The organism is Microcella alkaliphila, assembly GCF_004216855.1.
GTDB classification, from domain to species: Bacteria; Actinomycetota; Actinomycetes; order Actinomycetales; family Microbacteriaceae; genus Microcella; species Microcella alkaliphila.
Genome location: NZ_SGXT01000011.1, coordinates 1 through 56898, shown reverse-complemented (window position 1 = coordinate 56898; position 56898 = coordinate 1). Strand labels below are relative to the sequence as shown.

The window sequence follows — 56898 nt, the reverse complement described above, 5'->3', positions numbered from 1 at the left end:
GCTCCAACACCCGCTGGTGGCCGAGGTGCACGCCATCGAACTTGCCAATCGTGACCGCGGAACGGCAGCCATCTCGAGGCAGAGCCTCGATGCCGGTCACCACACGCTGGTCGGTCACGACGACACCTCGGCAGACTCGGCCGCGTCGCGCGCGTCGCTGCGGCGACTCGCGCGGGCAGTACGCGACAGCGCCCACAGCCCCAGAATCGGCAGCACGAGCGGCACGAAACCGTAGCCGCGACCGAACTGCGACCACACCGTGTCCGCCGGGAACAGCTCCGGAATCGCGATGCTCACGATGCCAACCGCGACGACGCCGACCATCTCAAAGCCGATCGCGAGCCATGCGACGCGAAACCACCCGCGCCCCGGTGCCACGAGAGCCACCGTCGCCAGGATGTACACGACCGCCGCGACCGCGGACAGGGAGTACGCGAGCGGCGCCTCCTCGAACTTCGTCGCGATCTGGTAGAACGACCGACCCGTCGCGGCCAACGCGAGAATGCCGTACACGGCGACAAGGACGCGCGTAAAACCGTTCACACGAGACGGAGCGACAGCCGAATCAGACACGCTCGTCATTGTGACCCCTCGCGGGTGGGAATCGGCCCAGCGAGGGTCTTTAAGAACCGGGCGGCGATCAGGCGGCGCGCCACGAGCATCCCGGGCCATGCCGGCCACAGCCACCAGTGGGCTGGGCGCGCGAAGCTGCGCACGGTCAGCCAGACGGAGCCATCGGATGCTCGCTCCAGGGTGAACGATTCCTCGCCGCGCAGAACGTGTCCGGGCAGGGTGCCCATCACGAGCGTCATGCGGGACTCTGCCTGCTCGAGCAGCACCACTCGGGTCGGCAGAGGAAACCAGAGCGCGTCGCCGACGCCGAGCCCGACCGTGATCTCGTCGGCCGGACGCAACAGGGGGCGACCATCGGCCGTGAACACCTGCTCGGCCGGCGACAGCTCGGCCGGCTCGACCGGCTCGCCGTCGTCGTCAAATCCGACCGGGGTGTACCCGTCGGCGGCGATCTGGTCAGGTGCCGGCCGGTACCGCACCGTCATGCCAGCACCGCGGTACACGCCGCCATCGAGAATCCCTTCGACCGCGTACGCCCACCGGTTCTCACCGTGGCCGATGCGCGCGGTGTAGGCGGCCGGACGGAACCCGCGTGGCGGGAACGTCATCAGGTCGGGCGCCTGCGTCGCGCCGACGGCGGCGTACGTCACCGGTGGACGGTCGGCAGTCGCCGGCATGGCGCTTACTTTTTGTCCTTCTTTGACTCGACGTCGCCCGACAGCGCGGCAATGAACGCCTCCTGCGGAACCTCGACGCGGCCCACCATCTTCATGCGCTTCTTGCCCTCCTTCTGCTTCTCGAGCAGCTTGCGCTTACGGGTGATGTCACCGCCGTAACACTTCGCGAGCACGTCCTTGCGCATCGCCCGGATGTTCTCGCGGGCGATGATGCGCGCGCCGATCGCGGCCTGGATGGGCACCTCGAACTGCTGACGCGGGATCAGCTCGCGCAGGCGCTGGGCCATCATCGTGCCGTAGGCGTACGCCTTGTCTTTGTGCACGATCGCGCTGAAGGCGTCGACCTGCTCGCCCTGCAGGAGGATGTCGACCTTCACCAGGTCGGCCTCCTGCTCGCCGGCCGGCTCATAGTCGAGGCTCGCGTAGCCCTGCGTCTTGCTCTTCAGCTGATCGAAGAAGTCGAAGACGATCTCGCCGAGGGGCAGCGTGTACTTCAGCTCGACGCGATCCTCGCCGAGGTAATCCATCGACCGCATCGTGCCGCGGCGCGTCTGGCACAGGTCCATGATCGAGCCGACGTAGTCCTTCGGCGCGAGGATCGACGCCGACACGATCGGCTCCATGACCTTCTCGATGCGGCCCGTCGGGTACTCGCTGGGGTTCGTCACCTCGACCGTCGACCGATCCTCGGTCGTCACGTTGTAAATCACACTCGGAGCGGTCGTGATGATGTCGAGGTCGAACTCGCGGCGTAGGCGCTCGGTCACGATCTCGAGGTGCAAGAGCCCGAGGAACCCGCAGCGGAAACCGAAGCCGAGCGCGACGGACGTTTCCGGTTCGTACTGGAGCGCAGCATCCGACAGTTTCAGCTTGTCGAGCGCGTCGCGCAGATCGGGGTAGTCGCTGCCGTCGATCGGATACACGCCCGAGAACACCATCGGCAGCGGGTCGGTGTAGCCGGGAAGCGGCTCGGTGGCGCCCTTCGACGCCGTCGTGACCGTGTCACCGACCTTCGACTGGCGCACGTCTTTCACGCCGGTGATCAGGTAGCCGACCTCGCCCACGGCGAGGCCCTTGCTCGGGGTCGGCTCGGGGCTCGACACGCCAATCTCGAGGATCTCGTGCGTCGCCTTCGTCGACATCATCTGGATGCGCTCACGCGGGTCGAGGCGGCCGTCCACCATGCGCACATACGTGACGACGCCGCGGTACGAGTCGTACACCGAGTCGAAAATCATCGCACGCGGCGGCGCGTCAGCGTTGCCCACCGGGGCCGGGATGAGCTCGACGACGCGGTCGAGCAGGTCTTCGACGCCGACGCCCGTCTTGCCGCTGACCCGCAACACATCGTCGGGGTCGCCACCGATCAGCTGGGCGAGCTCGCGAGCGTACTTGTCGGGGTCGGCCGCGGGAAGGTCAATCTTGTTCAGCACCGGGATGATCGTCAGATCGTTCTCGAGAGCCAAGTACAGGTTCGCGAGCGTCTGCGCCTCGATGCCCTGCGCGGCGTCCACGAGCAGGATCGCGCCCTCGCACGCGGCGAGGCTGCGGCTCACCTCGTACGTGAAGTCGACGTGGCCGGGGGTGTCGATCATGTTCAGCGCGTAGGTGACCGGCTTGCCGTCGGGCCCCGGAACCGCCCACGGCATGCGCACGGCCTGGCTCTTGATGGTGATGCCGCGCTCGCGCTCGATGTCCATGCGGTCGAGGTACTGCGCACGCATGTCGCGGTCAGCCACCACCCCGGTGATACCGAGCATACGGTCGGCGAGGGTCGATTTGCCGTGATCGATGTGGGCAATGATGCAGAAATTGCGGATCTGCGTCGGGTCGGTCGCGGCGGGCGCGAGCGGGGTGTGGGCGCGAGGAGACATGTCACTGAATCCTCTCACGCCCTCACGAACCGCCCGCCCCCGGCCGAGCGCCCTTAGACGGCCGCGCGCACCGTCGACACTGCGTCGGTCTCCGTCGTCGCCTCGACCTCGGACAGGTCGAGCATCGGGGCGCGCTGACGGAAGCCGCGCGTGACGATCGCCAGCAGAATCACGCCGCCGAGCATCCAGAGGCCGCCGACGATGAACGTGCTTCCTGACAGGTTCGTCCAGAGCCACACTGTCAACGAGAACCCGATGAACGGCAGGATCAGGTTGCTGAGCAGCTGGTTTGCGGACCGCTCCTTCCGGTCGACGTAGTAATGCTTGATGACCGACAGGTTGACGACCGAGAACGCGATGAGCGCGCCGAAGCTGATCATCTCGGCGAGCAGCCCCAGGTCGATGACCATCGCCAGCAGCGACACGGCCGAGACGACGAACGTTGCCCGTGCCGGGGTGCGGAAGCGCGCCGAAAGGCGACCAAAGAAGCGCCGCGGCAGCACGCCGTCGCGACCCATCGAATAGAGGATGCGCGACACCGACGCCTGCGAGGTCAGCGCCGAGCCGGTCGCGCCGGCGATGTAGGCCGCCGTGAAGAACGCCGCGAGGAACTCGCCGCCGGCGGCCGTCATGACATCGAGGGCGGCCGAGTCGACGTCGGCGAAGTCGTTCTCGGGGTATACCACCTGTGACAGCCACGACAGGCCGATGAAGATGACTCCCGCACTGAGGGTCGTGATGATGATGGCGCGAGGAACCGAGCGGCCGGCGTCCTTCGCCTCCTCCGCGAGCGTCGAGATCGAGTCGAAGCCGAGGAAGGAGAGGCACAGGATCGCAGCGCCAGCGAACAGCACCGTGACACCGTCAACTGAACCGTCGCCCGTAAACGGCGCCGCGAGGTCGACCGTGCCGCCGTTAAGTTTGCCGATGCCGAGGGCGACAAAGACGACGATGAACAGCGCCTGCACGCCGATAATCACGAAGTTCGCGCGCACCACCGACACGATTCCGATCACATTCAGCACCGTGACCAGGGCGATCGTGGCGAGAATAAAGACCCAGTTCGGCACGTCGGGGAAGGCCGCGTTCAGGTAGATACCGATGACGAGGTAGTTGATCATCGGCAAGAACAGGTAGTCAAGCATGAGCGACCAACCGGCGAGGAAGCCGACGCCGGGCCCGAAGCTACGCTGCGAATACACGTAGGCCGAGCCGGCAAACGGGAACGCTATCGCCATGCGCGCGTATGAACGAGCCGTGAACAGCATCGCGACGAGCGTGATGGCGTACGCCATCGGCACGCGACCGCCGGTCAACTCGGTCACGATGCCGTACGTCGTGAAGATGGTGAGCGGCACCATGTAGACGAGACCGAACAGAACGAGCGACGGAACCTTCAAGACGCGTCGCAGTCGGACGTGTGCTCCGGGTGCTCCATCCGTGCCGGATGCGTGAGGGGTAGGGGTAGTCATGGCGGTGAGTCCTTTCAACTCTCGGCCGCGCCGTTGCGGCTCGGGGTGATGCGAGGCTCGCCAGCAAGGTAGGTCTGCCGGATCTCGACCGCTGGCAGGTCGAGGGGCGTGACGGCGCGCGGGTCACGCGCCAGCCAGACGAGGTCGGCGCTCGCGCCCACCTCGATGACGCCCCACGGGGCGTCAGTGTGGTCAGCGAACGCCTGATAGGCGACTCCGAGCGTGTAGGCCGACAGAGCGGACTCAATCGGCAGGGTCTCCTCCGGAATCCACCCACCGGCGGGGTCGCCCGCGGGCGTCTGACGGGAGGTGGCTACGGCGATGCCGTCACGGGGATCTCCCGACGACACCGGCCAGTCGGAGCCGAACGCGACCCGCGCGCCGCTGTCACGTAGTGTGCGCGTCGGGTACTGTCGCGCCGAGCGTTCGGGGCCAAGGCGCGGCATCGTCAGCGCGGTCATGAGCGCGTCGAGTTGCGCCCACAGCGGCTGCAGCGTCGGGATAACGCCGAGCTCGGCAAAGCGGTTCAGATCGGTCTGGTCAACCAGCTGCGCGTGTGCGATGACCGGCCGGCGGTCGCGCTCGCCGTTGACCTGCTGTACGTGCTCGATCGCGTTTAGGGCTTGGCGCACCGCGGCGTCACCGATCGCGTGAATGTGAATCTGGAACCCTTCCGCGTCCACCGCGGCGACGGCGTCGGCGAGCCGCTCTGCCCCCCATACCTCCATGCCGTGCGAGTGAAGTGCCGAGCAGTACGGCTCCAGCAGGGCACCGGTTTCGTTCTCAATCACCCCGTCGGCGAAAAACTTGACGGTGTTGGCGGTGAGCAGTGACGAGCCGGACGCCTCGATTTCGGCACGGGCATCCCGCATCTCGGCCAGCTGCGCCGGAAAGCGGCGCGGGTCGGCGTAGTGAGCCAGATTCATGCGCAGCGGAACGCGTCCGGCCCGCGCCGCTGCCACGTACACGTCAACGTCAGCTCGCTCGACCCACGCGTCTTGCACCCACGTCACGCCGCGCTCAAGAAAGTACTGACCGGCGCGCTCGAGCGCCCGCACTCGGGTCTCGATCGGCGGGTGCTCAACCGCGTTCGTGAGCAGCTCGACGGCGCCCCACTCGCGCAGCGTGCCCACCGGGCTACCATCGGCGCGGCGCGGAATCTCGCCCAATTCGGGCTCGGGCGTCTCGGCCGTGATGCCCGCTAGCTCGAGAGCCCGCGAGTTGCACCACACCGTGTGGTAATCACTCGCCCGCAGCACCACGGGCCGGTCAGGCACGGCAACATCGAGCCAGTGGGCATCAAACACGCCGTCGGAGGTCAGGGTGGGGTCGTACGACGCACCCCGAATCACGTCGAGCTCGGGATGGTTGGCGGCATAGCGACGCACCGCCTCAACAATCTCGTCAACGCTCGTGCAGCCGCGGATCGCCGGGCCCTCGGCCTCCAGGCCGCCAAAAATGGGATGCGCGTGGCCGTCTCCGAACGACGGCATCAGGAACCCTCCGGCAAGGTCGACGTGCTCGATTGTTGACTGTGCCTCGGTGAGGGCGTCCGCGCCCAGAGCGACGATCACCCCGTTTCGACTGAGCGCCGCATCGGTCGTGCCTCGCGATTCTCCGAGCCAGATCGTGCCGCCGTAATACAGGACTTCGGACACCAGCTACTCCTCGCCTTCCGCGTCATTGAGGTGGGGTAAAGGCCCGCTTTACGAACAGTGTTCGTAAGCGGTGGGATAACGTTACACCCATGGCGACATTAACCAAGCTCCATTTGGTGACGGCGGCCCTGCAGCTTGTCGACGAACGGGGCGCCGAGAGCCTCAGCATGCGCAGCCTTGCCGCACGTGTGAATCGCCAGGTGTCGTCGCTTTACAACCACATTCACAATCGCGCCGAACTCATCGAAGAACTGCGAGCCGTCATCGTCGCTGACATCGACACGAGCGCGTTCACCGATCAGCCGTGGGATGACGCGATTGTGGCGTGGAGCCGGTCGTACCTGGCGGCGTTCTCCTCGCATCCGAACGTCATTCCCCTCCTCGCGACCACACCCATCCGCGATGAGTCAACCTTGCGCATGTATGAGCGCGTCGTCGCGGCGCTCGTAAGGCAGGGCTGGCCGACGCGCGACGCGGTCGCCGTGATGCGCACCATTGAGGCCCACATTCTCGGCTCAGCGCTCGACATTGTCGCGCCCGACGACCTGCTCTCCGGCGAGTCAACACCGCCCGACCTGCCAGCCCTACGCGCAGCGCTCGATGCGGAAAACATCGAGTCGGCGGGCGCGCGCCGCGCCTTCGAAGTGGGGCTCGACGCACTCATCGTGGGGCTACGGGCCTTGCACGCGCGGCAGGGCGGGACGGGTGCGTGAAGCCCTGCTAGGATTCTGGATTGGCTTGCGTGCCAGGAAGCCCTCTCTCTTCCGGCACGGAACGCGACCGGGCTCAGTTCGCCGTCAGGCACACCCCACGACCGGTTGCTCATCCCGTACACACTCGAAGAAAGACAGTCATGGCGAACATCAAGTCGCAGATCAAGCGCATCAAGACCAACCTGAAGGCCCAGGAACGCAACAAGGCCGTCAAGAGCGAGCTCAAGACCGCCGTGCGCAGCACGCGCAAGGCGATCGCGGCGGGCGACAAGGAGGCGGCGACCGCCGCGCTCAAGGTCGCGTCGAAGAAGCTCGACAAGGCGGTCAGCAAGGGCGTCATCCACCAGAACCAGGCCGCAAACCGCAAGTCGGCCATCGCGAAGCAGGTCGCGGCCCTCTAGGTCGTACCCACACGCACGCTGAAGCGCCCCGGGGCTTACCGCCCCGGGGCGCTTCGCTGTGTTCGGGGGGGGCGTCGCCGTGTGCGGGGCACGGCGCTGTGTGCGGGGCACGGCGCTGTGTGCGGGGCACGGCGCTGTGTGTACGGCGGAGTGCTGCCCCGACGCGCCCGCGCGTGTCAACAACTCAGGACTAACGGCGGCCGGCGCCCCGCAGGCTCCCCCACCCGCGGTTTCAACAACTCAGGACTAGCGCTGCGCGCGCCGCAGGACCGCCCGACGCGGCAGCGTCAACAACTCAGGACTAGCGAGGTTCTGCGGGTCTGTATCCCGCTACCTCGGCAGGAACGGACCCGCTAGTCCTGAGTTGTTGACACGAGGGTTGCCGGGGTGAGCGCAAGAGCTGCACGCGTTAGTCCTGAGTTGTTGACACGCGCGGGGGCGGGCGGAGGCAGCGGGTTCGCGCGTTGGTCCTGAATTGTTGACACCAGGGCGCGCATAGGGGTTGGACAGGCGTCGAGGGCGCGCGCGTCGGCGAGGGGTCGAGCGCGGGGTGTCCCCAGTCGGTGCGGGAAGCGCGCGAAGCGGGGGTCAGCCGCGGGGGTGGCCCCGGTCGGCGATGAGGGTGACGAGGCGCTCGAGGGCGAAGACCGGGTCGCGGCTTGCGCCCTTCACGGCGGCGTCGGTCTCGGCGACCGTCAGGATGGCGCGGCCGAGTCCCACCTCGTCCCACCCTTGGAGGTCGCGCCGCGCGCGGTCGACCTGCCACGGCGCGAGCCCTAACTGCGAGGCGATCTGGCCGCCCGAGCCGCGGGTTCCGCCGACCTTCGCCATGGTGCGCAGCTTCATCGCGAACGCGGCAACCATCGGCACGGGGTCGGCGCCGGTGTCGAGCGCGTGCCGCAGCAGCGAGAGTGCCTGCCCGAGCTGGCCGGCGATGGCGGCGTCGGCGACGGCGAACGCGGTCGCTTCGACCCGCCCGCCGTAGTACCGCTGCACGATGTCGGCAGAAATGTCACCCTCGGTGTCGGCGATCAGCTGCTGGCAGGCGGCCCCCAACTCGCCGAGGTCGTCGGCGAAGGCGGCGACGAGCGCACGCAATGCGACGGGGGCGATGGCGCGACCCGCGTGCCGGAACTCGGCCGCGGCGAAGTCGGCACGGTCAGACTCGCGCTTGAGTTCGGCACACACCACCTCCACGCCGTCGCCGGTGCCCGCGCGAATCGCGTCGAGCAGCTTCTTGCCGCGCACTCCTCCGGCGTGACGCAACGCGACGACCGCACCGTCGGCAGGCTCTTCCAGAAACGCCAGCGCCTCCTCGAGGAAGGCGTCCGTCATCTTCTCGACGTTCGTGACGCGCAAGAGGCGCGGTTCGCCGAACAGCGACGGGCTTGCGAGCGTCAACAGTTCGCCGGGCGCATAGGCCGCAGCGTCGACGTCGTGCACCTCAAGGGCCGGGTCTTCTGTGCGCAACGCGTCGCGCAGGATGCGCAGGGCTCGGTCGGCGAGGAACCCTTCGGTACCGCTGATGAGCACGATCGGCGCGGGGCGAACCTCGTGCCACGCCAGCTGCGGGATGCGCGCGGCGGCAGACCGCCCCGACCCCCCGCGCGCGGGTGCCTTCGCTCGTGCCATCGATGTCCTCCCCCGCCAGCCTACTGATCGGCTGCGACACCTCCGGGCCGCTCGTGCCACACCCACAGGCCGTCCTCGTCGGCGCCGACGAGAACGAGTCCGTGCAGGTCGGATCGGCTCACCGTACCGCCGGCGTTCACCACCGCGTCGATGACCGACGCGGCCGGATGCCCGTAGGAATTGTCGGCCCCCACTCCGATGAGGCCCACCGCAGCGCCAGCGCGCGCGTACACTTCGTCGAACTGGTCGGGCGACCCGTGGTGGCTCACTTTCACCACGTCGACGGGCCGCACGTCGGCCGTCGCCATCATGGTGCGCTGCACCGACTCGCCGAGGTCCCCCAGGGCCAGGAGGCTGGGACACTGCGGACACCCGGCACCGAACCGCACGTCGACGACGACGCTCGCGTCGTTTCCGGGCGCCACGCCCCGGTGGTCGGGCGGCCACAACACCTCCCAGCGCGCGTCGGCGGGCTGCAGGACGTCGCCCTGGCGCACGTCGTGGACCTCCGCACCCGAGGCGATGAGAGCATCCAGTACCGCTTGGTCAGCGTCGCGACCGACGGGCCCCGTCCAGACGGCAGCGACCCGTCCGAGGATCGCCTCGACTCCGCCCACATGGTCGAGGTCGAAATGGCTGATGAGAAACACGTCGACCTGGTCGACCCGCAGCACGTCGAGGCATTCCCCGAGCGCCTCGGCGGTCGGGCCGGTGTCGATCAGCACCGTCAGCGGACCATCACGAACGAGCACAGCGTCACCCTGCCCGACGTCGCACTGGGCGATCACCCAGTCGGTAGGAACGGCGATCCGGGTCAGCGCGTCGCGCCCCGCCGTCACCCCGAGCGTGATGACCGCCGCGACGAGCCCTGCCGCAACGAGTCGTCGGCGAAAGCGCTGCGAGCCGAGCGCCACGGGCACTCGCCACGCGATGAGTACCAGCCCGGTCAGCACGGCCAGCAGTGTCGCGCCGAGCGCGCCCTCGGGCCAGGGCACGAGCGCCCCCGGCATGCCCGCGCTCACGCGCGCGACGCCCGCAATCCACGCCGACGGCACCCACGCGATCGCCGCAACAACCGTCGCCACCCACGGGATGCCCGGGGCCAGCACGCAGGCAATCATCCCGACGACCGTCGCCACGGGCGCGGCGGGCGCGGCCAGGATGTTCGCGACGACACCCCACACCGGCACCTCGGGCTGCAGCAGGATGAGCACGGGTTGGCACGCGAGCTGGGCCGCCAGAGGCACCGCAACCCAGAGAGCCATCGCGGGCGGCATGATTGCCGACAGCCGGTCGGCGATGGGGCCAGCCAGCACAAGAAGAGCCGCGGTGGCGAGCACTGACAGCACGAAGCCGTACTGCCGCGCGATCCACGGGTCGAGCACGATGATGCCGATCACGGCGAGCGCGAGCACGGGCAGGCCGTGCACGGGCCTTCCCACCTGTGTCGCGAGCAGCACGGCGGTCGCCATGATCGCCGCACGAATGACGCTCGGCTCGGGCGTCACGAGAACCACGAAGAAGCCGAGCGCGGCCAGCGCGATCGTGATGCGTACCCAGCGGGGCCAGCGCAGGATGCCTCCGAGCCCGAGAATGAGGCCGACGACGATCGCGCAGTTGGCTCCGCTGACCGCCGTCAGGTGGCTGAGGGCGCTCTGCTTCATGGCGAGGTCGAGGTCGTCGGGCACCTCCGAGGTGTCGCCAATGGCGAGGCCGGGCAGAAGAACGGCGCCGTCGCCGCCGAACTGTTCCATCAGGGCGAGGAAACGCTCGCGCAGCGCATCGCCCGCGGCAAGCAGTGGCGGCGGGTCGCGGGTGGGAGTCCACGCGCCGATAACGCGGACGAGGGCGACGCGTCCGTCGCCCGCTCCCACGGGGATCAGTCGGCCGGTTCCGACGAGCGTTGTGCCGAGCGGCGTGCGGCGATCGACGTCGATCGACAACAGCCGCACCGGCACCGAGACGCGGGCGACCGCACCCTCGGACTGCACGACGCCGACGATTCGCGCGGGCACCGTCGTCGTCTCGGGTGTCGCCGTCAATTCCAACTGCACGACGAGCTCAGTCGGCGCACCGTCCAGCGCGTCGGTGAGCGCCGGGGGCGTTCGCGCCGGTGCCGCGAGCCCCACTGCCCCGGCGATCAGGGCGAGCGCGAGCAGGGACGGGACGGCGGAACGGGTCCGCCGGAGGGACCACCAAGTTGCGAGCGACAGCGCGATCGCCGCGGTGGCGACGCTCCAGGCGACCGGCACGACGACGTCTCGGCTCACCCCGATGAGCACGAGCGCCCCGACCCACGCGACCCCGGCAGGAATGGCCAGCCGAGCATCGAGGACTCGCACTAGATGCCCACCCGGTCGCGGAAGCCCGACAGGGTCTTCTCACCGATGCCCGACACGGCGAGCAGCTCGTCGATGCTGCGGAAGGGCCCGTTTTGCTCGCGCCAGGCGATGATGCGCCCGGCCAGTGCCGGGCCCACGCCGGGCAAGGTCTCGAGCTCGGCAGAGGCGGCCGTGTTGATGTTGACAACGCCGCCCGCGGCCGTGCCGCCCGCACCACCGCCGGACGCCGAGGACCCGGGGCCGGCCGCGGGCGCATCGGGCGGGTGCTCTCCGACTCGGGGGATGTGGATCTGTTCGCCGTCGACGATCTCGCGGGCGAGGTTCACCGCGGCCAGGTCAGCGTCGTCGGCCGCGCCGCCGGCGCGGGCGACGACATCGATGACGCGGGCGCCCTCGGACAGCTCGACAACGCCCGGGGACTCGACCGCGCCGGTGATGTGAACGAATACGGCCCGTGCAGCCGGTGCGCCCGCTAGGCCTGCACCATCCCCTGCCGCACCCTCGCCCCCTCCGTCGTCGCCGGGCCCTTCACCTCGATCGCCCGTCTCGTCGCGATCACCGTGCCCGGAGGGCGACCCGGCCGCCGCGCTCTGCCCCACGGTGACGCGCTCGCCACCCGGGGTCACGATCGACGCAACAACAGCGGCTCCGAACCCGATGAGCACGAGCACGACGGTGCCGCTGACGGCCGCGCGCACGCGTGCCGAGCGGCGCGGCGGCTCGACTGCCGTGCTCGACAGACCCGCCACCCCGGCCGCTTCGCGCTCACCGCGGGTCGATGCGGCGATCGAATCGGGCGGATGCACGCGGCGAGGCTACGAGGCGACCACCCCGTCAGCGGGCCCCGCCCGCTCAATCGGGGACGAGCATCCCGAGGCGTCCCTGTGGGGGACGCACGCGGCACCCGCCGGACGCGCCCGCTACTTCTTCGTGGCGATGCTCACGATCTTCGACGCGCGCACGATCGTCTGGGCGATTTCGCGCCCGCCGATCGCGCGCTGCACGGCCTCGGATGCCAAGGCCAGCGCCTCGAGCTCGTCGTAGCCGACGCGCGGGCTCACCTCGAGCCGGTCACGCACCTTGCCGTCGACCTGCACGACGGCGGTCACCTGATCATCGACGAGCAGCGTCGGGTCGGCCTTGCGCCAGCCGGCGAAGGCGACGAGGCCCGATCGCCCGGCCGACGCGTCGCCGCGTCCGAGTCGGTGCCACATGTCTTCGGCCGTGTACGGCGCGAACAGCGACAGGGCGATCGCGACGGCCTCGACGGCCTCGCGCACGGCGGGGTCACCGGCGCCGGGGCCCGAATCGACGGCCTTGCGGATGGCGTTGACGAGCTCCATCGTGCGGGCGACCACCACGTTAAACTTGAACGACTCAACGAGCGCGGGAACCTCGGACAGGAACCGGTGGGTGACCCGACGCAGGGCCACATCACCGTCGGCGAAGTCGACGTCGACCGGCGAGGACACCTCCCCCGACAGACGCCACGCGCGCGCCAGGAACTTCTGCGAGCCCGTCACCGACACGTCGCGCCAGTCGATGTCGTCTTCCGGCGGCCCGGCGAACGCCATGGTGAGGCGCACCGCGTCGACGCCGTACTGGTCGAGCTCTTCGGTGAAGTAGACGAGGTTGCCCTTCGACTTCGACATCTTCGCGCCGTCGAGAATCACCATGCCCTGGTTGAGCAGCGCACTGAACGGCTCGGTGAAGCTGACGTAGCCGAGGTCGAACAAGACCTTGGTGATGAACCGCGCATACAGCAGGTGCAGGATGGCGTGTTCGACGCCGCCGACGTACTGGTCGACGGGCGCCCACTTCTCGGCCTCGCGAGGGTCGAACGCCTGCGAGTCGTCGCCCGGCGACAAGAAGCGCAGGAAGTACCACGACGAGTCGACGAAGGTGTCCATCGTGTCGGTGTCGCGACGCGCGGGCTTCCCCTCGGGGGTCGTCGTCTCGACCCACGACGGAACGCCGCCGAGCGGCGAGGTGCCCTTCGGCTTCATGTCCATGCCGGCCGCGTCAGGCAGCCGCACGGGCAACTGGTCTTCCGGCACGGGAATCTCGCGCCCGTCCTCGTCGTACATGATCGGGATGGGCGTGCCCCAGTAACGCTGGCGGCTGATCAGCCAGTCGCGCAACCGGTACGTCTTCGCCGCGCGACCGGTGCCGCGCTCTTCCAGCAGCTCGATGACGCGCTTGATGGCGTTGTTCTTGCTGAGGCCGTCCAGCGGACCCGAGTTGATCATCCGCCCATCGCCCGTGAGAGCCTCGCCGGTGGCGGCGGGGTCGATCGTCGGCGGCTCCTCCTCGAGCATCTCGGGGGTGATGACCGGGATCGTGCCGGTTACAGGCGCGAGCGTGTCGACCACCATGCGGATCGGCAGGTCGAACGCGCGGGCGAAGTCGAGGTCGCGCTGGTCGTGCGCGGGCACGGCCATGACCGCACCGTGGCCGTAGTCGGCCAGCACGTAGTCGGCCGCCCAGATGGGCAGCCGCTCGCCGTTGACGGGGTTGATGGCGTAACGGTCGAGGAAGACGCCGGTCTTCTCGCGCGACGCATCCTGTCGATCAATCTCGCTCTTCTTCTGCACCTCGTCGAGGTAGGCCTGGAAGCGCATCCGCACCTCGGGCGTTGAACCAGACGCGAGCTCGGCGGCGAGGTCGCTGTCGGGCGCAACGACCATGAAGGTCGCGCCGAACAGCGTGTCGGGACGCGTAGTGAACACGGTCACGGGCGCCTCGTGACCCTCGATGACGAAGTCGACGTCGGCACCGGTCGAGCGGCCGATCCAATTGCGCTGCATCGTCAGCACCTTGGATGGCCACGAGCCCTCGAGCTGGTTCAGGTCGTCGAGCAGCCGGTCGGCGTAGTCGGTGATCTTCAGGTACCACTGCGTCAGCTTCTTCTTGACGACCACGGCGCCCGAGCGCTCCGAGGTGCCGTCGGGCAGCACCTGCTCGTTCGCGAGCACCGTCTGGTCGACCGGGTCCCAGTTGACCCAGCTGTCTTTGCGGTAGGCGAGCCCCTTCTCGTACATCTTCAGGAACAGCCACTGGTTCCAGCGGTAGTACTCGGGGTCGGAGGTGTGCAGCACGCGGTCCCAGTCGAAGCTCGCGGCGTAGCGCTTCATCGACGCCTTCTGCTGGGCGATGTTCTCGTAGGTCCACTCGCGGGGGTCGGCGCCGCGCTTGATCGCGGCGTTCTCGGCGGGCAGGCCGAACGAGTCCCAGCCGATGGGGTGCAGCACGGTGAAGCCGCGCTGGCGCCAGTAGCGGGCGACGACGTCACCGAGCGCGTACACCTCGGCGTGACCCATGTGCAGGTCGCCCGAGGGGTAGGGGAACATGTCGAGGATGTACTTGCGCGGCCTCGCCCGCTCGCTCTCGTCGAGCTCGCTGTCGAGCGTCGAGAACGGCTTCACCTCGTCCCACACCGGAGCCCAGGCGGCCTCGATGCGGTGCGGGTCGTAGTCGTGCTCGGTGTCGGCGGTGCTGTCGCTCACGGGGCTCTCAATCGCGAAAAGTGGGGTGGCTGTCGGGGCGCAGTGACCCGACGTCCCAGGTTAGTCGCCTTCTCTGGCACCGAGCGCGGCGAGCAGGGCGCGCGCCTTCAGGTGCATCTCTTCGGTCTCCGCCTCTGGCTGGCTGAGCGCCGTGATGCCGCCGCCCGCCCCCACCGTCGCGACACCGTCGGCGATGACGATCGAGCGGATGACCATCGCGAGGTCGGCGGACCCGTCAGCCCCGAGCATCCCGAATGCGCCCGAATAGATGCCGCGGGGCGCACGCTCCCACTCGCCGAGCAGGTCGACGGCGCGACGCTTGGGGGCGCCCGTCATCGACCCGGCGGGGAAACTGGCTGCCACCGCGTCGAGGGCGTCGAACCCGGCCCGCAGCCGGCCCGTGACCGTTGACACCAGCTGGTGCACATGCGCGTACGTTTCGACCTCGTGGAGACCGGTGACAGTGACGGTGCCGACGTCGCACACTCGCTGCAGGTCGTTGCGCATGAGGTCGACGATCATCAGGTTCTCGGCGCGCTCTTTGTCGTCGTCCGCGAGCTCGCGGGCCAACTGTGCGTCGCTTGCGGCATCCGCCCCGCGGCGGCGCGTGCCCTTGATGGGTCGGGTCGTCACCTGACCGTCGGCGACCGTGAGGAAGGTCTCCGGGCTCGCCGACAGCAGGCTGATGCCGCCGATCGTGATGAGCGCGCCGTGGTGCGCGGGGCTCGAACGGCGCAGGCGTCGGTAGATCGTGACCGGGTCGCCGGGGTCAGTGACCTGTGCCGCGCTCGTCAGACACAGCTGGTAGGCCTGCCCGTCACGGATGGCGGCGAGGCACCGGCGCACGAGCTCGGCGTAGTGGTCGTCGGTGTCGCGCCATCGGACGTCCCGAACGGGCGGCGCAGGCGGGTCATCCGGCGAGTGCTCAGCCGACTCGTCGATCAGCGCGCGCACCCGCTCGGCCCAGGCGTCCGCATCCGCATCGGCGGCGAACGCGACCAGCTGACCGCGCCCGGTCGCGTGGTCGCGCACGAGCGCCGCATCCACGCGCATCCAGGATGCTCGGTGCGCGTCGGCAACGCCCGGCACCGTCGCGCCCATGGTCTCGTCGCGCAGCTCGTAGCCGAACCAGCCGATGAGCCCAAGCGGCGACGGGAACTCACCCGCGGCGGCGAGCGACGCGCGTTGCGCGGCAAGCGCGGTCTGCAGGCCGGACAGGGTCTCGCCTCGCCCCAGGGTCACCCGCGAGCCGACCGCCAGCACGCTGCGGCCGTGGTCCGCATCCCGACCCGAGTCGAGCCACGCGACGCCGAGCGGGTCGGCCGCCGACGCCTCGCGTTCCACCGCGTCGAGCGTGAATCGGCGGGGGGCGGCGTGCACGAGTGCGGCGAGTGCTTCGAGGTCATCGATAGCGCCGAGGTCGATGCGGTGCACGCGCACCGTTCGGGGTCCCCTCGCCATAGGCTGAAGTGTATGGGCGCGGGCGGCGGGGCGATCGGCAGCACCCTCGTGTGGCACCCCGACGCGGCGGGCACCACGCGCGCCTTCACCACGGTTGACTGGTGCGACCCAGGGCAGGGCGAGGTTGCCGTCGCCGACTCGTTTCGACTGGACCGCGGGCGCATCCGCGGCGTTGCCCACCACCGGGAGCGCTTCCTCGCAAGCGCGGCGATCACCGGTCCTGGCGAGCTGGAGCGCGCCTCCGCCTTCTGGGACGATGCGCAGGCGGCACTGCGCGCGATCGTGGCGGCCGATCCCGAGCATCCCGCCCTGTTCCCCCGCCTGGAGCGGCGCGAGCGCGGCGAGTTTCGGCTACTCGTGCGCCCGAGCCCGCCGATCGTCACGGGCGACGGCCTCGCCGCGATCACCGTGGCGACGGCGGCCCACGACCCGCGCCGCACGCCCCGCGTGAAGGGCCCCGACCTCGAACGGCTTGCCGCGCTGCGCACGCAGGCACAGCTCGCCGGTGCGGATGAGGCCGTCATCGTGGATGCCCGGGGCCGCCCCGTCGAGGGCGCCTACAGTTCCCTGCTCATCGCGCGCGACGGGCGCCTGGCGGTCATAGGGCAGCCGGCCCCGCGCATCCCCAGTGTGACGGAGCGTCTCGTGCGGGACGCCGCCCGCACGCACGGGCTCGCGGTCGACGAGGCCCGCCCCACCGTCGGCGAGCTGGCCGGAGCGAGCCTGTGGGTGCTGAGCGCCCTTCACGGGGCCCGCGCGGTCGAGCGCTGGGTGGAGGGGCCCGTGCTCGTGCGCGACGATGAGCGCGACGCGTGGCTGCGCCACACACTCGCGAACGCCGCCACCGCGCTGTGATCAACGACACGTGTCGAGTACCCCCAAAAGGGGCACACTCGTACTGGGGGGACCTATCCGTCTAGTCGAAAGAGCCTCGCAACCCTAGACTGCACACAGCCGGTCGGGGGATCGGCGCTCGAACTCGGGGGCGATACATCGTGGCAGACGACGAATACGGGCGCGTACCTGCAGGGTGGTATCCCGACCCCTTGGGGCTTCCGCAGCTTCGCTGGTGGGACAACCACGCGTGGACCGAGCACGTCTCCGACGCGCGCCAGCCGATGGTGCCCACCGAGACCGTCTACGCCGACGACGACCTTCCGCGTCGCCGTGATCGGCGCAGCGCCGAGTCGGCCGACAGCACTCCCGTCGACGGCGGCGTCAACGACAGCCAGCCGGCACAGCAGCCCACCGCGCAGGTGTTGCGTCAGCTCGCCCCGCCCGTCGCCGACGCAAAGGTGACCGACGCCGACGCGGCCGCCGCTGCTGCGGCCGCGGCAGCCGCCGCCCGTGAGGAAGCCGAGCGCGCCCGCAAGATCGCCGAAGCGCGCGCCGAACAGGAACGTCTCGAAGAGGCCCGCCGAGAACAGGAGCGTGTCGAAGCCGCCCGTCTCGAGGCAGAGCGCGTGGAGACCGAGCGCCGCGAGGCAGAGGCCCGCGCCGCGGCAGCCACCGTCCGGCCGACCGAGTCGATCGGCACGCCGGGAGCGGACAACGCTCCCCCGCAGGCATCGCGCCCCGCATCGAACGCCGCGGACGCCTTCGCCGCCGCCGCGTTCACCGACCCGAGCGTGAGCTCGGCCACGGCCGCGACCGGAGCCGGCACGACGTCGCCGGCGGCCTCACCGTGGGTTCCCGTCAACCGGGACGAGATGACCGCTGAGCCCCGCTCGGCGCGCTCCAGCGTGAATTCGGCCAGCAGCCAGGCGAGCGTCGCCTCAGCGGCCTCCGTCACTGGGATGCCCTCGGCCTCGGTTCCCGGAAGTGCCGCCGCCCAGAACCTCGCGGGCAGCACGCCGCACCCGTACGCACCGGGCTACGGCTCGGCACCGGGCTACGGCTCGGCCCCCGGGTTCGGCTCCGCACCCGGGTTCGGGTCGGCTCCCGGCTACGGCAGCGTCCCCGGCTACGGCTCGGCGTCGGCACCCGGCTTCGGGAGCGCACCGGGCGCTCCGGGCTATGCGCAGACCGCGGGCGATGCGCCGGTGTCCGCCGGCCGTCGCGGAGCACTCGCGGCGGGCGCGCCCGCCGGGGTCGCAGGTCTTCACACCGTCGAGGCGTGGGCCATCGCCCTGCTTCCCATGCTGCAGCTGCTGTTCAGCCTGCTCGTCGTGTCGGCGTTCGCGACCGGCCCGAGCCTCGCCATGATGGCGGGAATCTGGCTGGGGCCGCTGCCGATCGTCGTCGTGCTCGCGCTTCTCGACGCCCGCCGTCTCGGCCGCCTCGGGCTCGACCGCCCGGCCAGCGGCTGGTGGGCCCTCGCCGGTCCGATCGTGTACCTCATCGTGCGGGCCGTGCGCCTGAGCCGCGTCTCCGGCGTCGGATTCGGCCCCGTCGCGGTCTGGCTGCTCCTCACCGGCCTGATGGGAGCATCCATTTTGGCTGTTCCGGGTCTCGTGATCGCGTCGTTCCCCGGCGTCTTCGCCGAGCAGGCGAACCAGACGATCTCGTCGACGAGCCGCTCGATCGGCGCGAACCTCACTGCGACGTGCCCCGCCACGCCGCCCCTGTTCATCGGCCAGCAGCTACGCTGCCCGGCCGTCAACCCGTCCGGTGAGGCCTTCATCGTCACCGTCAGCCTCCAGCGTGCCAACGGTTGGATCGCGTGGCAGGTCGACGACTGGGGCGTCTTCGGATTCTCGCGCTGAGCCACGGCGCGAGACCTCGCACCACAGCACAACGGAACAGCGTGACACCCGGGTACCCCCGGCGTTCGGAAAGCGAAGGGCACGACCGCCCAAAACTCGCGAAATCTGACACCGCCGGAGACACTGGATGTACACACCACACCACAACTGAATATCGACGGCATCCACGCCGCACTCGACGCCGAATACCCGGTACGAAAGTGACGCGAATGCCGGTCGCGCAGTCCCGAACACGCGCGACACACACCGGTAGCCGGGGGGCTACGGGCGATCACGAACCCGGTCGGGGGACCGGGATCTGGGGGAAATGCAATGACAACGACGGCAGTTCGGGTGCCGGCAGGCTGGTACGCCGACCCGCTCAGCGCGGATGAGAACGGTCAGCCGACGCACCGCCGCTGGTGGGACGGCCACGGCTGGACGCACCACGCCGCGCTCATTGGCGAGACTCCGACAAGCGTTCGCTCACCCTGGAGCGTCACTGTTCCCGAGAGTCCCGACATCTCACCGACCACCATTGACACGCTGCGGTTGGCGGCGATTTCACCGACGCACCTGCGCAAGGAAGCTGCATCGATCGCGGAAACTATGTCACTGCACTCGGCGTCGCCCGCGTCAGTGAGCACTCCGGCGCACCGCACGGCGCCCGTCGCAGCGCACCTCGCGGCACCGCAGCAGGCACACGGACGACACCGTGAGGTGCCTTCCGGCCCAACCCGAGCCCACACCGCGTCTCTCTGGCTGATCGCGACAATGCCCATCACGCAGGTGCTCGTGCTGCAGTGGGTGGTGGCTCAGCTTCCCGCCTCGTCAGCCCCGCAGACCACCATGTGGCTCGGTATAGCACTGCCCTTCGTGCTCTACGCCGCTCTCGCATCACAAGATGCTCGCCAGCTGTCTGCCGCCGGTCACCTCCGCACCGTCCCCTGGATCGTCGCACTCGTCCTGCCGCCGGTGTACGTCGGCGTGCGCGGCATCCTCACTGGTCGAGCAACCGGCGCGTCACCCTGGCCTGCCCTGGTGACCTGGGGCGCATTGCAGGCCACCGTCGTTGTCACGGTTACGCTCGTTGATCCCGGCTGGCTGACTCAACTTTCGGCCGTCACCGCCCTCTAGACGGGCCGCGCGACTGTCCCCCCTTTAGTCGCGCGGCCATCATCCTGGCGGCGGGGTGCGCCCCGCCGCCAGGATCACCCGTGCCCCGTATTCTTTTCGAGTGACTGAGCAGTTTCGAGCGCGGGGCGCGAGTGTGGAAGTCCTCCGCGCTGAAGCTCACGACGAGCGCGAAACAGTCATTATGGAGCGAGCTCGCCGCGGAGAGGATCCGTGGGATTTCATGACCGAGCTGCCGACGGTCGACGAGCTCGTCGTCTGGACCCTCAGGGCAGCAGCTATCGAGCGTGATGGGGGCCGCCTTCCGAGCCCAGCACGCCACTACCGGCTGCTGAGGCAAATCGCGCTGGACTACCCCGACCTCACGCCCACCGTGTGGCGGATGATCGACGTCGTCTCCTGAGCAATCAATGCCCCAAAGTGGGGGTCTCGCCGACCTCGACGGGGACGACCGCTCGCGCTCTAGACTGGGCTCACCCACCCGACGCTGTCGCGACACTGCGACGGCGGCCCGACGTCCCGAAAGCTCCTCATGAGCGACCACAGACCCGACCCTGGCTGGTACGACGACCCGCACGTCGCCCTCAGCCTGCGCTGGTGGGATGGCCGTCGTTGGACCCATCACACCCGGCCCAAACCCGTCGTGCCGTACGCCGAGATCGAAGAGCGTTTCACGGGAATGGCTGGCCGTCGAGACGGTGCTGCCCGTGACGGCGACCCCCGCGACAATCGCCAGACACGGGTTCCGCCGTACACGGGCGCTCCCATGATCGCGCAGACGATCAACGACGTGGCCGAACCTTCGGCGGCCGCACCGTATCCGTACACCGCGCCCGGCTCGCTGACACCGGCCTCGCCCCTACCGGCCTCCGTCGCCCCCCACTCGCCCCCCTCGCTCACGGCACCGTCGTCAGCCGCGGCGCTGGGAAGTGGCGCAGCGGCGCGTGAGAGCCGCGCCGCCGAGTTCGTCCCTGATCGCGCAGCAGGATTCGCTCTCTGGTCGCTCGCCCTCGCACCCTTGCTGCTCGTGCTGACCGCTCCTGCAGGGCAGCTATTCCCCGCCGCGGTGCCCGTCGGCGCGACCTTCGCACTCGGTCTAGCACTGCTCGCGCTCTGGTTGATTACCTGGGCCATTCGAGACCGAGCAGCGCTCCGCGCCTGGGGGCACGGCCGTCGACCGTCGCCGTGGTGGTTGCTTCTCGGGCCTCTGGGATACCTCGCGGCCCGCGTCACCGTGCTGCGATACCGGCGAACGACAAGCACGATTGCCTTAGGTGTTTGCGTCGTCGCGCACGCGGTCGTCATCGCACCATTCGTTGATGCACTCGCATCCGCGGTCGCCACCTAGCGACTAGGGCGGTTCACCCGCCTACAGGCGACTGAGCCCGAGTACACGCACGACGGCGACGCCCTCCTCGGCACTCGCGTCGAGGTCGACGACCGCGTCGATGCCCCAGTCGTGGTGGCCCGCCGGGTCGGCGAGCACCTGACGAACGCGCCAGACGCGTTCGCCGGGGCGAGCATCCGCGGGGTTCTCATCGATGTGCACGAGCGCCGTCGCCCGCGCGGCAGCGTCGATGCCGATGTCGTCGTGCTCGGCGAAGTAGGCGTCGAGCGCCTCGGGCCAGGCGGCGTCGGGGTCAAGTGCGACGAGCTCGTCATCCGCCTCGCGCGCGGCCAGCTGCACGCGGCGGAACAGCTCGTTGCGTACGAGCACGGTGAAGGCCCGGCGGTTCGTGGTGACGTCGGGCGGGGGCGGCGGCGTCACGGGCGTGTCGCTCGGCGCGGAGGGCGTTGCCGCGTGGGCCGCCTGCGTCAGCGCCTCCCACTCGTCTTGCAGGCTCGAGTCGACCTGGCGCACGAGCTCGCGCAGCCACTCGACGATGTCGGTTAGCTCGTCGGTCATCGCCTCCGGCGGCACCGTCTGGCGCAAGGCCCGGTCAGCGTCGCTCAGGTAGCGAAGCAGCCCGCCCTCGCTGCGCTGCAGTTGGTAGAAGCTGACGTACTCACCGAACGTCATCGCGCGCTCGAACATGTCACGCACGACGCTTTTCGGCTTGAGCTCAACATCGCGAATCCACGGCTGGGCGGCTGCGAAGCCCTCGAACGCCTCCTCGAGGAGCTCGGCGAGCGGCTGCGGGTGTGTGACGGTCTCGAGCCGCTCCATCCGCTCGTCGTACTCGATACCGTCGGCCTTCATCTGGGCGACAGCCTCGCCTCGGGCGCGGAACTGCTGCTGGGCAACCACGGCGCGCGGGTTGTCGAGCGTCGCCTCCATGACGCTCACCACGTCGAGCGCGTAGTGACCCGTGCCGAGCAGGCCGTTCGCCGAGCCCGTGTCGTCGCGCCGGAAGCCGACGGTGTCTGCCGGGTCGAGCATCCCGATCACCGACAGGGCGAACGGGCTGAGGGGCTGGTTGAGGGCAAAATTCGGCTGCAGATCGACGGTCAGCCGCACCTCGGGTGTCAACAACTCAGGACTACCGCGTAGCGACCCGGCCGTCCGGGGCTCATCAGCACCATCCTCGGCCGTTAGTCCTGAGTTGTTGACACGAGAGTTGGGCGGGCGCACGATCTCGACGACGCCGGCAGTGACGAGGGTCTTGGCGATGCCGAGCGCGCGACGCACGAGCTCGCGCTGGCGGTGCGGCGGTTCGTGGTTCTCGGTGAGCAGCGCGCGGGCGTGGGCAACGACGTCTCCCCCGCGCGCGATCAGGTTGATCAGCATCGCCGCTGACACCTGCATGCGGCTCTCGAGCGGCTCGGGCGGTGCGGCGACGAGGCGCTCGAATGTCTTCTCTGTCCACACGACGCTGCCGGCGGGTGCCGACTTTTTGGGCGACTTCTTCACCTTTTTGCCGCTCGCCCCGGCCTTCTGTGCCTTCGCCTGGGCCTGCGCGTTCTCGACGTCGTGCTCGGGAGCCTGCACGACGACGAAACCTTCATTGTCGAAGCCGGCACGGCCCGCCCGCCCCGCGATCTGGTGAAACTCGCGCGCAGTGAGGTGGCGGGTCTTCTCCCCGTCGTACTTGCTGAGCGCCGTCAGCAGAACCGTGCGAATGGGCACGTTGATGCCGACGCCGAGCGTGTCGGTGCCGCAAATGACCTTCAGCAGCCCCTTCTGGGCGAGCACCTCCACGAGCCGTCGGTACTTCGGCAGCATGCCGGCGTGGTGTACGCCGATGCCTGCGCGCACGAGGCGGCTGAGGGTCTGCCCGAAACCGGTGGTGAAGCGGAACTCCCCCAGCTCGCGGGCGATCTCGTCCCGCTGTTCGCGACTGATGACGCGGATGCTCGACAGCGCCTGGGCGCGTTCCATCGCCGCGGCCTGACTGAAGTGCACGACATAGACGGGAGCGCGTCGCTCCTCGAGCAGTTCTTCCACCGTTTCGTGCACAGGCGTGCGCACGTACTCGTACGACAGCGGGATCGGCCGCTCGGTGTGCGTGACCTCGCTGACGGGATGCCCGGTGCGCCTCTCGAGGTCGCTCGCGATCGCGCTCACGTCGCCGAGCGTCGCGCTCATCAGCACAAATCGCGTGCCGGTCAGTTCGAGCAGCGGCACCTGCCACGCCCATCCGCGCTCCGGATCGGCGTAGTAGTGGAACTCATCCATGACGACGTGGCCCACGTCCAGCGCGTTGCCCGACCGCAACGCCTGGTTGGCGAGGATCTCGGCCGTGCAGCAGATGATCGGAGCGTCGCCGTTGACGGCGCTGTCGCCGGTGACCATTCCAACGTTCTCCGCGCCGAAGATGTCGACCAGCTGAAAGAACTTCTCGCTCACGAGCGCCTTGATCGGTGCCGTGTAGTAGCTGCGGCGCCCCTGGGCGAGCGCGATCGCGTGGGCAGCGACGGCGACGAGGCTCTTGCCGCTGCCGGTCGGGGTCGCGAGCACCACGTGCGCTCCGGCGACGAGTTCGAAGATCGCCTCCTCCTGCGCGGGGTAGAGCGGCCTGCCCGTGTCGGCCGCCCAGTTCGCGATCGCGTCGAAGGCCGCGCCCGCCTCGTAGGGCTTCGGCATCGACTCGATCAGGCTCACCCGGTCGAGTCTGCCGCATCGGCGAGAGTCGCCCCTGCCAGCCACAGGCTCCCCATGACGCTTCGGGATGCTCGGATGGCGTGTCGACGCAACGCGAGCATCCCGAATCTCTGAATGCTTGGGCGGGACGCTTAGGAGATCGTCGCGCGGAACTCGCGTGCCGCACTCATGAGGGTGGCAACTCGAACAGGATCAACCTGGCTCTCGAAACGGCCGTCACGCTTGAAGTACGTGCCAACTACGGCGCCATCGGCGATAGTGAGCTGTTCGCTAATGTTCTCAGCTCGCACACCCGTGTTGACAAACACAGGCACGGCGCCAGCCGCGTTCTTGACGATCGAGAGCGCCTGAGTGTCGGTCGGCGCCCCCGCGGTTGCGCCCGAGACACACAGCGCGTCCGGCAAGGTAGCGAAGACGGTGGTCTTGGCGATCGATTCCAGGTCCCGCGCCGCTAGGTAGGTGGCCGACTCAGGAACAATGTTGAACAGTAGCTTGACCCCGGCCGCCCCGATCCGAGCTCGGTGACGGGCGACCTCCCCCACGTTCGTGTTCCAGAGGCCGAAGTCGCTGGCGTAAACGCCGGTGAAGATCTCGCGCACCCAACGGGCTCCCGTCGCCATTGCGAGATCAATAGATGCTCGGCCATCCCACAGCACGTTCACCCCGAAAGGCACCGTGATCTCAGACCGAAGTTCGCCGATGATGCGCGCCATGGTGATGGCCGTGATCGGCTCGGTTTGCGTGAGGTACGGAAGGCTGAACTCGTTCGAGAACATCACGCCATCGACGCCACCAGATTGCAGGTCGTGCAACTCCTGGCGGGCGCGAGCGATCACCGCGTCGAGGCCGGCTTCAGCGTCGTACCCAGGGTCACCCGGAAGCGCCGAAAGGTGGAGCATCGCGATCACAGGCTTCTTCACCGCGAAGATGTCGTCCAACCAGGTGGTCATTGAGGCTCCTTATCTGCTGCCCGACGGGCTTGGGTGTCGGGATGGGGAATCGAGTGCGCGTCAGCACACGATGCGACGCTGCGTTGTGAAATGTTCGCACACTTCCTGGCGTATTGGGAACTTTTTACAGAAATGTAACCGAGGGGGTGTTATTCGATAACACTTTGCCCCTACTGTGGTCTCATGTCAGTTCAACGGCGACGAGCGCTGATCGAGCAACGCGTGCTCGACAAAGGCGAGATTGACTTCACGACCTTGGCGACGGAGTTGGGCGTCTCCGAGATGACGATCCGGCGCGACGTTGAGGTACTCGAACTTAAGGGTGTGCTTCGTCGCGTCATGGGCGGCGCAATCTCAGTTGGTGCGGCGGCCGCTGAGCCGTCCTTCGATTCACGCGCCGCCCTTGCCGCAACCGAGAAGGCCCACATTGCCTCAGCAGTGGTCGACTTCCTGCACGAGGGCGAAACGGTCATCATTGACAGCGGGTCATCTGCGCTTGCGGTGGCCCGCGAGATTCGCGCCCGACACCTGTCAGTCACGGTTGTCACACCGAGCCTGCTGGTGGCCACCGAGCTCAGCAGCGAAACCGACACTGAGGTATTCGTCACCGGCGGCCAGCTCCGCCCCGGTGAGTTGAGCCTGATCGGACCCGGCGCCCAGGAGAGCCTCGAGCGATTCAACGCCAGCACCTTTGTGATGGGAGTCGCGGGCGTGGAGAGCGCCGCCGGGGTGACCGACTACCACTACTCCGAGGCACATGTGAAGCGCTCGGCAGTGCGCTCTGCCCAGCGCATCATCGTCGTCGCGGACTCATCAAAACTCGGCAAAGTGCAGCTGGTCAAGATCGCCGGGCTTGCCGAGCTCGACACGCTGGTCACCGACGGCGACCCCGACCACCCGACCCTTCGCAGCGCACACGCAGCAGGCGTGAACGTTGTCTGCGTACAGCCACCGACCGCACAAGAGACGGGACGCCTCACGTGACCGCAACCGTCACTCTCGGCATCGACATTGGCACGACCGGAACCAAAGTCGTCGCCTTCGATGCGGCAGACGGCCGCTTGATCGCGGTGAGTCGCAGTGTTCAGGCCCACACCGATGGGCCGGGCATGGCCGAAGCGGACGGCGCAGAGTGGATCGACAATGCGATCACCGCTATCGGCGAGCTGATCGCGCACCACGGTGTCGACCCGCGCCGCGTCGCCGCAATATCGACCACGGGTATGGTGCCCGCCGTCATCCCACTCGACCATCGGTGTGTTCCATTACGCCGTGCAATACTGCAGAGCGACGCACGGGCTGTTGAGCAAATCGCTGACGTCGCGCGCGGTCTCGCGCCCTTCGACCCTGTCACTACGACGGGAAGTGCCGTTAGCCAGCAATCGGTCGCCCCCACTCTCCTTTGGTTGCAGGTTCATGAACCAGACCTGTGGATGCGCACTCGCTTTGTCGTCGGTAGCTACGACTGGGTTCTCACGCGTCTCGGCGCTCGTCCCCACGTCGAACGAAACTGGGCACTCGAGTCGGGCCTGTTCACCGTCACGGGTGAGCGATTCACCGAAGCCTTCGCGTCGGCACAGATCGATGACACCATGATTCCGGAAGTCGTCGAGCCCGGCACCGTGGTCGGCTCGCTCTCGGCCGAGATGGCAAACCGCACCGGCCTCCCCATCGGCATCCCTCTCGTCGTCGGCGGCGCCGACCATGTGCTCTCGGCCTACTCCGCTGGCGTGAGGGCTCCGGGGGACTGGCTGGTAAAGCTCGGCGGTGCAGGAGACGTGTTAGTGGCGAGCGACGCGCCCCTGGTCGATGAGCGGCTGTATCTCGATGCCCACCCCGTGCCCGGCCTGTGGTTGCCGAACGGGTGCATGGCGACTTCGGGCAGTCTTATCCGATGGTTCCAGACCCTGGCCGGCGGCGCCGAGCTTCTGAGGCTCGACGATGAGGCCGCCACTGAATCGGCGGCGGGTCTGTACTGCTTGCCCTACTTCCTCGGCGAGAAAAGCCCACTACATGACCCTGACCTGCGGGGCGCATTCGTCGGACTGCACCTCGGAACCTCTCGAGGTGCGATGTATCGGGCGGTGCTCGAGTCGATCGCCTTCGGCTTCCGGCATCACGCGGAGGTCTTCGGTCAGCTCGGCTTGCCGCTCACCCGAGCAATGGTGACTAATGGTGGCTCGAAGTCGAAGCTCTGGAAGCAGATCCATGCCGATGTGCTGGGCACCGAGATGCACCCGATCGTCGACCATCCCGGCGCCTCCTTCGGCGCAGCCGTGATCGCGGCAATCGGCGTCGGCCTGCTGGATGCGTGGACCGATGTCGACCGATACATCTCGCTGGGCCCCACCGTGTATCCCGACTCCGCCGCGGCCTCACGGTATGACGAGGCCTATGAGGAGTGGCGCCAGCTCGGTGCCGCCCTCGAACCGTTCTCCCACTCACTCGCGCGAAAGGCATACCTATGAGCACTGTCGTCATAACTGGAAGCGGCTCGGGCATCGGGCGGGCCATGGCCGTCATGCTCGCTGAACGTGGCTGGACGGTCGTAGCCACTGACGTGAACGAGGCCGCGGCAACTGAGACCCGTCTCCTGCTCTCGACCGCTGCTGGCCAGGCGCACCTCAGCCGCCAGCTCAACGTCACCGACGGCGACGCAGCCCAGGGCGTTGCCGATGAGATCGCCGACACCATCGGACTGGACGCCTGGGTGAGCAACGCGGGCGTTTCGTTCATGGAACGCTTCGTCGACATTCCGCGCGAGAAGCTCGACCTGACACTGGACGTCAACCTGAAAGGCGTGTTTCTTTGCGGCCAGGCCGCTGCACGGGCAATGATCCGGACTAGCAGCGCCGGGCGTATCGTAAACACAGCGTCGATGGCGGGCAAGCAAGGCCGGGTACCCTTTCTGGCCGACTACGTCGCCTCGAAATTCGGTGTCATTGGCCTGACACAGGCGATGGCTTTCGAGCTCGCCGAGAACGACATCACCGTGAATGCCGTCTGCCCTGGGTTTGTTGCGACGGCCATGCAGGAACGCGAGCTTGCCTGGGAGGCCGCGCTGAGCGGCTCGACTCCCGAGGCTGTGCGCGACGCGTGGGTGGCAGCCACGCCGCTCGGTCGACTGCAGACCCCGGATGACGTCGCCCGCGGGGTTGCGTTCCTGCTCTCCGATGACGCCGCGTTCATCACCGGCGAATCGCTGTCGGTCAACGGCGGCGCCTACATGGACTGATCGCTCACCCTGAGCGATTTACCCCTGCACCAACCAACACAGAAAGGAAGTGACCCCATGAGTACTCGACGCCGAGGACTTCTGGCCTCCATGGGCCTCGCAGCAGCACTCGCTCTCACGATCTCGGGATGCGCGGGATCCGGAGGAGTGGATGCTCCGGACTCGTCAGGCTTGGGAGACATCCCTGCCGACACGGAGGGCACCGTTCGGATCCTGATGGAGAGCGTTCCCGACACCGACATCGTCGTCGACTTGGTCGCCTCGTTCAATGAGACGTACCCCGGCATCGAGGTCGAGATCGAGACGCTCGCGTTCGACCAGATGCGCGACAAGCTGATCGCGTCGTTCCAGTCAAGCGAGCCCGCCTACGACTTGATTGTTGTGGACAACCCGTGGATGGACGACTTCGTTGATGCCGGTTTCTTGGAGCCGCTCGACGCACGCATCGACTCGACGACCGACTACCAGCCGGAAGACTTCTTCCAGCCCTTAGTCGACATCACCGAGGTCGAGGGCGTTCGCTACGGAGTGCCGTTCTACAACTACGCTCTCGGCTACCTGTACCGCACCGACCTCTATGACGAGGCCGGCATGGCCGTGCCGAACACACTGGACGAGCTTGTCGCAAACGTTCAGCAGCTCACTACGAGTGACCGCGCGGGAATCGCGATGCAGCCGCAGCGCGGATACAAGATCTTCGAAGAGTGGGCGAACTGGCTGTTCGCGGCCGGCGGCTCGATCTACGACGAGACGGGTAACCCCACTCTCGATACTCCGGAGGCGGCCGCCGCGCTTGATGCCTACATCGAGGCGTTCACGACGGCGGCTCCGGCGAACAGCTCGAACTGGGCATTTGACGAGGCATTCCGTTCGGTGTCGAGTGGCCAGTCGGCGTCGATGATTAGCTACAACTGGAACCTCCCGGGCCTCAACGACCCCGACGGTGCCTCGGGTGAACTCGCTGGCTCATTTGCTCTTGCGCCAATGCCCGGTGGGAAGCAAGTTCTCGGTTCCTGGAGCTGGGCGATCCCGGCGAACTCCGCAGCTTCTGACGCCGCCTGGGCGTTTGCGGCGTGGATCACCTCGCCCGCGGTGGACGTCGAGCGTGTCGTCGCCGGTGGTGCGGCCATCCGCGAAAGTACGCTGAGCAACCCGACTGTCCTTGAGTCCGGATTCGGCGAGGACTACTACGCGGCAATCATCGCGATCCTCTCAGACGCTGCCCCGCTCTCGCAGGGCCTTGGCGGCGAGGAGATGATTCAAGCCGTCGGTACCGAGCTCAGCGAGGCGGTCGCCGGCACCAAGACCGTCGAAGAGGCTCTGGCCGACGCACAGGCCGCCGTCGAGCGCATCCAGCGCTAGACAAGCACCGTCCATTTCGAGAAAGGAAACCCGGCAGTGACATCAACGATGAGCTTCCGTTGGGCGATGCTCGCCCCGGTATTGACCATCACCGGCGTCGCTGTCGGGTTTCCTCTCGGCTATGCCCTGTACCTGAGCCTCACCGACTACCGGCTGACGAGTCGCGGAGCCCCCAACTTCATCGGACTCGAGAACTATCTGTTCGTCTTGACTGATCCGCGCATGTGGAACGCATTCTCGAACACGCTAGCTTACGTGATTGTCGCGGTTGCCCTCCAGACGGTGCTCGGGCTCACCATCGCTCTCGCCCTGCAGAAGCAGAAGTGGATACGCGACCTCACTCGAGCAATGCTGCTCGCACCCATGTTCATCACCCCGATAGCGGTGGGCCTCACCTTCCGCTTCCTCCTGAACGATCAACTTGGTGCGATTCCAGCAGCACTACGCAGCATCGGCATCTCGATCGACTTCTTCGGCCCGGGCAATGCCCTGATGACTCTCGCCCTTATCGACGTATGGCAGTGGACACCTTTCATGGTGCTGCTACTCCTGGCGGGTCTAGAGTCGATTCCCCGGCAACCGATTGAGGCGGCGAAGGTCGATGGCGCAAGCGCCTGGTATACCTTCCGCCGTGTCGTGTTGCCGCTGCTCACACCAGTGCTCACCGTGGCCGTCCTGCTGCGCTCACTAGATGCCCTCAAGGTATTTGAGTACGTCTACGCCACAACCCGCGGCGGGCCTGGTATCGAGACAGAGACCATCCAGTACTTCACCTACCAAACCGGTATTCAGTTCTTCCGCCTCGGTGAGGCCTCGGCGGTCGCCTTCGTCCTCCTGGCGATCGTCATGACCCTCATTGTCATCCTGTTCCGTCGACTCCAGAGGAGCGCTCCACGATGACCCGACGAACTAACCTCTGGAGTGTTGCCCGAGCGCTCCTTCTTTGGGTGGCTGCCCTGACCGTCACTCTTCCGCTGCTCTGGGTGGCGCTGGCGAGCTTTAAGTCGCCAGCTCAACTCAACGATCCCGGGCTCGTGCTGTTTGCCCCGAATCTAGACAACTGGGCTCGCGTGCTCGAGGCTGGCGTGCTTGACGCCGCCGGGCGCAGCGCGATGGTCGCCACAATCACCGTCGCCATCAGCGTCGTCGCGGGTTCCATGGGTGCATACGCGATCTCGGCCTACAAGACCGGAGGATCAGCGACCCGGTTCGGCATTCTTGCGGCACAGGTATTGCCGCCCGCTGTGCTGGTGTTCCCCTTCCTCACGATGGCATACGCCCTGCGGCTTGACACCACCTACATTCCCGTGATCTTTGCCCACCTGAGTTTTGTGCTCCCCGTCATCACCTGGTTTCTCATTGGGTTCTTTGACGCGGTGCCCCGCTCACTCGAAGAGCAGGCGCGGGTCGACGGTTTCTCGCGATTCGCCGCCTTCCGGATGGTCGTTCTGCCGCAGGTGTTGCCCGGCATCGGCGCGGCCGCGATTTTCGGATTCACACTCTCCTGGAACGACATGTTTTACGGGCTCATACTGGCCCCCACGCAGGAGACGATCTTGCCCGTCGCGATTGCTGCCTTCAACACGTTCCGCGGCGTCGAACTGGGCGCGATGAGCGCGGCCATCATCATCGCGGTGGTTCCGGTGGTCATCGCGAGTTTCTTCATCCAGCGTCGACTGGTGCAGGGCATCAGCGGCGGCGCCGTCAAGTTCTAATTCTCACGAGAGGTTCGTCGCAATGGCAGAGGTGCGCTTCAACAAGGTTCGGAAGAAGTACGGATCAACGGTGATCGTCGACGACGTTGACATCGTCTTCCCGGATGGCTCGCTCACTGTTCTCGTCGGCCCGTCGGGTTGCGGCAAGTCGACCTCGCTGCGCATGCTCGCCGGCCTGGAGGAAATCAGCGGCGGCGAGATCATGATCGACGGGCGCGTTATCAACGGGCTCGAGCCAAGAGATCGTGACATCGCCATGGTCTTTCAAAACTATGCCCTGTACCCGCATCTCACTGTGCTCGAAAACATCGCGTTTCCGCTGCGCGCAACCAAGACGCGGCGGGCGGATGCTCTCCGTCGCGCTCAAGACGTGGCCGACTCACTCGGTCTCGGCGCACTAACCTCGCGCAAACCGAAAGATCTGTCGGGAGGTCAACAACAGCGCGTCGCGATCGGGCGTGCGATCATCCGTCAGCCTGCGGTGTTTTTGTTCGACGAGCCGCTTAGCAATCTCGACGCCAAGTTGCGAGTGGAGACCCGGTTCGAGCTCTTGCAGATTCAGCGGCGCCTCGGCATCACCGCCGTGTACGTCACCCACGACCAGGAGGAGGCGATGACGATGTCTGACCGGATGGTCGTCATGCGCGACGGTCGGGTGGCGCAGTCAGGACGACCGGACGAGATCTATGCTCGGCCGAACAGCGTCTTCGTCGCCACCTTCGTCGGCAGTCCGAAAATGAACATCCTGAGCGGCACCATAGCCGATGGCGCGTTCACCTCTCCCAGCGGAAGCCGCATCGCCGTGGGCTCAACGCCCGCCCACGACGCGGTGATTCTCGGAGTGCGACCCGATGACCTAACGCTCTCGCCGAGCCCCACCGGCACGGCCAAGGTCGCCCTCGTCGAGTTGCTGGGCCCTCGCGCGATTGTGCACCTGGATGCGAGCGATGACCGGCTCACGAGCGTCGTTGACGCCGCGGCCCTCGCCGACCTTCCCGTCGGCGCATTGGTCGACCTAAGTGTTCGTCCGGGGGCACTTCACCTTTTCGATCCCGCGAGCGAGAACCGTCTGATCGAAGTTTAGGCACACCACAACGTGCTCCTCCGTCGAATTCCGTGAAAAAGTCAATATCGGCCTGGCCGACAGTGATGAGAACGCGAGTACTCTCGCGGTTATCGCGGCGGGGACGTACGCCGAGAGCCGTGACCCCCAGCCGCGCCTCACGTTCACCGGGCTCCGGCTTCTCCGACGATGCGGGCACGTTCGATTGCACGGCGTCCATCGAGGGCTGAGCGTGACCTGATAATCGCTTGGGGGCCCGGGCGTGTGCGTGCCCGGGTGGGGCGCATGACCGATCACGCGAATCCCGACGACGGAAATCATCCGCTCGGCACGGACGGCGGAGCGACCGACCGCGCCACGGGCTGACGCGGCGCGCTACGACCCGGGGGCCTCGATCAGGAAGAACGGGAGCACCCCCGGGTTGTGGGCGTGCACGATCGCGAGGAAGACGACCAGATCGAACAGCAGGTGCACGATGATCACGTAGGTGAGCGACTTGGTGCGGTGGAAGATCCAGCCCTGTAGCAAGGCGAAGGGGATCGTCATGAGCGGGCCCCAGGCCTGGTAGCCAAGCTCCCACAGGAAGCTGACGAAGATAATCGCCTGCAGGATGTTGGCGACCAGCAGCGGGAAGTGTCGCATCAGCAGCACGTAACAGGTGCAGATGAAGAAGAGCTCGTCCCAGATGCCGACCGCATTGACGCCGACGAAGAGACGCGCCACCTCGCTGAACTCGCTGACCGCAGGCCAGTTTTGGTACGAGCCGGACTGGATGAAGTAGAACGGCAGGATCAGCCAGCCGAGGAACGGCACGGCGAAGAGGTACGACTTCTCCCACGGTTGCCACTTCTGGCCGCCGCGCCAGGGGAAGCGGATCACGCGACGCTTCAGCACGAATCGGTCGAGCACGAACGGCACGGCCACGGCGAGGCTCAAGACGAACCCGAGCAGGAAGAAGTTGGGCCACGAGATGTCGGCCTTGACGCTCACCGTGCTCACCACGATGAGGCCCGCCGCGATGATGCCGAGGTCGCGCATCAGTTCGCGGTCGACCACGTACGCAACGATCAAACCCGCGAGAAGCCAGGGGTAGCCGACGACCCGGTTCTCGAAACCGAACAGCACGATGGCGCTCGTCGCGACGATGGCGGCGGGGATCAGCTTGGCGCTGAGGATCGGAAGGGAGTCCGTCGGGGCGATCGGAGCGGCGGCGGGCATGAGGCAATCGTCGCAGATGCGGCTCAGATTCCCCCATAGAGGGGGTATCCGTGAGACCCACTCAGTGCCTAGGCTTTCGTCAGCATCGCTCAGGGGGGTCTGTGCATGGGAGAGCAAACGCCGATACCAGGGTGGTATCCCGACGCGCCTGATTCGTCGTTCATGCGTTGGTGGGACGGCACCGGGTGGACGGAACACCGTCAGCCACTGCCCGCTGCGGCGCTGACCGTTCCTGCGATGGCTGTCAGCGTGAACATCGGTGCCAGCAACGACGCCGTCGCTGGCGATTCGACAGTGACGATGCCCCCGCCCGCCGATGCGCAACCTCGAGGCGTCATGATGCAGACGCCCGTCGGCACGACGCGTTCGGACGACTTGCGCACCGCTCCTCCTCCAGGTGCGCAGATGCTCACGCGTCGTGAGCGACGTGCCCTCGAGGCTGGGTCGTCGACGAGCGCCGACAGCTCCGCTCCGGACAGCGCTGATTCCGACGTGACTTTCGGCGTGCCGGTCGTGCAGCAGGTCGAACAGCGCCCCAGTGAGACCCGAACTGCCGGGATGATCGTGCCGTCGTCGACGGGACCGACGGGGGTCGTGCCGCTCAATCCCGGGCCGGTTGACACACGCGCACTCGCGTCGTCGGCCCTGTCCGCAGCGTCGGCCGCGTCGCCGCCGCGCGCGTCAGCAGTCGGCAGTGCACCGACCGCCGCCCCCTCAGCTCAATCACCCGTAGACGCCGCCTGGGCGCCGCCGCCGAGTTTCGCTGTTCCGCAGTCTGCGGCCGAGCTGGCATCCGTCGACTATGAGCCGATGGGGCGCAACTGGGCACGGTCGGCACCTGCTCGCACGCCCGCTCCGAGCCGATCTTCGACGGTCGGGGGGTGGATGCTCGCAGTCAGCCCGCTCGTCGTCCCTGTGGTCATGACACTGCTTGGCGTCGCTCTGACTGCGGGTAACGTGGCGGCCCTGCCTGTGCTCGTCGCTGAGCGAAACCTGCTGGTGCTCGGCGGGTCACTCGCGGCGATCTCGGTTCTCAGCGTGGTCTATCTCATCGTCGCGGTGGTCATCGACCGGAGACGACTCGTGAGTCTCGGTCACACGCATCGAGCGTCCGCGTGGTGGATCCTCCTTGGTCCATTCATTTACCTCATCGCACGCACCGTCCGGGTCGTCCGCGAATCGGGCAAGGGAACCGCGCCACTGTGGGTATTCATCGCGACATCGGTGGTCATCACCTCACTCGTGATCGCCGCGCCGTTCGTCGTTCCGCGGTCAGCAACGATCGCCGAAATGAGGGCCGTCGAATCTCGCATCACGGCAGACCTGGCAAGCGAGGCTCTCGTGGCGCAGGTCTTGTGCCCCGACTCCGCTGACGCTCGCATTGGATCTACCTTCCGCTGCGACGCACTGGACGACGCGGGGTCGGTCGTGGGGCTGATCACTGTTCGGTGGGCGGGCATCAACGGTGCCATCGAATACTCCCTTGAGCTTGCCGGCCTGCCGGCCGAACTCGAGAACTGACGCGGAAACGGTGCTGCCGCGGCCGTCGACGCGTGATTGACTCAGGGAGTGACCGCACCGTTGCGCCTTGTCGCCGTACTCGCACCCCGCTGGACGGCGGCCTCGTCGCTGGCCGCTGAGCTGAGTGCCCGCGCGGCGACCGATTCCCTGCCGGCGGGCGTGGTGTACCCGCTCGATGCGGCGTGGTTCGGACGTATGGCCGACCGCATCACCGTGCACCCAGAACTCGTCGAGTTGTCGGGTGCCAGCCGCCCGACTGACGGCCTCGGGGCGCTGCGCGCCCGGCCCCCTCAGGCACGCCAGGTGGTGCGCGACCGCCTGCGCCGTGTGGCCGACGACGCCCGAGACGCGGGCGCCCACACACTCGTGCTTGTCGCCCCCGGAGCCGCGTGGCTCGCCGACCCGTCGGGGCTGCGCCGCGAAATGCGCACCGTTGCCGACAGCGTCGACGTCGTGCTGCCCGTCCGCCGCCCCGACGACGCGCTGGCGGCCGCTCTCGCCCAGTCGGTGCGACTCGCCGAGCAGACCGGGGAGACGACGCTCACGGCACGCGCGGCGCTCGCCAGTGACCAGCGCGCCCACGAGCACCGCTATGCCGAGTTGCTGCGGCGGTGGGCAGACCCGGACGGGGAGGTGCGCGTACTCGTCACGCCGGTGTCTCGCGGTTCGGCCGTCGATGCGCTGGTGGCGACGCTCGGCCCCGATGCCGCCAGCCCGGCCGCGGATACGGACGGCCCCGCCGCCGTCGTGCCCCCGCCCAGCCGGGAGGCGTTGGCCGCGATCGCGGGCCTCGCTCGTCGACGCGCCCGCGTCGGCTGGGTGCCCGGGGTTCGTCGTCGCACCGATGCGCAGCTCGCGGAGGTTCGCCGCGCTGCCGACGACGCGGCCCTCGCGGGCGCCGCACCGTTCGCCTTCACCGACCCCGAACGGCGGATGCTCGCCCGTCGCTTTCGCACGGATCGCGAGGCGGTGCGCGCGCACATCTCGTGGCAGTGGCCCGAGGGCGCGCCGGCGGGCCCCCTGCGTGACGCGTGGATCGCGTGGTTCTCCGAGGACTGATCCGTGCCCGCAAACCTCCAACAACCCTGAGACTGGCCTGCACGAAGGCCCCACGCTCACTAGCGTTGTCGGATGGCGTTTTCGCGTGACACCCACACGGCGGTCGTGGTCGGCTCGGGCCCCAACGGTCTCGCCGCGGCGGTGCTGCTCGCCCGCGCCGGCGTGCGGGTCACCGTGTTCGAGCAGGCCGACACGGTCGGCGGCGGCGCCCGCACCGGTGAGCTGACCCTTCCCGGCTTCCGTCACGACCTCGGCAGCGCCGTGCATCCGCTCGCGGTCGCGTCAGGCTTTTTTCGCAAGTTCGAGCTTCACAAGCGCGTCGACCTGATCACGCCCGACATCTCGTACGCCCACCCGCTCGACGACCGCCCCGCGGGCATCGCCTTCCGCAGCCTGGAGGACACGGCCGACCGGCTCGACGAGACGGGCATCCCGCTGCCGGGCGGGGGTTTCGCTGCCGGCGACGGCAACGCCTGGCACGCGCTGTTCGAGCCGCTGGTCGAGCGCGCGCGGGAGGTGGCGCAGTTCACGGGGTCGTCCCTGCTCCGCATCCCCGCGCATCCCGTGACGACCGCGATGTTTGGGGTGCGGGCGCTCGAGCAGGGCTCTCCCGCCTGGAACCTGCGCTTCCGCGACGCGGTCGCCCCCGCGCTGTTCGCGGGGGTGGCGGCCCACTCGGTGCGGCCCATGCCGAGCCTCGCGACGGCCGGCACGGCGCTCGCGCTCGCAACGGCGGCGCACGCGGGCGGCTGGCCGATTCCGCGCGGCGGCTCGCAGTCGATCGTGGATGCTCTGGTCGCCGACCTGGTCGCCCACGGCGGCGAGGTGGTCGCCGACCACCCGGTGCGCTCGCTCGCCGAGCTGCCGCCCTCCGACGCCGTGCTGCTGGATGTGACGCCCCGCGCGCTCGTGGAGCTCGCAGGGGGCGCGCTGCCGACCTGGTTCGCTCGTCGGATGCTCGCCTACCGTCACGGCGACGCCGTCGCGAAGGTCGACTTCGCGCTGTCGGGCCCAGTGCCGTGGCGCGACCCCGAGTTGCGGTCGGCCCCGACGCTGCACCTCGGAGGCTCGCGGGAGGAGATCGCGGCGGCCGAGCGCGACGTGGCGGCGGGACGGCACTCGTCGAACCCGTACGTGCTGGTGTCGCAGCCGTCCATCGTGGACGACTCGCGGGCGCCCGACGGGCAGCACGTGCTGTGGACATATACGCACGTGCCGCACGGTTCGACGGTCGATCAGACGGAGGCGATCACGCGGCAGGTGGAGCGGTTCGCGCCGGGGTTCCGGGACGTGATCCGGGCATCCGCGAGTTTTTCGGCGGTGGAGATGGAGCACCAGAACCCGAACTACGTGGGCGGCGATATTGCGACGGGCGCGGCGACGCTGTGGCAGTTGGCGGCGCGTCCGCGGCTGGCGGTGGATCCGTGGCGCACTCCCCTGCCGGGCGTGTACCTGTGCTCGTCGGCGACGCCGCCGGGGCCGGGCGTGCACGGTCTGGCGGGTGCGTACGCGGCGCGCAGTGCGCTGAGGAATGAGTTTGGGGTGACGGCGCTGCCGCACCTGGGGGTCGCCGGCTCGGCGATCGATCTGACGGAGGGGACGCACTGATGGCGACGACGACGAGGCTGTTCCGATGCCCGCCCGAGGCGGTGTTCGCGGTGCTCGCCGACGGGTGGACCTACCCCTCGTGGGTGGTCGGCGCGTCCCGCATGCGCTACGTCGACGAGGAGTGGCCGGAGGTGGGTTCGCGGATCAACCACTCGGTGGGCATCTGGCCGGCGGTGATCGATGACGAGACGGTCGTCGTGGAGTGGGATGCGCCGAAGCGCGCCGTGTTTCAGGCGAAGGGCTGGCCGATCGGCGAGGCCCGCATTGTGGTGGAGACGCGGCCGCACGCGGAGGGGTGCGTGGTGCGCATTCACGAGTGGGCGGTGCGCGGGCCCCTGCAGTATGTGCCGCGACTGTTGACCGATCCGCCGCTCGACCTGCGCAACCGCGAGGCGCTGCGCCGGCTCGCCTACCTTGCCGAGGGGCAGTGGGTGAACGACGAGACCGAGGAGCGGTCGGACCCGGAGGAGCGCGGGGCGAAGTAGCCCGCGACTACTCGGCTGTAGGAATTCCTACACCGGGGTAGCTGACGCGGGTGCGGGGCGGCACGCCGCCGCGAGCCCGCGTCACCTCGCGCACGCGGTCCACGATCAGGGCGACCACGCTCGGGTGCGCCAGCACCCGGAAGTGCCCGACGAGCGGCACGGGGATGCGCGTGGCCGCGGCGGGCGCGGATTCGCGCGGCACGTACTGGTCGACGGCCGAGTCGATGGCGGTGATGCGGGCATCCACGTCGCTTTCGGCTGCGAGGAGTGCCATGACGGGGCGGCGCGGCGCGAATTCGCGCCACGCTCCGACGCCGTAGCGGGCGAGTTCGCTGCCCCGCCAGGGAGTGTTGACAGCGATCAGGTGGGCCACGCGGCGGCGACCGGGCAGGTTGGCGCCCGGGTTCACCTGCGCGTCGTGCAACATGACGTGCTTGCCGATCAGCCCGCCTTTGGAGTGGGCGACGAGGATCGCGTCGCGCAGGTCGTGGGCGACGAGGTAGCGGTAGACGCGGCGGGCGGTGGCGGGGATGGGCCGACCGTTGATGCCGATGTCGCCGACGATGTAGACGGGGTGGCCGGCGGCGGAGAGGGCTTCGACGATGCGTTCGAGGTAGTGCCAGCTTTCGAAGATGCCGGGCAGGATGACGACGGGGCGTCCCCTGCTGCCGGGCGGGGTGCCGTCTCCGGGCAGCGGCGCGCGGGGCTTCAGGGTGGCGGTGAGGCGGCGGCCGAGCACGTACGCGTAGTCGGCCGCGACCCCGGCGACGATGCGCGGGATGCTCGGGCGAACGTTCGTGGGCATCCGTCCACGGTAGCGCGGGCGGCTGAGTGCGGGTGTCGTGCGAGGCGGTCGTCAGGCAGAACCGCCCCGGACTACAGGTTCAGGACCAGCCGGAGTCCGGCATCGAGCTCGTCGAGCAGGGGCCGCGGAAGTCGTCCCACGGGCTGCCCCATGCGGGAACGATCGACGGTGATGATCTCGGTCGGCACAACCATGCTGTCGCGTTCCAGACCACTGATTGATTTCGGAACAAACACCGTGCCCCTCAGTCGGGCGCGTCCCAGTTTGCTGCTCATGGCTACGACCACGATCGTTCCGATCGAGGTGTGCGTGAAGATGTCACTCTGCACGACGACCACAGGGCGACGTTTCGCTGGCGCGTGATCGATGACCGGCCCCAAGTCGGCCCAACAGATGTCTCCCCTGCTGATCACCAGCCCTCATCCTCGCTGAGCTGTGCCCACCGCTGCATCGAGTAGGCCACGATCTCGGACGTGTTGTCATCGTCGTTACCGTCGGGATCGGCCGCGATCGCCGTGATCGCCGCGTCGATTTCCTCCCGGAGCCGCTCGGACTCGCGTTGCTGCAAGTACGCCCGCGCAGCTTCGGCGAAGAATTCTGATCGGCCCGTGCCGTCCTGCGCTCGGGCAGCTTCGACACGCTGGAAGAGCTCATCAGGCAGCGATATCGCGGTCTTCATGCGGGCAGTATAACTCGGTATAACACGTGTTGTCGGGATCGGCATGTGGCGAGCGTGCCAGCTAGTTGTGCGCACTGACGCCCCGCGCGGACACAGGTGGACGGGTGTTCAGCCTCCGACCTGTGTGAAGGAGCGTCCGCGGCCGCGTCAGTCGATGAGGCGGAGGAACGCACTCAGTTCGCCGAGCCCTGCCGGGGTGTGGGGCAGGTGGTCGGCGATGGCGGGTGAGTGCACGATGTGGGCGGCCCACTGGGCGCGCGAGATGGCAACGTTGAGCCGGTTGCGGTTGAGCAGGAAGTCGAGACCACGGGGCGCGTCGGCGGCGCTGGAGGCGGCAAGGGTGACGATGGCGATCACGGCCTCCTGGCCTTGGAACTTGTCGACCGTGCCAACGCGCGTCTCGGTGTGCCCGGCGGCGTCGAGGGCGTCGCGCACGGCGTGCACGTGGGCGTTGTACGGCGTGACGACGATGATGTCGGCGGCGGTGAGCGGGCGCGGGGCATCGCCCCGCGCGACCCGACGATCGGTCGGGTCGGTCCACCCGAGCCCGATGGCCCGGTCGACGAGGGCGACGACGGCGGCGGCCTCTTCGGCCGACTCGGTGGCGTTGCCGTGGTGGGTGACGGGGTGCGCGTGGATGCCGGGGGCGAGCCCCTCGAGGTGGCGGCGGGCGGCGCTCGGGTGGGCGTGCAGCTGGCCCTCGTACGAGAGGTCGCTGACGTGGGCGGCGAGCGCGGGATGCACGCGGCGGGTTTCGGCGAGGAAGTACCCGTATTCGGCGGGGAGCACGTCGTGGCCGTCGGTGAGGTAGCCGAGGGCGGATCCGTCGATGGGTTCGGGGTGGGTGCCCTGGCTCACCTGCGGCAGCTGCTGCGGGTCGCCGAGCAGGAGGAGGTTGCGGGCGCTGACGCTCGCGGCGATGGTGGCGGCGAGCGCGTATTGGCCGGCTTCGTCGATGACGAGCAGGTCGAGGCTGTCGCGGCCGACTCGGCTGGGGTTGGCGAAGTCCCACGCGGTGCCGCCGATGACGTAGCCGCGCGGCTGTTCGGCGGTCCACGCGGCGAGCTGGTCGGCGCGGCCGAGTACGGTCCACTCGGCGGTGGCGTACTGCGCGGGGTCGGCCCCCGTCTTCGGGGCTTTGGCGACGTGCGCCCCGTCGAGCCCGGCGCTGACGACGGCGTCGAGCACGTGTTCGACGGTGGCGTGCCCTTGGGCGACGACGCCGACGCGCCAGCCGTGGTCGGCGACGAGGCGGGCGATGACGCGCGAGCCGAGGTAGGTCTTGCCGGTGCCGGGCGGGCCTTGCACGGCGAGGTAGCTGTGGTCGAGGGCGAGCAGGCTGTCGGTAACGACGCGGATGCGGTCGGGTTCACCGTGCTCGTCGGCCGTAACGGCGGCGAGCCCTACGTTGCCGCGTGTGCGCGGTGGCCGGCGCAGCAGGAGGTCGACGACGGCGTCGCGCGGCAGCTCGGGGTGGGCGGTGACGAGGCGCGCACCCCACTCGTGGATCGCGTCGACCTGTTTGCCGGGGTCGGGAGGCGGGGCGGGCGTGAGGGCGGCGGGCAGGTCGCCGTACTCGTTGACGGGCTCGCCGGTGCGCGGGTCGGTGGCGAGGGTTTCGGTGAGGGCGACCCAGTCGTCTCCGGCGGCGTCGACGCTGATTGAGCGGGCGGGCCGACTCAGCGGGTCGCGGGGGTTGAGGGGCAGCGGCGCGGGATGCTCGTACACGGCGAACGGTCCGCTGCGGCCGCCGATGGTGGGCCGGCTTCCGGGCGCCCACTGCCCGTGCAGCCGCAGTTGGCGGCGGGGCAGGCGTTGCCGGCCGGTCATGCCCCAGTCGGTTTGGGTGACGGGCTGGTCGGGGTCGACGACGAAGACGTCTCGGGTGTCGGCCCACTCGTCTAGAGAGCTGGAGAGTCGGTCGAAGTGGGCCCACCAGTAGGTTTTGTGTTCGCGTCGGTGGTAGTCGATGGCGGCGGCCGCGTAGGCGTAGAGCCGCTGTTCGGCGGTGCGATCGGGTTCGAGCGCGGGGCTGCCGTCGGGGTTCGCGGCGAGGCGGGTGAGGTCGTCGTGCAGGGGCGAGGTCTCGATGATGCGGTCGTCGACCGCTCCCGGCGCATCGGCGTTGGCCGCATCTAGGTCGGCCGCGTCGGGGTCGGCGCCCGCCCCCTCGTCGCCGTCGCCCGCGCTGTCGCCGTCTGCTCCCCCGCTATCATCGCCGCGCCCGCGCGGGTATGCGCGCAGCCACTGGTCGAGTTTGCGGGTGCTGACGCAGTCGATGCGGTTGTAGTCGGCAATGTCGTCGAGGATCTGTTGCGCGTCGGCCGTCTGGCCGCCGATCCGCAGCTCGCGGGCGCGCACGTACTCGCCGACGGAGTCGTCGCCGGCGGTGACGGCGGAGCCGAGCCGCGATTCGGGCCAGTACAGAGGTTCGAATTTCTTGATCGAGTAGCTGGTGCTGCCGATGCGCAGCGCGCGCTTGACGACGGCATAGAGATCGATGAGCACGCCGTCGCGCAGCAGCCGGTCGACGGTGTCTTCGCCTACGCCGTGGCGCGCGGCGAGCAGGCGCAGGTGCGTCTTCTCGTAGGGCGCGTAGTGGTAGATGTGCAGGTCGGGGTGCTCGGCGAGCCGTCGGTCGACGTCGTCGAGGAAGGCGATGAGCGCGGCACGTTCGTCGGCGAAGGTGTGCGCCCAGTAGGCGGTGAAGGCGTCGTCGCGGTCGATAACGCCGAACAGGTAGTCGATGCCCCACCAGCCGGTGCCGTCTTCGGTGTACAGCGGGTCGCCTTCGAAGTCGAAGTACAGGTCGCCGGGGCTCGGGGCGGGCAGGGCGTCGAGGGCGGAGGCGTCGATCAGTTCGACGGGCGGCACGCGGTCGCCGGCGTCGGCGCGCAACTGCAGGGCGGCTTGCGCGCGCAGGCCGTCGAGGGTGCGCTGCGGGATGCCCGCGACGGCACCGGCGCTGTCGACGAGGTGGGTCATGGTGGTGATCCCGGCGTCGCCGAGCTTCTGCCATTGGCCGCCGCGCAGCCCGTAGGTCTGCCACACGTCGTCGTGGCTGGCGATGCTGTCGGCGCACCACACGCACTTGCCGCAGTGGCTCAGGCCGGGGGCGCGCCAGGCGACCACGTCGGCGGCGCGAGCGCGGTCGCGGAGGAGGGCGTGCATCCGTTCGCGTTGGCGGCGGTGCACGGGCGCGATGTCGGCGAGGCGGTGGATGCTCAGCTCGTCGTTGCCGAGGATCAGCCCTGTTTCGCTGTCGACGGGAATTGCGAGCCGCTCGAGCTGGTCCGCGTATGCCGCCAGTTGCATGAGCGCGGTGACTTTGGCACGGCGGGCAAGCTTCGAGTCGAGCACCCGGTAAACCCCGTCGCCGCGGTGTTCGAGAAAGTCGGCGTAGCCGACGAAGCCCAGGCCGACGCCGGGCGCCACGTCGGGGCCGTGTTCGGGGTCGAAGAACGTTGCCTGCACGACCATGTCGGTGCGGGCATGCAACGCGTCGAGGGTCGCCTGCTGGGCCGCGAGCATCCCATCGATGCCGCGGGCGGGCCGGTCGATTTCGACGAGTGATCCGTGTGCCCGGTGCTGCTCGATCAGCCGCGCCTCGTGCGCGTACCCCAGAAGGATGGTGCGCTCGTTCATCGCGTCGAGCGGCTCGTCGAGAGCCTCGATGCGGCCGAGTAGCGCGTCGACGCGGCGCGCGAAGCCGAACTCGCACTCGGCGGCCGTCTTCAGGTCGCTCGCGGAGGTGACGAGCAGCCGAGAGCCGTCGGCGCGATCGATCAGGTACATGCGGCAACGCTATCGGCGAGCACCGACATACTCAGGCGGGGACCACCGTGTTCTCGGGTCGGCTCGCGAAGACCGGGTCAGCGGTCATAAAGGGCAGCCTCTCGAGTTCTGCCTGCGCGGCGAGCACCCGGTCGAATGGGTCTCGATGATCCCACTGCGCGGAACCGGAGCGCAGAGCGTGCGCTGTCGTGACCGACAGCGGGTGAGCCCCGAGCTGTTCGAGGTGTTCATCGAAGTCAGCGACGATGCGAGCTGCCCCCGGTAGTTTCCCGATGCGGTGCTTGGTGGCGATTTCCCACGCGCTGGCCGCTGACACCCACAGGTCGACGTGGCGGTCCGACAGGAGCGCCCGCGACTGAGCGGACAGCTTTTCGGGCTCGGCAAGTGCCCACAGCAGCACATGAGTGTCGAGCAACGCGGCCGACATCACCGGCCGTCCCACGCAGCTAGTTCATCGTCGGGCAGCGGATCGAAGAACGATTCGGGCGCCTGGAATCCCTCGACAAAGCCCAGAGAGCGCTCTGCGGGCACGGCAATCGGCACGAGGGTTGCGACAGGGTGGCCGGCGCGCGCGATTACCACCTCGTCACCTGCCTCAACGCGGGCAAGAGGCTCTGACATTCGGGTCTTCGCCTCGTGCACATTCACCTGCAGCCTCATGCGGGCTAAGTGTAGTGGACTAACTCTGCGATGTGGCTCGACCATGCCCCCACAGTGACGCAATCGCCCAGACGCTAGGCGGGCCCAAGGCCGAGAACCGTGAGCGCGCCGGGATGGATCGCCCTGTGAAGAGCAGACGTCGCCAGCGCTGCGAATGTCGGCGGTCTCTGCAAGGCTCGTTGTTGGTTCACGAGTGGCAGCTGTCGGTACCTGGCCGGCTGCCCGGCAACCCCGTCCATCGACCGGGGTGCCCCAGGGGAAGAACCGACCGACCCGCCCGGGCCGGTCACGTCGATGGAGGCACGACCTCCATCTGCACGACACGGAGGTTCACCATGCCCAACGACGCCTACTTCGACGCCCCTGCCGCCCCGCCCGAACCCGACGCTCCTGCCGCGTCAGGCCTGCCGCCCGGGCTCGCCGAGCGACTCGCGCTTCACGAGCCCTTCGTCGATCTCATCGCGGTCGACCGGTCCGCCGGACACACTCCCGAGCAACGGCTCGCCGCTGACCGGGTCGCGGTGTGGTGGGCGGGCCTGTCGCTCTGGCGCCAGCTCGCATGGAGCGAGGTGCTGCTCACCGCTCCCCCGCGCGCGGCCAGCGTTTTCGCGATGAGTTTGGTGCGCGGCGGCCCGGCCGCCGGCAAACCGGTTATCTTCCGCGACTGGCACGCGGTCGCGTTCTCGTTCGACCGCGTCGGCATCGACCATGAGACGTACCGGGCGATCCGCGAGGCGGTGACGCGGGTGGCGGCGGCGCGCGAGGCGTCGGGGCACGGCCCCGAGCATCCGGCGGTGCGCCGCCACGCGAGCGGCACGATCTACCTGTGGGGCGACGACTGGCGCCGGTTCGGCCACCACGGGTCACGCAAGCCGAACCTGTTCGATGAGGTGCTCGCGTTCATGAACCGCGTCGAGCGCCGCGGGGAACGCTGACGGGATGCTTACTGCGCAGCCTGGCGGAGCGCGGCAACCCCGCTGTCGATCGCGTCGCTCATTCGCTCGACTTCCCCGGATGCTGCACCCGTCGCCCCGGCGACCGCGCGCCAGTCGGAGATGGCGCCGGCAACGCGACGGCACCGCTCGCGGGCCACAGGTTCAGACAGACCGAAGCTACGCGCTAGTGCGATGAGTTCGGTCGCCATCCCCAGCGTTGTGTCACGTCCGCCCAGGGCCGTCGCATGCCGCTGCGCAGTGTCGGGTTCGGGGTTAATGTCGAAGGCGGGGGCGAGGCTCCACCCTGTGCGACCGCGGAGGAATCCGTGGTTGCGCAGGTGGTCGTCGGTGTTGTGCAGGGCGACCCCGACGGCGATGCGCAGCCAGAGTTGTTCGAGATCGAGTGCCACGCGCTCCCCGTGCGCTGCCAATTCATCGGTGATCGTCAGGTAGTCACCAAGTTCGCCGTCGCGACCACGAGTGAGGGTGAGGGCGCTGATGTAGCCGATGCGGCGCGCACCTGATCGGTCGAATCGTTTGATTGCGAGCACGTGGCGTCCGCCTACGGGCAGCAGTCTCCTGGCGGGTACGACTACCCCGCACCGCTCGGCGAGGGTGAGCGCGATCGATTCCCAGAGCATGACGTCTCGGTCTTCGTCGGGCTTCGGGAACTTGGCGATGTAGAGGTCGGTTCCGTCGCGTACGGATGCTTTCGGTCGCGCGCCGCCCAGAGAGCCGGTACCCGCATCCAGCAGTTCTTTGACAGCGGCGAGGTCATCGCTGTCTCTGACGACCGCATCGGATGCGCGCAGCAGGCGCGGTAGCTCGATGAGCGGAGGCACGATGGGGGCGTCGGCGAGAAATGCGGTCGAATCGGCGCGACGGAATCGCAGGGCTCCTTGCCTGGTGAGGTCAGAGACAGCCAACAGATAGTCTCGGTCGTCGCGCCCGTGGTGGCCTGCTCCGCCCGCGTGTGCCCTCCACTGCCGTTCGATGAGGGTTCTGCCCCAGCGGTCGGGAGCGGCGTCGGCCCAACTGCGGGGCAATACCGAGTCGAGAGGTTGGGTGGTACCAGTCACCGGAAGCGACGGTTCAAGGGCGTACGCGCGCGGGTTTGCTACGTACGCATCGGTATAGCGCAGGCTCGAGGAGACCGCACGACGTCTGACCTGTGAGTACAGAGTCGCAACGTCAACGGGCTTCTCGCCGGGGTCGAGCTCAAGATGGGCGGTGATCGTTGTCATGAGCGAACGCGTTTCGGCAGGCGTTCTTCGGCGCGGGCACGCCCGAGATCGGTCGCGAGTGGGTCGAGTGCGTCTTCCCACTGCTGCAGAATGCCGAGTGCCCGGCTGATGCGCAGAATCGTCTCGAACCCGACGCTGGGGTCTCCGTTTTCCACCTTCGAGAGGCTGGAGCGCGACACACCGGCGCGTTCAGCGACCTGTTGAGCGGTCAGACGCTGCATCTTTCGCCACGTCGCCACGTGCGCACCGATTTGAGCCGCCGCCGACTGAACAGCGAACGGTGTGGGACGTCGTACATTCGCCATAATGTCTCCAATAATACACATTAAGCACGTTAGCGTCGCGAAAAACATACGCTAAATGCATCACGCCGTTCGGGTTGCACCACACTGCCGCGTCCCTATCTAATGGGCCGGTACCCGCCCCGCTTAAGAGCCACACCGGTGTCGGGCTCCTCGACGTCGGTCACAATCTCGAACAACGCGTCTCTGATCAGGGCCCGCGCGGCGCTTCCCGGTATCCGCGGCAGGAATTCATCGTCGGGGGCCTCGCGGTCGGGTGTGCCGACGGCGGCCAGGACGCTCCAGAGTCGATTCCAGACGGGGTACACGTTGCGATCGTCGAGCGTGCCACCACCCTCCGTGCGCCACCCGTGGGCGTCGAGGATGCGCGCGATGCGCGTCATGCGCACGGTGCGTTCCGTGGTGCCCGCGTACACGAGGATCGTGGCGGCGCCCTGCCCATCGAAGGTCGCCCAGTCACCGATGAGCGTGTCAGCGAGGTGTCGCCACAGCTGGTCCGGGTTGGCGGCACATTCCCGCCCGCGGCGGGTGAGCCGAAGGGTTCCCTTGTATCTGCGCACCAGGCCGACGTCTCGCAGGTTTTCGCGAAATGCGAGCACCGGGTGGGCGTCGATTTCTCGGGCGCCGCTCCACGGATACTCGCGCATAGCCGGCAGCAGCGCGCCCAGTTCGCGCGCGTCGGCCGGCTTCAGGTAGCCGGCGGCGGTGAGCGGTAAACCGGCTCCGGATGCGCGCTCAAGCACCCACAGGAACGGCGCGAGCACCGCGCGCGGCTCGGGCCGCGGCTGTGTCAGCAGCTCGGTCGACAGGGTGACCGCGTTCTGCCGAAACTCGTCACCGTATGGGGTGTCTTCGAGCCCGTTCAGCATCACGGTGAGGGCGGGGTTCAGCCGGAGCGCGGCGTTTCGACGCATGGGCATCAGTCTGCCCTTTGCCGTGCCCCCGCCACATCACGAAGGAATGACCGTGAGGTCGTTGCAGCTGGCGAACACGGGGTCGGCCGTCATGAGGGGCAGCTGTTCGAGCTGGGCCTGAGCGGCGAGCACGCGGTCGAAGGGGTCGCGGTGGTGCCAGTCGAGTTGTCCGGCGGCGAGGGCGTGAGCTGGGGAGGTTGAGAGCGATTGCGCACCCAGCCGATCGACGTGTTGCTCGAAGTCGCTCATGATGTGTTCGACTCCCGGCAGTTTTCCGCTGCGGTGTTTCGTCGCGATCTCCCACGCACTGGCCGCTGAAACGACGAGATCGACTTTCCGGTCGGCGAGGAGCGACCGAGCCCGAGCTGTCAGTTTCTCGGGCTGCGTCAGCGCCCACAGGAGGACGTGGGTGTCGAGCAGCAGCGCCCGGGTCACGCCCCCTCCCACACGGAAACTTCGTCGTCGGGCAACGGTTCGAAGAATGAGTCAGGCAGGGTGAAGCCCTCGACGAACCCGAGTTCGCGTGCGGTCGGCTCGGCGATGGCCACGAGGGTCGCGACGGGGTGGCCTGCGCGGGCGATGATCACCTCGTCACCCGCTTCGACACGCGCGAGCAGCTCAGACATGCGCGTCTTCGCCTCGTGCACGTTCACCTGTACCCTCATGCGGACTAAGTTTAGTGGACTAACCATCGGGATACTGGGCGTATGCGCGAACTCCCCGGCTGTGACTGATGAGCACGAGGCCAATGTCGAGTCCCACGCGTTCGGCCGCGTCGCGGACTGCGCGCATCCATTCCCGGTCGCGCGCGGTGGGCTGGGGCCCTCCGCGGCGTTCGAGCACGGGTGTCACGCTCGTGTGGTTGCCCTGCTCGACGAGCGCCGCCATGACATTCGTCAGGTTGGCTGCCGCTTCTGGCGGAGCGGCCGCGGGCAGCTGGTCGAGCTGAATGACCACGCCTTTGGTGGCGGCACCGGGCGTGTCGAAGCGCAGCCACAGTTGACGGCGTATGGCCGGGCCCAGTGCTTCGATGAATTGCCGGTCGGCGTCGTTGATGAAGGTGCTGTCGGGCGGGGCGATGGTGCGAAAGCGTCCGGTCATGACGCCACCGTGCGCCTTTTCCGGCAGTACGTGGCGCCTCGCCCCACAACCCGGTGATGCCGTGAGCGACCTCCTGGCTGTGAGGGAGGCGGCGCAGCCCATCCTTCGATGCCACGCCCGCGCGAGCCGCCGCACCGCTGGCGGCAGGCACCGAGATGGCGAGCGCTGCCACCTCCGACTCTGCCGCCAGCTCGCGTGGAGCGAGGCGCTGCTCAACGCCCCCCACGCCCGGTCAGCGGGTTGACGATTGTGGGGTTCGAGGCGGCTCCTCGTCGGGAGTTCACAGCGCCAACATTCGACGAGCACGACGCTAGCTCGTGTCACCGCGCCGCTCTGCGGCAGCGCGCAACTTGCGAATGGCAGCATCCGGTATCCCCGCCGAGACTCGCTGTCCTCCGACCTTCGGATACAACGGGCGCTCTGGCTTCAGTGCAGCGGAATGGTGGATGTCGCCGACGCCTCGCTGCCACAGGTGCAGCTTTGACTCTTTGGTGAACGACCCGCGCAACGATTCAGCCGCGTATCCCGTTATCCACGCGTGCTCCGATTCCTCAACCAGCTGGTAGTCGATTGCGCGCGAGAGGCTGGCGGCGACCCAGTCGGCAAACTGAATGTTGGAACTCACTGCACTGTCGATGTGCATGGGAGGCTCGACGATGCGCTTCATCTCCTCGAACTCGTTCGAGCGACTGAACATGTGTGCGTACAGTGTTGGCATGCGGTCGATTCGCTGCTTCTCATTGACCTGATCCATCAGCACGAGGAGGCTGCTCTCTCGGCCCTCAGCGTGCCGCGCCAGTCGATTCAAGGTTTCCTTCATCGCTGCAGATTCGCGAGAGACCGTATCGAGGCGAGTCTGTTTCGGAGTGCCGATCGGCTTCTCGTCGACATAAAAGAAGAGATTTCCACCAATGCTTCGCAGCCTGCGTACTAATGCGTTGAAGACACGAAGCTGCTGCGGGTACCTCTGTAGCGTCGTCTCTCGAAAGATCATCGAGCCCTTGCGTTCCCACTGGTCGGGCGCGCTACTTTGCGCTATCTCCGTTCGGAAGAGTCTTCTCTTTTCTTCCGTAAACCACATGCCGAAGCGGCGTGCCTCAGCAGCCGGCACGACAAAGCCCGCGTAGCCGAATGCGGGGCTGGTGTTGTAGCGGGGGTGCGCCTTGGATACGAAGGCGCCGGTCTCGCCGACTTCGTCGATGTAGGCCAAGAGCATGACGCCACTATGTCAACCACCACCGACACGAAAGCCCGCGCTCTCGCGCGGGCTTTCCGAATCGGCGCTCAAAGGTCTTTTTCACCCTTCGCTACCGCCTCTCAGCGTAGACGGTTGCCCCGACATTGGGCAATTTCCGCTCAGCGCTGTGCAAGCCTCGCCGATAAGCAATCACGCCTGCTTGGCAAGTCGCCGCACCGCTTCGACGAGGAAGGCCTGCGGTCGCGCCCCCGGCAGCGCGGCCCACCGCATTGAACGCCTCGTCGACCCCAACGCCAAACTGCCGCGCGGCATACAGCGCCGCGACCGACGGAGTGCGGCTCTGCGCCTGCACGCAGTGCACGAGCACGGTCTTCCCCTCACCACGCAGCTCGGCGATCACGTCGACCGTGTCGGCCAACACAAAGTCGAGGTTGGGGTTGAGCCCGTCGGTCGGATCGTCGATGAGCCACTGCTCCACATGGGTCTCGGCCCGCTGCGCCCGCCCCACCCGGCACAGCGACACGACCACGTCGACCTGCACCCCGGCGCTGCCGTCGAGAACCGCGTCGAGGTCGACGATCGAGCCGAGCAGTACCCCCTCGTCGTGCGGATGCGCGGTGAGCGTCGCCCGCGCACCCCACCCCGCGTAGTCCATGCGTTCGCCGAGCGGCCAGTCACCGGTACCGAGCTCTCCCCCGCGCACGGCCTGCACGGCGAGCTCGGTGAGGCCGCGGGTGTCGAGACCGGGCCAGCCGTGGATGAGCCGCCGCCAGGCGGCGGGCGTGGCCGATGCCCCGTGTACGGCGCCGAGCATCCCGCCGGCGATAGCGGCGACCGTGTCGGTGTCGCGCCCTCCGCGCACCGCGCGTTCGAGGCCGTCGCGCAGCGCGGTCGCGCGCGGAGCCCCCGTTTCGAGCACGGCGACGCCCGCATGGTGGATGCTCGACCAGGCTCCCTGCAGCGCGTGCACGACCCAGCCGTTGCGGTCGAAGTCGCGCGGCTGCGACTGCTCGGCCTCGCGAACGAGCCCGGCCCAGCGGCCGCGGCGTTCGGCGGGTAGCGCGTCGATGCCGACGTCGATCGACAGCGAGCCCGTGACGATGGCGTGCCCGATGGCGACCGACCAGATGACGCACGCGTCGCCCGCATCGTCGTCGTAGTGGGTGAGGCCGCTAATGGCGCGTGCCGCGTCGGCGATGGCGTCGGGGTCGCCGAGGTGGGCGAGCGCGACGGGCGCGGTGCGCATGAGCGAGCCGTTGCCGCCGCTGCGCCCGGTGCGCTCGTGCAGCTGCTGGGCCGCGCGCCGAGCAGCCGCCGCGTCGCCGCCGAGCGCACCGGCGGCGCTCAGCACCGATCGGGTTTGCACCCCGACGTCGGGGGCGGTGCGCGCCCAGTCGATCCACGCGGCGACGATTTCGTCGTGCGTCGAGGGGTCGCGCAGGTCGGCCCCGCGCGCGGCAGCCCGCGCGATGGGCACGGCCATGGAGGTGTCGTCGGTCCACTCCCCCGCAGCCCAGCCGAAGCTGCCGCCCCCGATCATGCCAACGGGCGCGTCGTCAGCCAATGGCGGCCCGAACTCGTAGCCGGCGCCGAGCGCGTCGCCGGCGGCGGTGCCGACGAGCGCCCCGACAGCGCGGTCGGTGAGGGCGGGGGTGATGCGAGGTGCGGTCATGGGCGTCTCCTGAGGGTCTGGTCTAGCGGTGAGGTCTGACATTCGGTCACGCGACGTGCTGCGGTCTCATCGCGTAGAGGAGTACCCTGACGGGACGAGGAGGCGCCCGACGTGGAACGCAGAAAAGTTGACGCGGCCGTCATCCGGCGCGCAGTCGAACGATCGGCCCGCGAGTCGGCGCGTCTCGAGCGCCGCGACGTTCCTGACGGCTTCGTGCGGTCCCCTCGGGCGGAACAGTTTCTGCGAGATCGACGCACCGCTGCCGGATGACCCTCGAGCCCGGGTATGGCGAGACGCCCCTCGATGGCGACGAGTGGGACGCCCTCCTGCCCGACGTGGCGATGCGCCTCGGCTCTGTACCCCTCAAGTCGGAGGTCTTTGACCTCGAGCAAGCGATCTACGCCGAGGTCGCGGTAGCCCATGTGACGGCCGTGCTCGACAACCGGCTCACGCTCGACGAACTGCTCACCGACTACTTCGTGCGCGATCTCCATAAGGAGCTCTACGGCGACCTGTGGCAGTGGGCAGGCCGATACCGCAACAGAGAGTTGTCGATCGGCATCGCCCCTGAGCGCATCGCCGAAGAGGTGCGCGCGTCGCTGGAAACAATCGCCTACCGCTGGAGCCACACCGACGACTGGGCCGCCAAGACGGTTGCTGTTGCCACGCACGCCGAACTCACGCGCATTCACCCATTCACCGACGGCAACGGTCGCTCCACTCGCCTGCTGGCTGATCTCGTCTACTTGGCCACCCAGGGCCCGTCGTCGGTCGAGACTTTTGACTGGGCGATCGACAAGGCCGAATACATCGGTCTTCTTCGGCAATACGACCGTGATCGTGACCCTCAGCCCCTCACCGACTTCCTGCCGACGATCGAGATGCTCTAGAGGCGTCCAACCGCACACCCCGGTCACGCCGCCAACGCGAACATCGGATGCGCGAGGTCGACGACGCCCAGGTGCAGCATCCGCTCGTCACCGCTGAGCGCGGTCGAGTTAGATCCCTCCGACGTCGCCGCCGGTGACGACAGCGCGATGCCGCGCCCCGCGTACCGCTCGTCGCGGGTCTCGAGCGCGACCGAGAGCCCGCCCGGCGCATAGACGTCGCGCCCGATCCCAACCTGCTCAAGTCGACGCGCAAAACGGCGGGCCTGTTCAGCGGGAGTTGCGGCGGGCGACACGCGCCGCGCATCCAGGCGGGCGGCGTCGATGATGCCCGCCCATCGCGATTTGAGCGCGACGGTGGAGGCGAAGAGCTCGGCCCCAACGATGCGGCCGCCGATGCCGACGACCACGCCGCGCTGGCCGTCGATCACCGTGGGGCGCGCGCCGAGCGGCTCGAGGCCCGTCGGCTGCCACACCTCCAGCCCGTCACCGAGGCCGTCGAGGGCGTCGAGGTGGTGTGCAAGCGACCGGGTGGCCGAGACGCCCGCGCCGCCCACGAGCTGCTCGAACTCGCGCACCTGAGCCCAGACACTCTGCTGAGCGTCGCCCGCGCCGTAGGTGGCAGCCCGCACGGCGGGCGTCGCCCGGCGCGCCCGCCCGACGAGCTCGTCGCTGAGCCCACCCCAGCGCCCCTCTTCGACGCACAGCACCGGCAGCTTCGCGGTCTGCCCGGCGCCCAGCAGCACGCTGCGCGCGACCATGCGGGTCTGCCAGCCGCCTTCGGCGAGGTCGCCGTCGAGCGCGATGGCGGGGCGCAGCCCGACCGCCTGGGCGGTGAGGGTCGACACCGAGGCTCCCCCGTCGAACTCGCGGTAGGCGACGGCGGTGGGCCGCCAGTCGATGCCGGTGACGGCGGGCACGTCGATCCAGACGGGGAAGAGCGTGACGGGGCCGTCGGCGATTCCGCGGCCCACGTGCATCCGGTGTAGTTCGATCATGGCGTCCTCCTTTAGCGCGTCTGCGCTCTAAAAAGAGGTTAGGAGTGACCACCGACATTTAGCGCGGAAGCGCGATAATCGACACGTGCAGCCCAAACATCCCGCGAACTCGGAGGCCCCCTCGCGCGCCCTGACCGACTACCCGCGCCCGTCGGTCGCGGTCGACACGGCCCTGCTGACGGTGGCCGACAGAGCCCTGTCGGTCGTGCTCGTGCAGTCGGGCGACCGCCCCGCCCTACCCGGAACCTTCCTGCACGAGGGCGAGACGCTGCGCGACGCGGTGCTGCGCAGCCTGCGGGTGAAGTGCGGCATCTCGGGCCTCGAGCCCCGCCAGCTGCGGGTCTTCGACGCGCCGGGCCGCGACACGCGCGGCTGGGTGCTGTCGGTGGCGCACCTTGACGTGGTTCCGGCGCGCGATCTCACCCTGGATGCGAGCCTAGCCCACCCCACGGCCGTCGGGTCAGCGCGCACCCTGCCGCTCATGTACGACCACGCCGAGATCATCGAGCTCGCGGTCGACGCCCTGCGCGCCGAGTACGCCGACCGCCCCGACCCGCGCCCCCTGCTGCCCGAGCCCTTCACCCTGCGCGAGCTGCAAACGCTGCACGAGGCGATCGCCGGAGAGCGCCTCCCTCGCGACGCCTTCCGCCGTCGCATGGAGCCGCTGCTCACCGACACCGGCGAGCTCTCGCGCGGCACCCGCGGCAAGCCAGCGCGGCTGTTCCGCCGCACACCCGACCCGCGTCGATAGGGTCAAGACAACCCCCACCGCGACGGAGCTGCCATGGCCGACACCCCCGCCCCTCACGTCTTCGTCGTGCAGGGTGACCTCACCCGTATTGCCTGCGACGCCTGGCTGCTGCCCACCGACCAGCGCATCAACGTCAAGCAGCATTGGCGCGACGCTCTGCCGACGCTCGCGGAACAACTGCAGGCAACTGATCTCATGGCACTGCGCGTGGGTGACCGCCTCGCCGCAGCTCTCGCGCCGGCAGTCGACGAGCCCGACGCCCCGCGCATCATCGCCACGGCTGTGCCGCTGCACGGCTTCGACGAGCCCGCCGAACTTTTCCCGGCGCTTCGGGCGTTCGTGGCCGAGGCCGTGGCCGCAACCGCTTCGCGACCACGCACGCGCCCGCTCCCCCTTTTCGCGCTGCCGTTCTTCGGCACGGCCGGCGGTGGCGGCGCTAACCGCCGAGGCGCGATCTTCGATGCCCTGCATGCGGAGGCGAGAGAGTTGGCCGCCCGCTACGAGGTCGACCTCGCATTCGTGTTCGCCTCTGAGCCGAGTTTCGCCCTCGCGCAACGCCGCCGCCAGCAAAACGGTGCGCTCGCCGGCGCCCTGCCCGAGCATCTGATCGACCACGCCCACCGACTTGCCGCAATCGCCCGCGATGGCCGCCTCGTTCCGTTCCTCGGCGCCGGCGTGAGCGTCAGCGCGGGCGCCCCCACCTGGGATGAGCTGATCAGCTCGCTCGGCGCAGAGGCTGGGCTCGACGGGGCCGAGCTCGCGAGTATCACCCGCGTCGGAACTAGCCCCCTCGACCAGGCCGCCTATCTGCGCATGCGTTTCGAGCAGACTCACGGCACGAATGCTGGCCCCGCCTTCCAGCGCGCGATCGCCTCGATCGTCGAGCGCCCCCGCTACGGCCTGGCGCCCGCCCTGCTCGCATCTCTCGAGTCAGAACAGGCGATCACCCTGAACTACGACGAACTGTTCGAGTTTGCGTGCGCCGACGCGGGCAAGCCCCGGCGCGTGATTCCGGGAACGGACTCGACCCCCGAGAGCTGGCTGCTGAAGCTGCACGGCACGGTCACCGACCCGTCGACGATCGTGCTGACCCGCGACGACTACCTGGGCTTCAACTCGGAGCGCGGCGCCCTCAGCGCGCTGGTGAAGGCCACGCTCATGACCCGCCACCTGCTGTTCGTCGGCTTCGGCCTGCGCGACGACCACTTCCACGAGATCGTGCACGACGTTCGCCGCGCCGTCGGTACCTCGACTACCGGCCCTGCGGCGACCGCACTCACGATGTCGCGCGACCCCCTGCACGACGCCCTCTGGAGCGGCCAACTCTCAACGGTGGCGATGAACGCGCGAGATGACAGCGGAGACGTGCCGAACGCCGGACGCACGCTCGAGATCTTCCTCGACGCGGTGATCTGCAAAGCGACGGATTCGCACAGCTTCCTCCTGAAGGCAGAATTCGAAGAGGCACTTTCGGACGATGAAAAGCGCCTCGCTTCCGCGCTCAGGCAAATTGAGACGGCCTTCCACGGACTGGAATCGACGACGCTTTCGCGCCAGGTCAGTAAGTTTCTGACTCGCCTGGGTCACGATCAGGACAATTAGGAGTCGCCGCGGTTAGAAGACTGCTGCCACGGTCGCGCCGCCCAAAATGCCGCTGGCACGCGAGTCATCGATGAATGTCTGCGCGGCACCCTAGCCTGAACGAAACCACAACGACGTGAGGTGACTTCAGGGTGCTCGACAATGACGACGAATATTACGACCCACTTGCAGACCAGCCGACCTACCGTGGCCGCCCGCTGCGCGCGTGGCAGAAACGCGCCTATGGCATGTGGGAAGACAACAAGTACCAGGGCGTCGTAAAGGCAATTACGGGGTCCGGAAAATCCCTCGTAGGAGTCGCTGCCGTTCACACCACATGGCAGCACGCCGGAAAGAGCCTCATTCTCGTACCGTCAGATTCACTACTGCAGCAGTGGCAAAAAGTTCTCCGCGAGAACCTCGTGGGCATTCGCATCGGCGCGGTCGGCGGCGGCCGCAACGACGACCTGCGCGACCACGATGTGGTTGTGGCGACGGTGCAGTCCGCACATCGTCGTGAGATCCTCCCAACCAGCCTCGGCCTCCTGATCGCTGACGAGGCCCACCGCTACGGGTCAGAGAGCTTCTCCTTGGCGCTCAGGGGTCAGTACGAGCGGAGACTCGCTCTCTCGGGTAGCTACGAACGCCAACTCGACGACGGAGTCGAGCGCCATCTCGCCCCCTACTTCGGCCCCGTGCTCGTGGATTACGGCTACGGAGAGGCCCGCGAAGAGGGTGTCGTCGCTCCTTTCCGGCTCGCCCTCGTCGGCGTCGACTTCACCGCATCCGAGCAAACCGCCTACGAGAACGAAGGCAAGCGTCTGCAAGAGGCTCAGGACACCCTCGTCAATGACCACTCCTATCCAACTGATTGGCCCGAGTTCTTCGCGCACGTAAACGGGCTCTTCGTCATGAAGCGGGGGTAGGGGCTGTTCGCCAGGGCTTGTGGCCGCCGGCGGCGAGCAGGATCCGCAGCCGGTAGTTGTCGAAG

General features: G+C 68.3%; 52 protein-coding genes, 1 pseudogene and 1 riboswitch (1 of these 54 only partly in view). Of the genes and pseudogenes, 24 read left to right on the top strand and 29 right to left on the bottom strand.

The window, feature by feature from the left end; genetic code table 11:
• The 6 genes in view from EV140_RS00885 to EV140_RS00860 are tightly spaced (at most 53 nt apart) and all read right to left on the bottom strand, a layout consistent with a single transcriptional unit that may run on beyond the window.
• Positions 1 to 118, bottom strand: the beginning of a protein-coding gene (locus EV140_RS00885) for a bifunctional riboflavin kinase/FAD synthetase (RefSeq protein WP_241971230.1). It extends 848 nt beyond the left edge of the window; only the first 118 of its 966 coding nucleotides appear in the window; it begins with the start codon at positions 116 to 118; the stop codon falls past the left edge of the window.
• Positions 115 to 582, bottom strand: coding sequence for a hypothetical protein (locus EV140_RS00880; protein ID WP_130280158.1), 468 nt, complete (start codon positions 580 to 582; stop codon positions 115 to 117). Before EV140_RS00880 ends, EV140_RS00885 begins: the two co-directional genes overlap by 4 nt.
• Positions 579 to 1250 carry a DUF1990 family protein gene (locus EV140_RS00875; protein WP_130280156.1) on the bottom strand — a complete coding sequence of 224 codons (672 nt, stop codon included), beginning with the start codon at positions 1248 to 1250 and terminating at the stop codon, positions 579 to 581. Before EV140_RS00875 ends, EV140_RS00880 begins: the two co-directional genes overlap by 4 nt.
• A gap of 5 nt (positions 1251 to 1255) precedes the next feature.
• On the bottom strand, positions 1256 to 3124 hold the full coding sequence (gene lepA, locus EV140_RS00870; RefSeq protein ID WP_130280154.1) for a translation elongation factor 4: 1869 nt from the start codon (positions 3122 to 3124) through the stop codon (positions 1256 to 1258).
• Positions 3125 to 3177: 53 nt separating this feature from the next.
• On the bottom strand, positions 3178 to 4596 hold the full coding sequence (locus EV140_RS00865) for an APC family permease (RefSeq protein ID WP_130280152.1): 1419 nt from the start codon (positions 4594 to 4596) through the stop codon (positions 3178 to 3180).
• Positions 4597 to 4610: 14 nt separating this feature from the next.
• A complete protein-coding gene (locus EV140_RS00860; protein ID WP_130280150.1) occupies positions 4611 to 6254 on the bottom strand; it encodes an amidohydrolase in 1644 nt (547 codons plus the stop codon).
• Positions 6255 to 6343: 89 nt separating this feature from the next.
• Here EV140_RS00860 and EV140_RS00855 point away from each other — a divergent pair, with 89 nt between their 5' ends.
• Positions 6344 to 6967, top strand: a complete 624-nt coding sequence (locus tag EV140_RS00855; protein WP_130280148.1) for a TetR/AcrR family transcriptional regulator C-terminal domain-containing protein — start codon at positions 6344 to 6346, stop codon at positions 6965 to 6967.
• 140 nt (positions 6968 to 7107) lie between these two features.
• A complete protein-coding gene (gene rpsT / locus EV140_RS00850) occupies positions 7108 to 7368 on the top strand; it encodes a 30S ribosomal protein S20 (protein WP_096421859.1) in 261 nt (86 codons plus the stop codon).
• Between the two features lie 588 nt (positions 7369 to 7956).
• On the opposite strand, the gene holA is transcribed toward rpsT, so the two are convergent.
• The 5 genes from holA to pabB form a co-directional block, all read right to left on the bottom strand.
• Positions 7957 to 9000 carry a DNA polymerase III subunit delta gene (gene holA, locus EV140_RS00845; protein ID WP_130280146.1) on the bottom strand — a complete coding sequence of 348 codons (1044 nt, stop codon included), beginning with the start codon at positions 8998 to 9000 and terminating at the stop codon, positions 7957 to 7959.
• 20 nt (positions 9001 to 9020) lie between these two features.
• A complete protein-coding gene (locus tag EV140_RS00840) occupies positions 9021 to 11342 on the bottom strand; it encodes a ComEC/Rec2 family competence protein (RefSeq protein ID WP_130280144.1) in 2322 nt (773 codons plus the stop codon).
• Positions 11342 to 12148 (bottom strand): ComEA family DNA-binding protein, encoded by an 807-nt coding sequence (locus EV140_RS00835; RefSeq protein WP_241971229.1) that lies wholly within the window; start codon positions 12146 to 12148, stop codon positions 11342 to 11344. The genes EV140_RS00840 and EV140_RS00835 overlap by 1 nt, the downstream gene beginning before the upstream one ends.
• A 114-nt stretch (positions 12149 to 12262) precedes the next feature.
• Positions 12263 to 14860, bottom strand: a complete 2598-nt coding sequence (gene leuS, locus EV140_RS00830; protein ID WP_338418532.1) for a leucine--tRNA ligase — start codon at positions 14858 to 14860, stop codon at positions 12263 to 12265.
• A gap of 48 nt (positions 14861 to 14908) precedes the next feature.
• Complete coding sequence (pabB, locus tag EV140_RS00825; RefSeq protein ID WP_130280140.1) at positions 14909 to 16309, bottom strand: aminodeoxychorismate synthase component I; 1401 nt, start codon at positions 16307 to 16309, stop codon at positions 14909 to 14911.
• A gap of 12 nt (positions 16310 to 16321) precedes the next feature.
• On the opposite strand from pabB, the gene EV140_RS00820 reads away from it, so the two are divergent.
• The 5 genes from EV140_RS00820 to EV140_RS00800 all read left to right on the top strand — a co-directional run bounded on the left by EV140_RS00820 (position 16322) and on the right by EV140_RS00800 (position 21475).
• On the top strand, positions 16322 to 17164 hold the full coding sequence (locus EV140_RS00820; RefSeq protein WP_130280138.1) for an aminotransferase class IV: 843 nt from the start codon (positions 16322 to 16324) through the stop codon (positions 17162 to 17164).
• A 140-nt stretch (positions 17165 to 17304) separates the two neighbouring features.
• Positions 17305 to 19014, top strand: coding sequence for a DUF2510 domain-containing protein (locus EV140_RS13400; protein ID WP_241971228.1), 1710 nt, complete (start codon positions 17305 to 17307; stop codon positions 19012 to 19014).
• A gap of 312 nt (positions 19015 to 19326) precedes the next feature.
• Positions 19327 to 20130, top strand: coding sequence for a DUF2510 domain-containing protein (locus EV140_RS00810; protein ID WP_130280136.1), 804 nt, complete (start codon positions 19327 to 19329; stop codon positions 20128 to 20130).
• A 220-nt stretch (positions 20131 to 20350) separates the two neighbouring features.
• The gene (locus tag EV140_RS13600) at positions 20351 to 20530 is read left to right on the top strand and encodes a hypothetical protein (protein ID WP_422386074.1); all 180 of its coding nucleotides are present in this window, start codon (positions 20351 to 20353) and stop codon (positions 20528 to 20530) included.
• Positions 20531 to 20659: 129 nt separating this feature from the next.
• Positions 20660 to 21475 carry a DUF2510 domain-containing protein gene (locus EV140_RS00800; RefSeq protein WP_130280132.1) on the top strand — a complete coding sequence of 272 codons (816 nt, stop codon included), beginning with the start codon at positions 20660 to 20662 and terminating at the stop codon, positions 21473 to 21475.
• A gap of 21 nt (positions 21476 to 21496) precedes the next feature.
• On the opposite strand, the gene EV140_RS00795 is transcribed toward EV140_RS00800, so the two are convergent.
• Entirely contained in the window at positions 21497 to 24151 is a 2655-nt protein-coding gene (locus EV140_RS00795; RefSeq protein WP_130280987.1) for a DEAD/DEAH box helicase, read from the bottom strand.
• 149 nt (positions 24152 to 24300) lie between these two features.
• Positions 24301 to 25119, bottom strand: coding sequence for a BtpA family protein (locus EV140_RS00790; protein WP_130280130.1), 819 nt, complete (start codon positions 25117 to 25119; stop codon positions 24301 to 24303).
• Positions 25120 to 25302: 183 nt separating this feature from the next.
• Between EV140_RS00790 and EV140_RS00785 the strand changes: the two genes are divergently transcribed.
• From EV140_RS00785 to EV140_RS00755, 7 genes are read left to right on the top strand one after another with little or no spacing between them, the layout of a single operon-like run.
• Positions 25303 to 26103: a DeoR/GlpR family DNA-binding transcription regulator gene (locus EV140_RS00785; RefSeq protein ID WP_130280128.1), complete on the top strand. Its 801-nt coding sequence runs from the start codon at positions 25303 to 25305 to the stop codon at positions 26101 to 26103.
• Positions 26100 to 27587: an FGGY-family carbohydrate kinase gene (locus EV140_RS00780; protein WP_130280126.1), complete on the top strand. Its 1488-nt coding sequence runs from the start codon at positions 26100 to 26102 to the stop codon at positions 27585 to 27587. The genes EV140_RS00785 and EV140_RS00780 overlap by 4 nt, the downstream gene beginning before the upstream one ends.
• A complete protein-coding gene (locus EV140_RS00775) occupies positions 27584 to 28354 on the top strand; it encodes an SDR family NAD(P)-dependent oxidoreductase (RefSeq protein ID WP_130280124.1) in 771 nt (256 codons plus the stop codon). The genes EV140_RS00780 and EV140_RS00775 overlap by 4 nt, the downstream gene beginning before the upstream one ends.
• A gap of 57 nt (positions 28355 to 28411) precedes the next feature.
• Complete coding sequence (locus tag EV140_RS00770; protein WP_130280122.1) at positions 28412 to 29716, top strand: ABC transporter substrate-binding protein; 1305 nt, start codon at positions 28412 to 28414, stop codon at positions 29714 to 29716.
• A 48-nt stretch (positions 29717 to 29764) separates the two neighbouring features.
• A complete protein-coding gene (locus EV140_RS00765) occupies positions 29765 to 30616 on the top strand; it encodes a carbohydrate ABC transporter permease (RefSeq protein ID WP_130280985.1) in 852 nt (283 codons plus the stop codon).
• Complete coding sequence (locus EV140_RS00760) at positions 30613 to 31431, top strand: carbohydrate ABC transporter permease (RefSeq protein ID WP_130280120.1); 819 nt, start codon at positions 30613 to 30615, stop codon at positions 31429 to 31431. Before EV140_RS00765 ends, EV140_RS00760 begins: the two co-directional genes overlap by 4 nt.
• Positions 31432 to 31453: 22 nt before the next feature.
• Positions 31454 to 32515, top strand: coding sequence for an ABC transporter ATP-binding protein (locus tag EV140_RS00755; RefSeq protein WP_130280118.1), 1062 nt, complete (start codon positions 31454 to 31456; stop codon positions 32513 to 32515).
• A gap of 354 nt (positions 32516 to 32869) precedes the next feature.
• Here the strand turns inward: EV140_RS00755 and EV140_RS00750 are convergent, their stop codons facing one another.
• Complete coding sequence (locus tag EV140_RS00750) at positions 32870 to 33712, bottom strand: CPBP family intramembrane glutamic endopeptidase (protein WP_130280116.1); 843 nt, start codon at positions 33710 to 33712, stop codon at positions 32870 to 32872.
• Between the two features lie 105 nt (positions 33713 to 33817).
• Between EV140_RS00750 and EV140_RS13595 the strand changes: the two are divergent.
• From EV140_RS13595 to EV140_RS00730, 5 genes and pseudogenes are all read left to right on the top strand, one after another.
• Positions 33818 to 33922 (top strand): annotated as a pseudogene (locus EV140_RS13595) (DUF2510 domain-containing protein); the annotation flags it as partial.
• A gap of 27 nt (positions 33923 to 33949) precedes the next feature.
• Positions 33950 to 35233, top strand: coding sequence for a hypothetical protein (locus tag EV140_RS00745; protein ID WP_241971227.1), 1284 nt, complete (start codon positions 33950 to 33952; stop codon positions 35231 to 35233).
• Positions 35234 to 35281: 48 nt separating this feature from the next.
• Positions 35282 to 36292 carry a hypothetical protein gene (locus EV140_RS00740; protein ID WP_130280112.1) on the top strand — a complete coding sequence of 337 codons (1011 nt, stop codon included), beginning with the start codon at positions 35282 to 35284 and terminating at the stop codon, positions 36290 to 36292.
• A 72-nt stretch (positions 36293 to 36364) separates the two neighbouring features.
• Positions 36365 to 37900, top strand: coding sequence for a phytoene desaturase family protein (locus EV140_RS00735; protein WP_130280110.1), 1536 nt, complete (start codon positions 36365 to 36367; stop codon positions 37898 to 37900).
• Positions 37900 to 38385, top strand: a complete 486-nt coding sequence (locus EV140_RS00730) for an SRPBCC family protein (protein WP_130280109.1) — start codon at positions 37900 to 37902, stop codon at positions 38383 to 38385. Before EV140_RS00735 ends, EV140_RS00730 begins: the two co-directional genes overlap by 1 nt.
• A 7-nt stretch (positions 38386 to 38392) precedes the next feature.
• Here EV140_RS00730 and EV140_RS00725 read toward each other — a convergent pair whose 3' ends face one another.
• The 6 genes from EV140_RS00725 to EV140_RS00700 form a co-directional block, all read right to left on the bottom strand.
• Positions 38393 to 39190, bottom strand: coding sequence for an esterase/lipase family protein (locus EV140_RS00725; RefSeq protein ID WP_130280107.1), 798 nt, complete (start codon positions 39188 to 39190; stop codon positions 38393 to 38395).
• Positions 39191 to 39261: 71 nt separating this feature from the next.
• Positions 39262 to 39603, bottom strand: coding sequence for a type II toxin-antitoxin system PemK/MazF family toxin (locus EV140_RS00720; RefSeq protein ID WP_157985571.1), 342 nt, complete (start codon positions 39601 to 39603; stop codon positions 39262 to 39264).
• Positions 39600 to 39869 carry a CopG family ribbon-helix-helix protein gene (locus EV140_RS00715; RefSeq protein WP_157985570.1) on the bottom strand — a complete coding sequence of 90 codons (270 nt, stop codon included), beginning with the start codon at positions 39867 to 39869 and terminating at the stop codon, positions 39600 to 39602. Before EV140_RS00715 ends, EV140_RS00720 begins: the two co-directional genes overlap by 4 nt.
• Positions 39870 to 40016: 147 nt before the next feature.
• Positions 40017 to 43664: a TM0106 family RecB-like putative nuclease gene (locus EV140_RS00710; RefSeq protein WP_130280101.1), complete on the bottom strand. Its 3648-nt coding sequence runs from the start codon at positions 43662 to 43664 to the stop codon at positions 40017 to 40019.
• Positions 43665 to 43695: 31 nt separating this feature from the next.
• Positions 43696 to 44106 carry a type II toxin-antitoxin system VapC family toxin gene (locus EV140_RS00705; protein WP_241971226.1) on the bottom strand — a complete coding sequence of 137 codons (411 nt, stop codon included), beginning with the start codon at positions 44104 to 44106 and terminating at the stop codon, positions 43696 to 43698.
• Positions 44091 to 44324 (bottom strand): type II toxin-antitoxin system Phd/YefM family antitoxin, encoded by a 234-nt coding sequence (locus EV140_RS00700; protein ID WP_130280099.1) that lies wholly within the window; start codon positions 44322 to 44324, stop codon positions 44091 to 44093. The genes EV140_RS00705 and EV140_RS00700 overlap by 16 nt, the downstream gene beginning before the upstream one ends.
• A 185-nt stretch (positions 44325 to 44509) precedes the next feature.
• Positions 44510 to 44621: riboswitch (SAM riboswitch) on the top strand.
• 38 nt (positions 44622 to 44659) lie between these two features.
• Here EV140_RS00700 and EV140_RS00695 point away from each other — a divergent pair.
• Positions 44660 to 45259, top strand: a complete 600-nt coding sequence (locus EV140_RS00695; RefSeq protein WP_130280097.1) for a hypothetical protein — start codon at positions 44660 to 44662, stop codon at positions 45257 to 45259.
• An 8-nt stretch (positions 45260 to 45267) separates the two neighbouring features.
• On the opposite strand, the gene EV140_RS00690 is transcribed toward EV140_RS00695, so the two are convergent.
• The 8 genes from EV140_RS00690 to EV140_RS00655 form a co-directional block, all read right to left on the bottom strand.
• Complete coding sequence (locus tag EV140_RS00690) at positions 45268 to 46503, bottom strand: type II toxin-antitoxin system HipA family toxin (RefSeq protein WP_130280095.1); 1236 nt, start codon at positions 46501 to 46503, stop codon at positions 45268 to 45270.
• Positions 46500 to 46808: a helix-turn-helix domain-containing protein gene (locus EV140_RS00685; RefSeq protein ID WP_130280093.1), complete on the bottom strand. Its 309-nt coding sequence runs from the start codon at positions 46806 to 46808 to the stop codon at positions 46500 to 46502. Before EV140_RS00685 ends, EV140_RS00690 begins: the two co-directional genes overlap by 4 nt.
• A gap of 95 nt (positions 46809 to 46903) precedes the next feature.
• The gene (locus tag EV140_RS00680; RefSeq protein ID WP_130280091.1) at positions 46904 to 47719 is read right to left on the bottom strand and encodes a hypothetical protein; all 816 of its coding nucleotides are present in this window, start codon (positions 47717 to 47719) and stop codon (positions 46904 to 46906) included.
• A gap of 36 nt (positions 47720 to 47755) precedes the next feature.
• Positions 47756 to 48154, bottom strand: a complete 399-nt coding sequence (locus EV140_RS00675; RefSeq protein WP_130280089.1) for a type II toxin-antitoxin system VapC family toxin — start codon at positions 48152 to 48154, stop codon at positions 47756 to 47758.
• Positions 48151 to 48384 (bottom strand): type II toxin-antitoxin system Phd/YefM family antitoxin, encoded by a 234-nt coding sequence (locus EV140_RS00670; protein WP_096421900.1) that lies wholly within the window; start codon positions 48382 to 48384, stop codon positions 48151 to 48153. Before EV140_RS00670 ends, EV140_RS00675 begins: the two co-directional genes overlap by 4 nt.
• A gap of 19 nt (positions 48385 to 48403) precedes the next feature.
• Positions 48404 to 48820: a hypothetical protein gene (locus tag EV140_RS00665; protein WP_130280087.1), complete on the bottom strand. Its 417-nt coding sequence runs from the start codon at positions 48818 to 48820 to the stop codon at positions 48404 to 48406.
• Positions 48821 to 49130: 310 nt separating this feature from the next.
• Positions 49131 to 50036, bottom strand: a complete 906-nt coding sequence (locus EV140_RS00660) for a DUF3800 domain-containing protein (protein WP_130280085.1) — start codon at positions 50034 to 50036, stop codon at positions 49131 to 49133.
• 91 nt (positions 50037 to 50127) lie between these two features.
• Positions 50128 to 51690 (bottom strand): ADP-ribosylglycohydrolase family protein, encoded by a 1563-nt coding sequence (locus EV140_RS00655; RefSeq protein WP_198674311.1) that lies wholly within the window; start codon positions 51688 to 51690, stop codon positions 50128 to 50130.
• A 266-nt stretch (positions 51691 to 51956) separates the two neighbouring features.
• On the opposite strand from EV140_RS00655, the gene EV140_RS00650 reads away from it, so the two are divergent.
• Entirely contained in the window at positions 51957 to 52580 is a 624-nt protein-coding gene (locus tag EV140_RS00650; RefSeq protein ID WP_130280083.1) for a Fic family protein, read from the top strand.
• A 23-nt stretch (positions 52581 to 52603) separates the two neighbouring features.
• Here the strand turns inward: EV140_RS00650 and EV140_RS00645 are convergent, their stop codons facing one another.
• Positions 52604 to 53575 (bottom strand): ARPP-1 family domain-containing protein, encoded by a 972-nt coding sequence (locus EV140_RS00645; RefSeq protein ID WP_130280081.1) that lies wholly within the window; start codon positions 53573 to 53575, stop codon positions 52604 to 52606.
• An 85-nt stretch (positions 53576 to 53660) separates the two neighbouring features.
• On the opposite strand from EV140_RS00645, the gene EV140_RS00640 reads away from it, so the two are divergent.
• From EV140_RS00640 to EV140_RS00630, 3 genes are all read left to right on the top strand, one after another.
• Positions 53661 to 54326 (top strand): NUDIX hydrolase, encoded by a 666-nt coding sequence (locus tag EV140_RS00640; protein ID WP_130280079.1) that lies wholly within the window; start codon positions 53661 to 53663, stop codon positions 54324 to 54326.
• Between the two features lie 33 nt (positions 54327 to 54359).
• The gene (locus EV140_RS00635; RefSeq protein ID WP_130280077.1) at positions 54360 to 55928 is read left to right on the top strand and encodes an SIR2 family protein; all 1569 of its coding nucleotides are present in this window, start codon (positions 54360 to 54362) and stop codon (positions 55926 to 55928) included.
• Between the two features lie 131 nt (positions 55929 to 56059).
• On the top strand, positions 56060 to 56833 hold the full coding sequence (locus EV140_RS00630; RefSeq protein WP_130280075.1) for a DEAD/DEAH box helicase: 774 nt from the start codon (positions 56060 to 56062) through the stop codon (positions 56831 to 56833).
• Positions 56834 to 56898: the final 65 nt, after the last annotated feature.

Coding starts and splice junctions, on each gene's coding strand:
- EV140_RS00645 (WP_130280081.1), bottom strand. CDS start 53,575: ATGATCGAACTACACCGGATGCACGTGGGCCGCGGAATCGCCGACGGC.
- EV140_RS00735 (WP_130280110.1), top strand. CDS start 36,365: ATGGCGTTTTCGCGTGACACCCACACGGCGGTCGTGGTCGGCTCGGGC.
- EV140_RS00755 (WP_130280118.1), top strand. CDS start 31,454: ATGGCAGAGGTGCGCTTCAACAAGGTTCGGAAGAAGTACGGATCAACG.
- EV140_RS00785 (WP_130280128.1), top strand. CDS start 25,303: ATGTCAGTTCAACGGCGACGAGCGCTGATCGAGCAACGCGTGCTCGAC.
- EV140_RS00880 (WP_130280158.1), bottom strand. CDS start 582: ATGACGAGCGTGTCTGATTCGGCTGTCGCTCCGTCTCGTGTGAACGGT.
- lepA (WP_130280154.1), bottom strand. CDS start 3,124: ATGTCTCCTCGCGCCCACACCCCGCTCGCGCCCGCCGCGACCGACCCG.
- EV140_RS00655 (WP_198674311.1), bottom strand. CDS start 51,690: ATGACCGCACCTCGCATCACCCCCGCCCTCACCGACCGCGCTGTCGGG.
- EV140_RS00795 (WP_130280987.1), bottom strand. CDS start 24,151: ATGCCGAAGCCCTACGAGGCGGGCGCGGCCTTCGACGCGATCGCGAAC.
- EV140_RS00690 (WP_130280095.1), bottom strand. CDS start 46,503: ATGACAACGATCACCGCCCATCTTGAGCTCGACCCCGGCGAGAAGCCC.
- EV140_RS00710 (WP_130280101.1), bottom strand. CDS start 43,664: ATGTACCTGATCGATCGCGCCGACGGCTCTCGGCTGCTCGTCACCTCC.
- EV140_RS00760 (WP_130280120.1), top strand. CDS start 30,613: ATGACCCGACGAACTAACCTCTGGAGTGTTGCCCGAGCGCTCCTTCTT.
- EV140_RS00665 (WP_130280087.1), bottom strand. CDS start 48,820: ATGACCGGACGCTTTCGCACCATCGCCCCGCCCGACAGCACCTTCATC.
- EV140_RS00635 (WP_130280077.1), top strand. CDS start 54,360: ATGGCCGACACCCCCGCCCCTCACGTCTTCGTCGTGCAGGGTGACCTC.
- EV140_RS00685 (WP_130280093.1), bottom strand. CDS start 46,808: ATGGCGAATGTACGACGTCCCACACCGTTCGCTGTTCAGTCGGCGGCG.
- EV140_RS00770 (WP_130280122.1), top strand. CDS start 28,412: ATGAGTACTCGACGCCGAGGACTTCTGGCCTCCATGGGCCTCGCAGCA.
- EV140_RS00855 (WP_130280148.1), top strand. CDS start 6,344: ATGGCGACATTAACCAAGCTCCATTTGGTGACGGCGGCCCTGCAGCTT.
- EV140_RS00660 (WP_130280085.1), bottom strand. CDS start 50,036: ATGCTCTTGGCCTACATCGACGAAGTCGGCGAGACCGGCGCCTTCGTA.
- EV140_RS00790 (WP_130280130.1), bottom strand. CDS start 25,119: ATGACCACCTGGTTGGACGACATCTTCGCGGTGAAGAAGCCTGTGATC.
- EV140_RS00680 (WP_130280091.1), bottom strand. CDS start 47,719: ATGCGTCGAAACGCCGCGCTCCGGCTGAACCCCGCCCTCACCGTGATG.
- EV140_RS13600 (WP_422386074.1), top strand. CDS start 20,351: ATGACCGAGCTGCCGACGGTCGACGAGCTCGTCGTCTGGACCCTCAGG.
- EV140_RS00765 (WP_130280985.1), top strand. CDS start 29,765: ATGAGCTTCCGTTGGGCGATGCTCGCCCCGGTATTGACCATCACCGGC.
- rpsT (WP_096421859.1), top strand. CDS start 7,108: ATGGCGAACATCAAGTCGCAGATCAAGCGCATCAAGACCAACCTGAAG.
- EV140_RS00650 (WP_130280083.1), top strand. CDS start 51,957: ATGACCCTCGAGCCCGGGTATGGCGAGACGCCCCTCGATGGCGACGAG.
- EV140_RS00730 (WP_130280109.1), top strand. CDS start 37,900: ATGGCGACGACGACGAGGCTGTTCCGATGCCCGCCCGAGGCGGTGTTC.
- holA (WP_130280146.1), bottom strand. CDS start 9,000: ATGGCACGAGCGAAGGCACCCGCGCGCGGGGGGTCGGGGCGGTCTGCC.
- pabB (WP_130280140.1), bottom strand. CDS start 16,309: ATGGCGAGGGGACCCCGAACGGTGCGCGTGCACCGCATCGACCTCGGC.
- EV140_RS00775 (WP_130280124.1), top strand. CDS start 27,584: ATGAGCACTGTCGTCATAACTGGAAGCGGCTCGGGCATCGGGCGGGCC.
- EV140_RS00810 (WP_130280136.1), top strand. CDS start 19,327: ATGACAACGACGGCAGTTCGGGTGCCGGCAGGCTGGTACGCCGACCCG.
- EV140_RS00725 (WP_130280107.1), bottom strand. CDS start 39,190: ATGCCCACGAACGTTCGCCCGAGCATCCCGCGCATCGTCGCCGGGGTC.
- EV140_RS00695 (WP_130280097.1), top strand. CDS start 44,660: ATGCCCAACGACGCCTACTTCGACGCCCCTGCCGCCCCGCCCGAACCC.
- EV140_RS00670 (WP_096421900.1), bottom strand. CDS start 48,384: ATGAGGGTACAGGTGAACGTGCACGAGGCGAAGACGCGCATGTCTGAG.
- EV140_RS00700 (WP_130280099.1), bottom strand. CDS start 44,324: ATGAGGCTGCAGGTGAATGTGCACGAGGCGAAGACCCGAATGTCAGAG.
- EV140_RS00800 (WP_130280132.1), top strand. CDS start 20,660: ATGAGCGACCACAGACCCGACCCTGGCTGGTACGACGACCCGCACGTC.
- EV140_RS00745 (WP_241971227.1), top strand. CDS start 33,950: ATGGCTGTCAGCGTGAACATCGGTGCCAGCAACGACGCCGTCGCTGGC.
- EV140_RS00865 (WP_130280152.1), bottom strand. CDS start 4,596: ATGACTACCCCTACCCCTCACGCATCCGGCACGGATGGAGCACCCGGA.
- EV140_RS00715 (WP_157985570.1), bottom strand. CDS start 39,869: ATGAAGACCGCGATATCGCTGCCTGATGAGCTCTTCCAGCGTGTCGAA.
- EV140_RS00875 (WP_130280156.1), bottom strand. CDS start 1,250: ATGCCGGCGACTGCCGACCGTCCACCGGTGACGTACGCCGCCGTCGGC.
- EV140_RS00750 (WP_130280116.1), bottom strand. CDS start 33,712: ATGCCCGCCGCCGCTCCGATCGCCCCGACGGACTCCCTTCCGATCCTC.
- EV140_RS00820 (WP_130280138.1), top strand. CDS start 16,322: ATGGGCGCGGGCGGCGGGGCGATCGGCAGCACCCTCGTGTGGCACCCC.